Source organism: Kluyvera fluvialis (assembly GCF_059725275.1).
The window spans coordinates 570,506-628,176 of record NZ_AP046142.1; the positions used below are offsets into that span (position 1 = coordinate 570,506).

The 57,671-nt window shown below is 52.6% G+C and carries 53 protein-coding genes, 1 tRNA gene and 1 other RNA gene (2 of these 55 running past the window's edge); 24 read left to right on the top strand and 31 right to left on the bottom strand.

The features are described from left to right. On the bottom strand, window positions 1–1,114 hold the 5' portion of the coding sequence (gene argG / locus AC6I4B_RS02805; RefSeq protein ID WP_497769446.1) for an argininosuccinate synthase. 230 nt of this gene lie to the left of the window's left edge; only the first 1,114 of its 1,344 coding nucleotides appear in the window; it begins with the start codon at window positions 1,112–1,114; the stop codon falls past the left edge of the window. 336 nt (window positions 1,115–1,450) lie between these two features. On the opposite strand from argG, the gene AC6I4B_RS02810 reads away from it, so the two are divergent. The 12 genes from AC6I4B_RS02810 (at window position 1,451) to mtr (ending at window position 15,366) form a co-directional block, all read left to right on the top strand. Next, a tRNA-Met gene (locus AC6I4B_RS02810) sits at window positions 1,451–1,527 on the top strand. Between the two features lie 208 nt (window positions 1,528–1,735). Continuing rightward, window positions 1,736–2,188, top strand: coding sequence for a ribosome maturation factor RimP (rimP, locus tag AC6I4B_RS02815; RefSeq protein ID WP_061281677.1), 453 nt, complete (start codon window positions 1,736–1,738; stop codon window positions 2,186–2,188). Window positions 2,189–2,215: 27 nt separating this feature from the next. Next, window positions 2,216–3,703: a transcription termination factor NusA gene (gene nusA / locus AC6I4B_RS02820; protein ID WP_497769447.1), complete on the top strand. Its 1,488-nt coding sequence runs from the start codon at window positions 2,216–2,218 to the stop codon at window positions 3,701–3,703. 24 nt (window positions 3,704–3,727) lie between these two features. Then, on the top strand, window positions 3,728–6,415 hold the full coding sequence (gene infB / locus AC6I4B_RS02825) for a translation initiation factor IF-2 (RefSeq protein WP_497769449.1): 2,688 nt from the start codon (window positions 3,728–3,730) through the stop codon (window positions 6,413–6,415). A 160-nt stretch (window positions 6,416–6,575) separates the two neighbouring features. Then, window positions 6,576–6,977 carry a 30S ribosome-binding factor RbfA gene (gene rbfA, locus AC6I4B_RS02830; RefSeq protein ID WP_049848849.1) on the top strand — a complete coding sequence of 134 codons (402 nt, stop codon included), beginning with the start codon at window positions 6,576–6,578 and terminating at the stop codon, window positions 6,975–6,977. Continuing rightward, entirely contained in the window at window positions 6,977–7,921 is a 945-nt protein-coding gene (truB, locus tag AC6I4B_RS02835) for a tRNA pseudouridine(55) synthase TruB (RefSeq protein ID WP_497769450.1), read from the top strand. Before rbfA ends, truB begins: the two co-directional genes overlap by 1 nt. Window positions 7,922–8,072: 151 nt before the next feature. After that, a complete protein-coding gene (rpsO, locus tag AC6I4B_RS02840; RefSeq protein ID WP_035891092.1) occupies window positions 8,073–8,342 on the top strand; it encodes a 30S ribosomal protein S15 in 270 nt (89 codons plus the stop codon). A 357-nt stretch (window positions 8,343–8,699) separates the two neighbouring features. Continuing rightward, the gene (pnp, locus tag AC6I4B_RS02845) at window positions 8,700–10,835 is read left to right on the top strand and encodes a polyribonucleotide nucleotidyltransferase (protein ID WP_497769452.1); all 2,136 of its coding nucleotides are present in this window, start codon (window positions 8,700–8,702) and stop codon (window positions 10,833–10,835) included. A 111-nt stretch (window positions 10,836–10,946) separates the two neighbouring features. Further along, window positions 10,947–11,831: a lipoprotein NlpI gene (gene nlpI, locus AC6I4B_RS02850; RefSeq protein WP_497769454.1), complete on the top strand. Its 885-nt coding sequence runs from the start codon at window positions 10,947–10,949 to the stop codon at window positions 11,829–11,831. A 105-nt stretch (window positions 11,832–11,936) separates the two neighbouring features. Beyond that, a complete protein-coding gene (yrbN, locus tag AC6I4B_RS02855; RefSeq protein ID WP_497771908.1) occupies window positions 11,937–12,017 on the top strand; it encodes a protein YrbN in 81 nt (26 codons plus the stop codon). Beyond that, window positions 12,010–13,977 (top strand): DEAD/DEAH family ATP-dependent RNA helicase, encoded by a 1,968-nt coding sequence (locus tag AC6I4B_RS02860; RefSeq protein ID WP_497769455.1) that lies wholly within the window; start codon window positions 12,010–12,012, stop codon window positions 13,975–13,977. The genes yrbN and AC6I4B_RS02860 overlap by 8 nt, the downstream gene beginning before the upstream one ends. A 144-nt stretch (window positions 13,978–14,121) precedes the next feature. After that, on the top strand, window positions 14,122–15,366 hold the full coding sequence (gene mtr / locus AC6I4B_RS02865) for a tryptophan permease (protein WP_497769456.1): 1,245 nt from the start codon (window positions 14,122–14,124) through the stop codon (window positions 15,364–15,366). A gap of 375 nt (window positions 15,367–15,741) precedes the next feature. Here the strand turns inward: mtr and AC6I4B_RS02870 are convergent, their stop codons facing one another. From AC6I4B_RS02870 to ubiU, 3 genes are all read right to left on the bottom strand, one after another. Continuing rightward, a complete protein-coding gene (locus AC6I4B_RS02870; protein ID WP_497769458.1) occupies window positions 15,742–16,749 on the bottom strand; it encodes a luciferase-like monooxygenase in 1,008 nt (335 codons plus the stop codon). A gap of 134 nt (window positions 16,750–16,883) precedes the next feature. Beyond that, complete coding sequence (locus AC6I4B_RS02875) at window positions 16,884–17,762, bottom strand: U32 family peptidase (protein WP_497769459.1); 879 nt, start codon at window positions 17,760–17,762, stop codon at window positions 16,884–16,886. An 8-nt stretch (window positions 17,763–17,770) separates the two neighbouring features. Further along, window positions 17,771–18,766 carry a ubiquinone anaerobic biosynthesis protein UbiU gene (ubiU, locus tag AC6I4B_RS02880; protein ID WP_497769461.1) on the bottom strand — a complete coding sequence of 332 codons (996 nt, stop codon included), beginning with the start codon at window positions 18,764–18,766 and terminating at the stop codon, window positions 17,771–17,773. A 219-nt stretch (window positions 18,767–18,985) separates the two neighbouring features. Between ubiU and ubiT the strand changes: the two genes are divergently transcribed. Continuing rightward, window positions 18,986–19,510 carry a ubiquinone anaerobic biosynthesis accessory factor UbiT gene (ubiT, locus tag AC6I4B_RS02885; protein ID WP_497769463.1) on the top strand — a complete coding sequence of 175 codons (525 nt, stop codon included), beginning with the start codon at window positions 18,986–18,988 and terminating at the stop codon, window positions 19,508–19,510. After that, a complete protein-coding gene (locus tag AC6I4B_RS02890; RefSeq protein ID WP_497769464.1) occupies window positions 19,504–20,007 on the top strand; it encodes a GNAT family N-acetyltransferase in 504 nt (167 codons plus the stop codon). The genes ubiT and AC6I4B_RS02890 overlap by 7 nt, the downstream gene beginning before the upstream one ends. Here the strand turns inward: AC6I4B_RS02890 and AC6I4B_RS02895 are convergent. After that, a complete protein-coding gene (locus AC6I4B_RS02895) occupies window positions 19,994–20,278 on the bottom strand; it encodes a GIY-YIG nuclease family protein (protein ID WP_497769466.1) in 285 nt (94 codons plus the stop codon). The genes AC6I4B_RS02890 and AC6I4B_RS02895 overlap by 14 nt on opposite strands. A gap of 54 nt (window positions 20,279–20,332) precedes the next feature. Between AC6I4B_RS02895 and AC6I4B_RS02900 the strand changes: the two genes are divergently transcribed. Beyond that, window positions 20,333–20,758 carry a YhbP family protein gene (locus AC6I4B_RS02900; protein ID WP_497769468.1) on the top strand — a complete coding sequence of 142 codons (426 nt, stop codon included), beginning with the start codon at window positions 20,333–20,335 and terminating at the stop codon, window positions 20,756–20,758. Here AC6I4B_RS02900 and AC6I4B_RS02905 read toward each other — a convergent pair. The 3 genes from AC6I4B_RS02905 to AC6I4B_RS02915 all read right to left on the bottom strand — a co-directional run bounded on the left by AC6I4B_RS02905 (window position 20,755) and on the right by AC6I4B_RS02915 (window position 24,262). Then, window positions 20,755–22,200, bottom strand: a complete 1,446-nt coding sequence (locus tag AC6I4B_RS02905) for a Cu(+)/Ag(+) sensor histidine kinase (RefSeq protein WP_497769470.1) — start codon at window positions 22,198–22,200, stop codon at window positions 20,755–20,757. The two genes, AC6I4B_RS02900 and AC6I4B_RS02905, sit on opposite strands and share 4 nt — an antisense overlap. Further along, window positions 22,190–22,873, bottom strand: coding sequence for a copper/silver response regulator transcription factor (locus tag AC6I4B_RS02910; RefSeq protein ID WP_497769471.1), 684 nt, complete (start codon window positions 22,871–22,873; stop codon window positions 22,190–22,192). Before AC6I4B_RS02910 ends, AC6I4B_RS02905 begins: the two co-directional genes overlap by 11 nt. 102 nt (window positions 22,874–22,975) lie before the next feature. After that, complete coding sequence (locus AC6I4B_RS02915; protein WP_497769473.1) at window positions 22,976–24,262, bottom strand: ABC transporter substrate-binding protein; 1,287 nt, start codon at window positions 24,260–24,262, stop codon at window positions 22,976–22,978. Between the two features lie 519 nt (window positions 24,263–24,781). Here AC6I4B_RS02915 and AC6I4B_RS02920 point away from each other — a divergent pair. From AC6I4B_RS02920 to AC6I4B_RS02940, 5 genes are all read left to right on the top strand, one after another. Further along, window positions 24,782–26,167, top strand: coding sequence for a Cu(I)/Ag(I) efflux RND transporter outer membrane protein (locus AC6I4B_RS02920; RefSeq protein WP_497769474.1), 1,386 nt, complete (start codon window positions 24,782–24,784; stop codon window positions 26,165–26,167). 23 nt (window positions 26,168–26,190) lie between these two features. Continuing rightward, complete coding sequence (locus AC6I4B_RS02925) at window positions 26,191–26,535, top strand: PilY2 family type 4a fimbrial biogenesis protein (RefSeq protein WP_497769476.1); 345 nt, start codon at window positions 26,191–26,193, stop codon at window positions 26,533–26,535. A 5-nt stretch (window positions 26,536–26,540) separates the two neighbouring features. Beyond that, window positions 26,541–27,782, top strand: coding sequence for an efflux RND transporter periplasmic adaptor subunit (locus AC6I4B_RS02930; protein WP_497769477.1), 1,242 nt, complete (start codon window positions 26,541–26,543; stop codon window positions 27,780–27,782). 10 nt (window positions 27,783–27,792) lie between these two features. Continuing rightward, window positions 27,793–30,945, top strand: a complete 3,153-nt coding sequence (locus AC6I4B_RS02935) for a CusA/CzcA family heavy metal efflux RND transporter (RefSeq protein WP_497769478.1) — start codon at window positions 27,793–27,795, stop codon at window positions 30,943–30,945. A gap of 82 nt (window positions 30,946–31,027) precedes the next feature. Next, the gene (locus tag AC6I4B_RS02940; protein ID WP_497769480.1) at window positions 31,028–31,684 is read left to right on the top strand and encodes an NAD-dependent epimerase/dehydratase family protein; all 657 of its coding nucleotides are present in this window, start codon (window positions 31,028–31,030) and stop codon (window positions 31,682–31,684) included. Window positions 31,685–31,688: 4 nt separating this feature from the next. Here the strand turns inward: AC6I4B_RS02940 and dolP are convergent, their stop codons facing one another. Genes dolP through AC6I4B_RS02960 form a run of 4 tightly spaced genes read right to left on the bottom strand, consistent with a single transcriptional unit; the run spans window position 31,689 to window position 35,291 of the window. Then, a complete protein-coding gene (gene dolP, locus AC6I4B_RS02945; protein WP_497769481.1) occupies window positions 31,689–32,264 on the bottom strand; it encodes a division/outer membrane stress-associated lipid-binding lipoprotein in 576 nt (191 codons plus the stop codon). Window positions 32,265–32,273: 9 nt separating this feature from the next. Then, window positions 32,274–32,864 (bottom strand): DnaA initiator-associating protein DiaA, encoded by a 591-nt coding sequence (gene diaA, locus AC6I4B_RS02950; protein WP_064542037.1) that lies wholly within the window; start codon window positions 32,862–32,864, stop codon window positions 32,274–32,276. Window positions 32,865–32,880: 16 nt separating this feature from the next. Next, entirely contained in the window at window positions 32,881–33,270 is a 390-nt protein-coding gene (locus AC6I4B_RS02955) for a YraN family protein (RefSeq protein WP_497769483.1), read from the bottom strand. Beyond that, on the bottom strand, window positions 33,228–35,291 hold the full coding sequence (locus tag AC6I4B_RS02960; RefSeq protein ID WP_497769484.1) for a penicillin-binding protein activator: 2,064 nt from the start codon (window positions 35,289–35,291) through the stop codon (window positions 33,228–33,230). Before AC6I4B_RS02960 ends, AC6I4B_RS02955 begins: the two co-directional genes overlap by 43 nt. A gap of 62 nt (window positions 35,292–35,353) precedes the next feature. Between AC6I4B_RS02960 and rsmI the strand changes: the two genes are divergently transcribed. Then, a complete protein-coding gene (gene rsmI, locus AC6I4B_RS02965; protein WP_497769485.1) occupies window positions 35,354–36,217 on the top strand; it encodes a 16S rRNA (cytidine(1402)-2'-O)-methyltransferase in 864 nt (287 codons plus the stop codon). Window positions 36,218–36,259: 42 nt separating this feature from the next. Here rsmI and AC6I4B_RS02970 read toward each other — a convergent pair whose 3' ends face one another. The 15 genes from AC6I4B_RS02970 to kbaZ all read right to left on the bottom strand — a co-directional run bounded on the left by AC6I4B_RS02970 (window position 36,260) and on the right by kbaZ (window position 49,567). Further along, window positions 36,260–36,562 carry a helix-turn-helix domain-containing protein gene (locus tag AC6I4B_RS02970; protein ID WP_497769487.1) on the bottom strand — a complete coding sequence of 101 codons (303 nt, stop codon included), beginning with the start codon at window positions 36,560–36,562 and terminating at the stop codon, window positions 36,260–36,262. Then, window positions 36,549–36,944, bottom strand: coding sequence for a type II toxin-antitoxin system RelE/ParE family toxin (locus tag AC6I4B_RS02975; RefSeq protein WP_497769488.1), 396 nt, complete (start codon window positions 36,942–36,944; stop codon window positions 36,549–36,551). Before AC6I4B_RS02975 ends, AC6I4B_RS02970 begins: the two co-directional genes overlap by 14 nt. Window positions 36,945–37,166: 222 nt before the next feature. Further along, on the bottom strand, window positions 37,167–37,958 hold the full coding sequence (agaD, locus tag AC6I4B_RS02980; protein ID WP_497769490.1) for a PTS galactosamine transporter subunit IID: 792 nt from the start codon (window positions 37,956–37,958) through the stop codon (window positions 37,167–37,169). Beyond that, on the bottom strand, window positions 37,948–38,751 hold the full coding sequence (agaC, locus tag AC6I4B_RS02985; protein ID WP_497769491.1) for a PTS galactosamine transporter subunit IIC: 804 nt from the start codon (window positions 38,749–38,751) through the stop codon (window positions 37,948–37,950). Before agaC ends, agaD begins: the two co-directional genes overlap by 11 nt. 44 nt (window positions 38,752–38,795) lie before the next feature. Next, a complete protein-coding gene (agaB, locus tag AC6I4B_RS02990) occupies window positions 38,796–39,272 on the bottom strand; it encodes a PTS galactosamine transporter subunit IIB (protein WP_497769492.1) in 477 nt (158 codons plus the stop codon). Window positions 39,273–39,327: 55 nt separating this feature from the next. Continuing rightward, complete coding sequence (locus AC6I4B_RS02995) at window positions 39,328–40,494, bottom strand: MalY/PatB family protein (protein WP_497769494.1); 1,167 nt, start codon at window positions 40,492–40,494, stop codon at window positions 39,328–39,330. Window positions 40,495–40,506: 12 nt separating this feature from the next. After that, window positions 40,507–42,078: a maltose/glucose-specific PTS transporter subunit IIBC gene (malX, locus tag AC6I4B_RS03000; protein WP_497769495.1), complete on the bottom strand. Its 1,572-nt coding sequence runs from the start codon at window positions 42,076–42,078 to the stop codon at window positions 40,507–40,509. Window positions 42,079–42,216: 138 nt separating this feature from the next. Next, window positions 42,217–43,071: a tagatose-bisphosphate aldolase subunit KbaY gene (kbaY, locus tag AC6I4B_RS03005; protein ID WP_497769497.1), complete on the bottom strand. Its 855-nt coding sequence runs from the start codon at window positions 43,069–43,071 to the stop codon at window positions 42,217–42,219. Between the two features lie 12 nt (window positions 43,072–43,083). Beyond that, window positions 43,084–44,238, bottom strand: coding sequence for an SIS domain-containing protein (locus AC6I4B_RS03010; RefSeq protein ID WP_497769499.1), 1,155 nt, complete (start codon window positions 44,236–44,238; stop codon window positions 43,084–43,086). 301 nt (window positions 44,239–44,539) lie between these two features. After that, complete coding sequence (gene nagA, locus AC6I4B_RS03015) at window positions 44,540–45,673, bottom strand: N-acetylglucosamine-6-phosphate deacetylase (protein ID WP_497769500.1); 1,134 nt, start codon at window positions 45,671–45,673, stop codon at window positions 44,540–44,542. Beyond that, window positions 45,670–46,104 (bottom strand): PTS galactosamine/N-acetylgalactosamine transporter subunit IIA, encoded by a 435-nt coding sequence (gene agaF, locus AC6I4B_RS03020; RefSeq protein WP_497769502.1) that lies wholly within the window; start codon window positions 46,102–46,104, stop codon window positions 45,670–45,672. Before agaF ends, nagA begins: the two co-directional genes overlap by 4 nt. A gap of 16 nt (window positions 46,105–46,120) precedes the next feature. After that, entirely contained in the window at window positions 46,121–46,999 is an 879-nt protein-coding gene (gene agaE / locus AC6I4B_RS03025) for a PTS N-acetylgalactosamine transporter subunit IID (protein ID WP_497769504.1), read from the bottom strand. Next, window positions 46,989–47,768 (bottom strand): PTS N-acetylgalactosamine transporter subunit IIC, encoded by a 780-nt coding sequence (gene agaW, locus AC6I4B_RS03030; RefSeq protein ID WP_497769505.1) that lies wholly within the window; start codon window positions 47,766–47,768, stop codon window positions 46,989–46,991. Before agaW ends, agaE begins: the two co-directional genes overlap by 11 nt. A 10-nt stretch (window positions 47,769–47,778) precedes the next feature. Next, complete coding sequence (agaV, locus tag AC6I4B_RS03035) at window positions 47,779–48,252, bottom strand: PTS N-acetylgalactosamine transporter subunit IIB (RefSeq protein WP_497769507.1); 474 nt, start codon at window positions 48,250–48,252, stop codon at window positions 47,779–47,781. Window positions 48,253–48,271: 19 nt separating this feature from the next. Beyond that, window positions 48,272–49,567, bottom strand: coding sequence for a tagatose-bisphosphate aldolase subunit KbaZ (gene kbaZ / locus AC6I4B_RS03040; RefSeq protein ID WP_497769508.1), 1,296 nt, complete (start codon window positions 49,565–49,567; stop codon window positions 48,272–48,274). 250 nt (window positions 49,568–49,817) lie between these two features. Between kbaZ and AC6I4B_RS03045 the strand changes: the two genes are divergently transcribed. Next, complete coding sequence (locus AC6I4B_RS03045; RefSeq protein ID WP_497769510.1) at window positions 49,818–50,639, top strand: DeoR family transcriptional regulator; 822 nt, start codon at window positions 49,818–49,820, stop codon at window positions 50,637–50,639. A gap of 42 nt (window positions 50,640–50,681) precedes the next feature. Here AC6I4B_RS03045 and AC6I4B_RS03050 read toward each other — a convergent pair whose 3' ends face one another. The 4 genes from AC6I4B_RS03050 to AC6I4B_RS03065 form a co-directional block, all read right to left on the bottom strand. Beyond that, the gene (locus AC6I4B_RS03050; protein WP_497769511.1) at window positions 50,682–51,761 is read right to left on the bottom strand and encodes a fimbrial protein; all 1,080 of its coding nucleotides are present in this window, start codon (window positions 51,759–51,761) and stop codon (window positions 50,682–50,684) included. Between the two features lie 11 nt (window positions 51,762–51,772). Next, window positions 51,773–54,289, bottom strand: a complete 2,517-nt coding sequence (locus tag AC6I4B_RS03055) for a fimbria/pilus outer membrane usher protein (protein WP_497769513.1) — start codon at window positions 54,287–54,289, stop codon at window positions 51,773–51,775. Window positions 54,290–54,340: 51 nt separating this feature from the next. Further along, a complete protein-coding gene (locus AC6I4B_RS03060; protein ID WP_497771910.1) occupies window positions 54,341–55,006 on the bottom strand; it encodes a fimbrial biogenesis chaperone in 666 nt (221 codons plus the stop codon). A 99-nt stretch (window positions 55,007–55,105) separates the two neighbouring features. Further along, window positions 55,106–55,681: a fimbrial protein gene (locus tag AC6I4B_RS03065; protein WP_497769515.1), complete on the bottom strand. Its 576-nt coding sequence runs from the start codon at window positions 55,679–55,681 to the stop codon at window positions 55,106–55,108. A gap of 591 nt (window positions 55,682–56,272) precedes the next feature. Here AC6I4B_RS03065 and rnpB point away from each other — a divergent pair. Together rnpB and tdcA are read left to right on the top strand one after the other, a co-directional pair. Next, an RNA gene (gene rnpB / locus AC6I4B_RS03070) (RNase P RNA component class A) lies at window positions 56,273–56,654 on the top strand. A 713-nt stretch (window positions 56,655–57,367) separates the two neighbouring features. Beyond that, on the top strand, window positions 57,368–57,671 hold the start of the coding sequence (gene tdcA, locus AC6I4B_RS03075; RefSeq protein ID WP_497769516.1) for a transcriptional regulator TdcA. Its footprint extends 620 nt past the window's final position; 304 of the gene's 924 nt are visible here — the first part of the coding sequence; it begins with the start codon at window positions 57,368–57,370; its stop codon lies beyond the right edge, outside the window.

The window sequence follows — 57,671 nt, forward strand, 5'->3', positions numbered from 1 at the left end:
TCGAATAGTCGTTACCACGGCGCAGTTCCAGGGTGACTTCACCGGTAATCTGGCTGGCAACCCAACGTTGCAGTGAGTCACGCAGCATCAGCGCCTGAGAGTCGAACCAACGGCCCTGATACAGCAAACGGCCCAACTGACGGCCATGCGCGTGATATTGCTCAATAGTATCTTCGTTGTGAATACCAGTCAGCAGACGCTCATAAGCAATGTGCAGCAGCGCCATCCCCGGAGCTTCGTAAATACCACGGCTTTTCGCTTCGATAATACGGTTTTCAATCTGGTCGCTCATGCCCAGACCGTGACGCCCACCAATGCGGTTGGCTTCCAGCATCATCTCGACGTCATCGCTGAAGGTTTTGCCGTTCAGCGCCACCGGATGGCCTTGCTCAAAGCGCACGGTCACTTCTTCTGCTGGGATTTTCACGCTTTCATCCCAGAACTTCACGCCCATAATAGGGTTAACGATTTTGACGCTGGAGTTGAGGAATTCCAGGTCTTTCGCTTCGTGTGTTGCGCCGAGCATGTTGGAGTCGGTGGAGTAGGCTTTTTCGACAGACATTTTGTAGTCAAAGCCGCAGGCAATCATAAATTCAGACATTTCATGACGGCCACCCAGCTCATCGATAAAGTCGGTATCGAGCCACGGTTTGTAAATCTGCAATTCTGCGTTGGTCAGCAGGCCATAACGATAAAAACGTTCGATATCGTTGCCTTTATAGGTACTGCCATCGCCCCAGATGTTGACGCCATCTTCTTTCATGGCAGCAACCAGCATGGTGCCAGTGACGGCACGGCCCAGTGGCGTGGTGTTGAAGTAGGTCAGCCCGCCGGTGGTGTTATGGAATGCGCCACACTGAATCGCGGCAATGCCTTCAGCGACCAGTTGCTTACGGCAGTCGATCAGACGAGCGTTCTCTGCGCCATACTCCATAGCACGACGTGGGATCGCATCATAGTCCTCTTCGTCCGGCTGCCCCAGATTTGCAGTATATGCATAAGGGACTGCGCCTTTTTGTCGCATCCACAGCAACGCCGCGCTGGTGTCAAGACCGCCAGAGAAGGCGATACCAATACGTTGACCTACCGGAAGATGCTTGAGAATCGTCGTCATAAAGTAAAACCCTGCTTTGATAGACTGATAGAGAAAACGCTTTCCGCTCTCAGTGAATTTTTATGCAAAATAAATGAGTTTTCATTTAATCATCTTTTGTGTGATACCGGAAGCGGTTCATATATTTTTTAGTGAAAAATCCTCGTTACTGGCGGAGGTTGCGCAGGATATATGACCCGAAGAGACTGATTAAATCATCTGCATAGATTGTAAGGTTGACAAGATGTGAACAATATCTCTATACTACAGGCCGGTTTTACGTCCCGTCCTCGGTACCAAATCCCAGCATTATTTGCATTTTTTACTCACAAAGCGTAAAATTTGCCACGTTTCAGGCGCGGGGTGGAGCAGCCTGGTAGCTCGTCGGGCTCATAACCCGAAGGTCGTCGGTTCAAATCCGGCCCCCGCAACCACTTTCCCTTAGAGTTCTTTTTCAAATATACTGTGAAGACTTAGGCCTTCGTAGCAGGATTTGAAAAAAATTCTTTTCGGAAGGTTCTCCAGGCCGCAGTTGCGGCTATAGGGTTCAGTTATCTAAAGCCCCGATTTATCGGGGTTTTTTGTTATCTGACTACAGAATAACTGGGCTTTACGCCCTTTTTTTATGTCTTGGGGGTGGGTTTGTCCACATTAGAGCAAAAATTAACAGAGATGATTACGGCACCAGTTGAAGCCCTGGGCTACGAACTGGTCGGCATCGAATTTATTCGCGGTCGCACATCCACACTGCGCATCTATATTGATAGTGAAGATGGCATCAATGTTGATGATTGTGCTGATGTGAGCCACCAGGTAAGCGCAGTAATGGACGTTGAAGATCCTATTACCGTTGCTTATAACCTGGAAGTTTCCTCTCCGGGCCTCGACCGTCCTATGTTCACCGCAGAACACTATACGCGTTTCATGGGTGAAGAGGTGACGCTTGTCCTGCGCATGGCGGTACAGAACCGTCGTAAATGGCAGGGCGTTATCAAAGCGGTAGACGGTGAGATGATCACTGTGACAGTCGAAGGCAAAGATGAAGTGTTCGCGCTGAGTAACATCCAGAAGGCGAACCTGGTTCCCCACTTTTAACAGTCTGGATTGAGGTGAAAGGCCCCGATGAACAAAGAAATTTTGGCTGTTGTTGAAGCCGTTTCCAATGAAAAAGCGCTGCCGCGTGAGAAGATTTTCGAAGCGTTGGAAAGTGCGCTGGCAACGGCGACAAAGAAAAAATACGAACAAGAAATCGACGTGCGCGTAGAAATTGACCGTCGCAGCGGCGATTTTGACACGTTCCGCCGCTGGGTTATCGTTGAAGAAGTAACCCAGCCAACCAAAGAAATTACGCTCGAAGCAGCGCGCTTTGAAGACGAAAGTCTGAACGTGGGCGAATACGTTGAAGACCAGATTGAATCTGTCACCTTTGACCGTATCACCACCCAGACGGCAAAACAGGTTATCGTGCAGAAAGTACGTGAAGCCGAACGCGCAATGGTTGTTGACCAGTTCCGTGAACACGAAGGTGAAATCATCACCGGCGTGGTGAAGAAAGTGAACCGCGACAATATCGCCCTGGATCTCGGCAACAATGCCGAAGCTGTTATCCAGCGTGAAGACATGCTGCCGCGTGAAAACTTCCGTCCTGGCGACCGTATCCGTGGCGTGCTGTACTCCGTACGTCCGGAAGCGCGCGGTGCGCAGCTGTTCGTGACCCGTTCCAAGCCGGAAATGCTGATCGAACTGTTCCGCATTGAAGTGCCGGAAATCGGCGAAGAAGTCATTGAGATTAAAGCAGCGGCTCGTGATCCGGGTTCTCGTGCCAAAATCGCAGTGAAAACCAACGACAAGCGTATCGACCCAGTCGGTGCTTGCGTCGGTATGCGCGGTGCGCGTGTTCAGGCAGTTTCGACTGAGCTGGGCGGCGAGCGTATCGATATCGTCCTGTGGGATGATAATCCGGCACAGTTCGTGATTAACGCAATGGCTCCGGCAGACGTCGCATCCATCGTGGTTGACGAAGACAAGCACACCATGGATATCGCTGTTGAAGCTGGTAATCTGGCTCAGGCGATTGGCCGTAATGGTCAGAACGTCCGTCTGGCTTCTCAGCTCAGCGGTTGGGAACTCAACGTGATGACCGTTGATGACCTGCAAGCTAAGCATCAGGCCGAAGCGCACGCTGCTATCGATACCTTCACCAAATATCTCGATATTGATGAAGAGTTTGCGACTGTGCTGGTCGAAGAAGGGTTCTCCTCACTGGAAGAACTGGCCTACGTGCCAATGAAAGAACTGCTGGAAATCGATGGTCTGGATGAAGCGACCGTTGAGGCGCTGCGCGAACGTGCGAAAAACGCCCTGACCACTCTGGCACTTGCCCAGGAAGAAAGCCTCGGTGATAACAAACCGGCTGACGATCTGCTGAACCTGGAAGGGTTGGATCGCGCACTGGCTTTCAAACTGGCCGCTCGTGGTGTTTGTACGCTGGAAGACCTCGCTGAACAAGGCGTTGACGACCTGTCTGATATCGAAGGGTTGACCGACGAGAAAGCGGGTGAGCTGATTATGGCTGCACGTAATATTTGCTGGTTCGGCGACGAAGCGTAATAAACTGTAGCAGGAAGGAACAGCATGACAGATGTAACCGTAAAAACGCTGGCCGCAGAGATACAGACCTCGGTGGATCGCCTGGTACAGCAATTTGCTGACGCTGGTATCCCGAAGTCTGCTGATGACTCTGTGTCCGCACAAGAGAAACAAACCTTACTGGCGCATTTGAATCGTGAAAACGGTTCTGCCCCAGATAAGCTGACGTTGCAGCGCAAAACGCGCAGCACACTTAATATTCCTGGTACCGGTGGAAAAAGTAAATCGGTACAAATCGAAGTCCGCAAGACACGCACCTTTGTGAAACGCGATCCGCAAGAGGCTGAACGCCTGGCCGCGGAAGAGCAGGCGCAGCGTGAAGCGGAAGAGCAAGCCCGTCGTGAAGCTGAAGAAGCAGCTAAACGCGAGGCGCAACAAAAAGCTGAACGTGAGGCCGCAGAACAAGCTAAGCGTGAAGCCGCTGATAAAGCGAAACGTGAAGCTGCGGAAAAAGACAAAGTGAGCAATCAACAGACCGACGATATGACAAAAACCGCCCAGGCCGAAAAAGCCCGCCGTGAAAATGAAGCTGCCGAGCTGAAGCGTAAAGCGGAAGAAGAAGCACGTCGCAAGCTTGAAGAAGAAGCGCGCCGCGTAGCGGAAGAAGCTCGCCGTATGGCAGAAGAAAACGAGAAGAATGGGGTGAATGTCGCTGAAACGACAGAAGACACCAGCGATTACCACGTGACCACTTCTCAACATGCCCGCCAGGCAGAAGACGAAAACGACCGCGAAGTTGAAGGTGGTCGTGGTCGTGGTCGCAATGCGAAAGCAGCGCGCCCGGCGAAAAAAGGCAAACACGCTGAATCTAAAGCTGACCGTGAAGAAGCGCGTGCTGCGATTCGTGGCGGTAAAGGCGGCAAACAGCGTAAAGGTTCTTCCCTGCAGCAGGGCTTCCAGAAGCCAGCTCAAGCGGTTAACCGTGACGTTGTGATTGGCGAAACCATCACCGTTGGCGAACTGGCTAACAAGATGGCCGTTAAAGGCTCTCAGGTCATCAAAGCGATGATGAAACTGGGCGCAATGGCGACCATCAACCAGGTCATCGACCAGGAAACCGCACAGCTGGTTGCCGAAGAGATGGGCCACAAAGTTATCCTGCGTCGTGAAAACGAGCTGGAAGAAGCAGTAATGAGCGACCGTGACACCGGTGCTGCGGCTGAACCGCGCGCACCTGTTGTGACCATCATGGGTCACGTTGACCACGGTAAAACCTCTCTGCTTGACTACATTCGTTCAACGAAAGTGGCTTCTGGCGAAGCGGGTGGCATTACTCAGCACATCGGTGCATACCACGTTGAAACCGACAACGGTATGATCACCTTCTTGGATACCCCGGGGCACGCCGCGTTTACCTCTATGCGTGCTCGTGGTGCGCAGGCAACGGATATCGTTGTTCTGGTTGTTGCAGCAGACGACGGCGTGATGCCGCAGACCATCGAAGCTATCCAGCACGCGAAAGCGGCGCAGGTTCCGCTGGTTGTTGCAGTGAACAAAATCGATAAACCAGAAGCTGACCTGGATCGCGTTAAAAACGAACTGTCTCAGTACGGCGTAATGCCGGAAGAGTGGGGCGGTGAAGCGCAGTTCATCCCTGTATCTGCGAAAGCGGGTACCGGTATTGACGACCTGCTGAACGCTATCCTGCTGCAAGCTGAAGTTCTGGAGCTGAAAGCCGTCCGTAAAGGCATGGCGAGCGGTGCGGTCATCGAATCCTTCCTGGATAAAGGTCGTGGTCCTGTTGCAACTGTACTGGTTCGTGAAGGTACTTTGAACAAGGGCGATATCGTTCTGTGTGGTTTCGAGTATGGCCGTGTTCGTGCAATGCGTAACGAACTGGGTCAGGAAGTGCTGGAAGCAGGCCCATCCATTCCGGTGGAAATCCTGGGGCTGTCCGGCGTTCCGGCTGCGGGCGATGAAGTGACCGTGGTCCGTGACGAGAAGAAAGCGCGTGAAGTTGCACTGTATCGTCAGGGCAAATTCCGTGAAGTTAAACTGGCTCGTCAGCAGAAATCTAAACTTGAGAACATGTTCGCCAACATGACTGAAGGCGAAGTTCACGAAGTGAACATCGTACTGAAAGCGGACGTTCAGGGTTCTGTAGAAGCTATCTCCGATTCCTTACTGAAACTGTCTACTGACGAAGTGAAAGTGAAGATCATCGGTTCCGGCGTAGGTGGTATCACCGAAACCGACGCAACCCTGGCTGCGGCATCCAACGCTATCCTGGTTGGCTTCAACGTTCGTGCGGATGCCTCTGCGCGTAAAGTGATTGAATCCGAAAGCCTGGATCTGCGTTACTACTCCGTCATCTATAACCTGATTGACGAAGTGAAAGCGGCAATGAGCGGTATGCTGTCTCCAGAACTGAAACAGCAGATCATCGGTCTGGCTGAAGTTCGTGACGTGTTCAAATCGCCTAAATTTGGTGCCATCGCAGGTTGTATGGTTACTGAAGGCATTATCAAGCGTCACAACCCAATCCGCGTTCTGCGTGACAACGTGGTTATCTATGAAGGCGAGCTGGAATCCCTGCGCCGCTTCAAAGATGACGTTAACGAAGTCCGTAACGGCATGGAATGTGGTATCGGTGTAAAGAACTACAACGACGTTCGCGTTGGCGATATGATCGAAGTATTCGAAATCATCGAAATTCAGCGTACTATCGCTTAATCTTCGTAACGCTCGGTGACTCTTTGTCTACCGGGCCTACGATAGCATTGTAAGCCGGGTTATAGGCCTGATAAGCGTAGCGTCATCAGGCTTAGAAGCGCCATCCGGCATGAATTTTAAAAAGGGGCTTTTGGCCCCTTTTTTGTCTGGAGAATTTATTATGGCGAAAGAATTTGGTCGCCCGCAGCGCGTGGCCCAGGAGATGCAAAAAGAGATCGCAATCATCCTGCAACGCGAAATTAAAGACCCACGTTTGGGCATGATGACCACCGTATCTGGTGTTGAAATGTCCCGTGACCTGGCCTATGCCAAAGTGTTTGTCACCTTCCTGAACGACAAAGATGAAGCTGCCGTAAAAGCAGGCATCAAAGCGTTACAAGAAGCTTCTGGTTTTATCCGCAGCCTGCTGGGCAAAGCGATGCGTCTGCGTATCGTGCCGGAACTGACCTTCTTCTACGACAACTCGCTGGTCGAAGGGATGCGCATGTCCAACCTGGTGACTAACGTGGTTAAACACGACGAAGAGCGTCGTGTGAACCCGGACGACAGCAAGGAGGACTAATGAGTCGTCCTCGTCGTCGCGGCCGCGATATCCACGGCGTATTGTTGCTGGATAAACCGCAGGGTGCGTCCAGCAATGATGTGCTGCAAAAAGTAAAACGTATTTATAACGCCAACCGCGCTGGGCATACCGGCGCGCTGGACCCGCTGGCAACCGGCATGTTGCCGATTTGCCTCGGTGAGGCCACCAAGTTCTCCCAGTATCTGCTGGACTCCGACAAGCGTTATCGGGTGATTGCGCGCTTAGGGCAGCGCACCGATACATCGGATGCCGATGGGCAGATTGTGGAAGAGCGTCCGGTGACTTTCAGCGCAGAGCAGTTAGCTGCAGCGCTCGATAGCTTCCGTGGTGACACCCAGCAGGTACCGTCGATGTATTCGGCGCTGAAATACCAGGGCAAAAAGCTGTACGAATATGCTCGCCAGGGAATCGAAGTTCCGCGTGAAGCACGCCCGATTACCGTCTACGAACTGCTGTTTATCCGCCATGAAGGTAACGAGCTGGAGCTGGAAATTCACTGCTCGAAAGGCACGTATATCCGCACCATCATCGATGATCTTGGCGAGAAGCTGGGCTGTGGCGCGCACGTCATTTTCCTGCGTCGCCTGGCAGTGAGTAAATACCCGGTTGAGCGCATGGTGACGCTTGAGCACCTGCGTGATCTGGTTGAGCAGGCCGAACAGCAGGGCATCCCGGCTGCGGAGTTGCTTGACCCGTTACTGATGCCGATGGACAGTCCCGCTTCGGACTATCCAATCGTCAATCTCCCATCAACATCAGCGGTTTACTTTAAAAATGGTAACCCGGTGAGGACTTCTGGTGCACCGCTTGAAGGCCTGGTGCGCGTCACAGAAGGGGATGAAGCGAAATTTCTCGGTATGGGTGAAATCGATGACGAAGGCCGCGTGGCTCCACGCCGTCTGGTGGTCGAATACCCTGAGTAAGCCCCGCAGTGTGGCTTGCGATAACAGAGCGCTGCGGGTAGAATATCGCGGCTTAACGTCTGGCTAATTGTTTAACAATTAACGGACGTTATCTCAGGGCTGCTGAATTAGAGATCGGCACCCTTTCTTTCTTTTAAATTTGGAGTTCAAAATGTCTCTAAGCGTTGAAGCTAAAGCACAAATCGTTTCTGAGTTCGGTCGTGGCGCTAACGACAGCGGTTCTACCGAAGTTCAGGTTGCACTGCTGACTGCACAGATCAACCACCTGCAAGGTCACTTTGCAGAGCACAAAAAAGATCACCACAGCCGTCGTGGTCTGCTGCGCATGGTTTCTCAGCGTCGTAAACTGCTGGACTACCTGAAACGTAAAGATGTTGCACGCTACACCGCGCTGATCGAGCGTCTGGGTCTGCGTCGCTAATTCTAGCGAGTTTCAGAAAGAGGGGCCTTTATGGCCCCTTTTTTCCACCAGACGACCGCGATTTATAGAAAAGAATACCCGCAGAATCACTGCCTTGTGTTTCAGTTAACCCACTTGTTTGACTCTTATTGAGACAAAGTTGAGCTGGAATGACCAACACAGCAGTATTTTGAAAGATAACGGGTATAATGTATTGTTGTTGTAAATATTCTTCGTTGCAGAGGTTCGCGCGGCTAATGAGAGTCTTTATCCATCTGGGTTGAGGGTTGTCATTAGTCGCGAGGATGCAAAGAAGATCGGTTCCATCGGTTGGCATACGACAGCGTGTGCCACCACTCATTAAGAAAGGATAGAATTTTGCTTAATCCGATCGTTCGTAAGTTCCAGTACGGCCAACACACCGTAACGCTGGAAACCGGCATGATGGCGCGCCAGGCAACTGCCGCTGTTATGGTTAGCATGGATGACACTGCGGTATTCGTTACCGTTGTCGGTCAGAAAAAAGCGAAACAAGGCCAGGACTTCTTCCCGCTGACCGTTAACTATCAGGAGCGTACCTACGCTGCTGGCCGTATCCCAGGCAGCTTCTTCCGTCGTGAAGGCCGTCCAAGCGAAGGCGAAACCCTGATCGCGCGTCTGATTGACCGCCCGGTTCGCCCGCTGTTCCCAGAAGGCTTCGTGAACGAAGTTCAGGTTATTGCCACCGTTGTTTCCGTTAACCCACAGGTTAACCCAGACATCGTAGCAATGATTGGTGCTTCCGCAGCGCTGTCCCTGTCCGGCATCCCATTCAACGGCCCAATCGGTGCGGCCCGCGTGGGTTACATCAATGACCAGTATGTTCTGAACCCAACTCAGGACGAGCTGAAAGAAAGCAAGCTGGACTTGGTTGTTGCTGGTACTGAAGCTGCTGTACTGATGGTTGAATCCGAAGCTGAACTGCTGAGTGAAGACACCATGCTGGGCGCGGTAGTATTTGGCCACGAGCAGCAGCAGATTGTTATCCAGAACATCAACGACCTGGTGAAAGAAGCCGGTAAACCACGTTGGGACTGGCAGCCAGAAGCGGCAAACGACGCGCTGAATGCACGCGTTGCGGCACTGGCAGAATCTCGCCTGAGCGATGCTTACCGCATCACCGACAAACAGGAACGCTATGCTCAGGTTGATGTTATCAAATCTGAAACCATCGCGACTCTGCTGGCGGAAGATGAAACCCTGGACGAAAACGAACTGGGCGACATCCTGCATGCTATCGAGAAAAATGTTGTTCGTAGCCGCGTACTGGCTGGCGAACCACGCATCGATGGTCGTGAAAAAGACATGATTCGTGGTCTGGATGTGCGTACTGGCGTTCTGCCACGTACTCACGGTTCTGCGCTGTTCACCCGTGGTGAAACGCAGGCTCTGGTGACCGCGACTCTGGGTACTGCACGTGACGCACAGGTTCTTGATGAACTGATGGGCGAGCGTACTGACAACTTCCTGTTCCACTACAACTTCCCTCCGTACTCCGTAGGTGAAACTGGCATGGTCGGTTCTCCGAAACGTCGTGAAATTGGTCACGGTCGTCTGGCGAAACGCGGCGTGCTGGCAGTGATGCCGGAAGCTGACAAATTCCCGTACACCGTTCGTGTGGTTTCTGAAATCACCGAATCTAACGGTTCTTCTTCTATGGCTTCCGTATGTGGTGCTTCCCTGGCGCTGATGGACGCAGGCGTGCCAATCAAAGCGGCCGTTGCGGGTATCGCGATGGGTCTGGTGAAAGAAGGCGACAACTTTGTTGTTCTGTCTGACATCCTGGGCGACGAAGACCACCTGGGCGATATGGACTTCAAAGTCGCGGGTTCCCGCGAAGGTATCTCTGCACTGCAGATGGATATCAAAATTGAAGGTATCACCAAAGAGATCATGCAGGTTGCTCTGAACCAGGCTAAAGGTGCGCGTCTGCACATCCTGGGCGTGATGGAACAGGCTATCAACGCACCGCGCGGCGATATCTCTCAGTTCGCTCCGCGTATCCACACCATCAAGATCAATCCAGACAAGATCAAAGATGTTATCGGTAAGGGCGGTTCTGTTATCCGTGCTCTGACCGAAGAAACCGGCACTACCATCGAAATCGAAGATGACGGTACTGTGAAGATCGCAGCGACCGACGGCGAAAAAGCGAAACATGCTATCCGTCGTATCGAAGAGATCACCGCAGAAATCGAAGTGGGTCGTATCTATGCAGGTAAAGTGACCCGTATCGTTGACTTTGGCGCATTCGTTGCCATCGGTGGCGGTAAAGAAGGTCTGGTACACATCTCTCAAATCGCTGACAAGCGTGTTGAGAAAGTGACTGACTACCTGCAAATGGGTCAGGAAGTACCGGTTAAGGTTCTGGAAGTTGACCGTCAGGGCCGTATCCGTCTGAGCATTAAAGAAGCAACCGAGCAGTCTCAGCCTGCGAACGCACCGGAAGCTCCGGCTGCGGAACAAGGCGAGTAAGGTTTGCCTTTTGCCCTCCGCTTTTGCGGAGGGCACATTTATCTGGCAGGATGCCTTGTTTGCAGGCGGGGGACAGGACGTTCATCCAATTGTTGTCTTCGGGAGTGGGAAATGAAGCCTTTTTTGCGCTGGTGTTTCGTTGCGACAGCACTCACGCTGGCAGGATGCAGCAACTCTGCCTGGCGTAAGAGTGAAGTCCTCGCGGTGCCATTGCAACCGACGTTACAGCAGGAAGTGATTCTGGCACGCATGGAACAAATTCTTGCCAGTCGGGCTTTAACCGATGACGAACGCGCACAGCTTTTATATGAGCGCGGAGTGTTGTATGATAGTCTCGGTCTGAGGGCACTAGCGCGTAACGATTTCTCGCAAGCGCTGGCAATCCGACCAGATATGCCGGAAGTATTCAACTACTTAGGCATTTATTTAACGCAGGCAGGCAATTTTGACGCTGCCTATGAAGCGTTTGATTCTGTACTTGAGCTTGATCCAACTTACAATTATGCGCACTTGAACCGCGGCATCGCGCTTTACTACGGTGGCCGTGCGAAATTAGCGCAAGATGATCTGCTAGCGTTTTATCAAGACGATCCCAATGATCCTTTCCGTAGCCTGTGGCTTTATCTCGCCGAGCAGAAGCTCGATGAAAAGCAGGCCAAAGTCGCGTTGAAGCAACGCCTCGACAAATCGGATAAAGAGCAATGGGGATGGAACATTGTCGAGTTCTACCTGGGCAACATTGACGAGAAAACGTTAATGGAACGCCTGAAGGCGGACGCAACGGATAACACCTCGCTCGCTGAGCATCTCAGTGAAACCAACTTCTATTTAGGTAAGTATTACCTAAGTCTGGGGGACAGGGACAGCGCTACGGCACTGTTCAAACTGGCGGTTGCCAACAACGTACACAACTACGTTGAGCACCGATACGCATTGTTGGAATTAGCGCTCTTGGGCCAGGAGCAAGACGACCTGGCAGAATCGGACCAGCAATAGCTGACGTACACATCAGCCCGTAATCACTTTTGATTGCCATCACCTTCGCGGGTGAGGGCGTTGTTGTTCGTTAATACATCTAATTTGAGCCGGTTCACACTTTTAATGAAAATTACCGAAAATTTTCACGATAAGTTATGTAGACTGGCCGCCATTAATATCGAGGCACTTGTACTACATGGCTGAATTCGAAACCACTTTTGCAGATCTGGGCCTGAAGGCTCCTATCCTTGAAGCCCTTAACGATCTGGGTTACGAAAAACCATCTCCGATCCAGGCTGAGTGTATTCCTCACCTGCTGGGCGGTCGTGACGTTCTGGGCATGGCCCAGACGGGTAGCGGTAAAACCGCAGCGTTCTCTCTGCCGCTGCTGAACAATCTTGATCCTGAGCTGAAAGCACCACAGATTCTGGTGCTGGCACCGACCCGCGAACTGGCGGTTCAGGTTGCTGAAGCCATGACGGATTTCTCTAAACATATGCGCGGTGTAAACGTGGTTGCCCTGTACGGCGGCCAGCGTTATGACGTGCAATTACGCGCCCTGCGTCAGGGGCCACAGATCGTCGTCGGTACGCCGGGTCGTCTGCTGGATCACCTGAAACGCGGCACTCTGGATCTCTCTAAACTGAGCGGTCTGGTACTGGATGAAGCCGACGAAATGCTGCGCATGGGCTTTATCGAAGACGTTGAAACCATCATGGCACAGATTCCAGAAGGTCATCAGACCGCTCTGTTCTCTGCAACCATGCCGGAAGCGATTCGCCGTATTACCCGCCGCTTTATGAAAGAGCCGCAGGAAGTACGCATCCAATCTAGCGTGACCACTCGCCCGGACATCAGCCAGAGCTACTGGACTGTGTACGGTATGCGTAAAAACGAAGCGCTGGTACGTTTCCTGGAAGCGGAAGATTTTGATGCGGCGATTATCTTCGTACGTACCAAAAACGCGACTCTGGAAGTGGCAGAAGCGCTGGAGCGCAATGGCTACAACAGCGCTGCGCTGAACGGTGACATGAACCAGGCGCTGCGTGAGCAGACTCTGGAACGCCTGAAAGATGGTCGTCTGGACATCCTGATTGCAACCGACGTTGCGGCTCGTGGCCTGGACGTTGAGCGTATCAGCCTGGTGGTTAACTACGACATCCCGATGGACTCCGAGTCTTACGTTCACCGTATCGGTCGTACCGGTCGTGCGGGTCGTGCGGGTCGCGCGCTGCTGTTCGTTGAGAACCGCGAACGTCGTCTGCTGCGTAACATTGAACGCACCATGAAACTGACCATTCCAGAAGTAGAACTGCCGAATGCAGAACTGCTGGGTAAACGCCGCCTGGAAAAATTCGCCGCGAAAGTACAGCAGCAGCTGGAAAGCAGCGATCTGGATCAGTACCGTGCACTGCTGGCGCAAATCAAGCCAACGGCTGAAGGCGAAGAGCTGGACGTTGAAACTCTGGCCGCAGCATTGCTGAAAATGGCTCAGGGCGAACGTACTCTGATCGTTCCGCCAGACGCGCCGATGCGTCCACGTCGTGAATTCCGCGAGCGTGATGAGCGCTTTGAACGTCGCGGTGACCGTAACGATCGTGGTCCGCGTGGCGATCGTCCAGAGCGTAGTGGTGAAGACCGTCCACGTCGCGAACGTCGTGATGTTGGCGATATGGAACTGTACCGCATTGAAGTGGGCCGTGATGATGGCGTTGAAGTTCGTCACATCGTTGGCGCGATTGCTAACGAAGGCGACATCAGCAGCCGTTACATTGGTAACATCAAGCTGTTCGCTTCTCACTCCACTATCGAACTGCCGAAAGGTATGCCGGGCGAAGTGCTGCAACACTTTACTCGTACCCGCATCCTTAACAAACCGATGAACATGCAACTGATGGGTGACGCGCAGCCGCGTCCAGATCGCGGTGGTCGTGGTTTCGGCGGTGGCGAGCGTCGTGAAGGCGGTCGTAACTTTGGCGGCGGTGAGCGTCGTGAAGGTGGCCGTAGCTTCGGTGGTGAGCGTCGTGAAGGCGGCCGTGGTGATGGTCGTCGTTTCAGCGGTGAACGCCGTGAAGGCGGTCGTGGCCCACGTCGCGATGACGCTTCCGCAGCTCCGCGCCGTGACGATTCTTCCAGCCGTCGCCGTTTCGGTGGTGATGCGTAAGAAAACGCCGCTTGTTAGCGTAAAGTAAAATATACAGCCCTGATTGCGAAATCGGGGCTTTTTTTATTTCTTTTGTACTCATGTACTGGTACAGTGACGTCGTGCTATGAATGGCAAAGTATTTTTGACTGGAGAAATCGGCAAATGGCGACACTAACCACTACAGCGGCCCGGCCGTCCCTATTGGGCGGCGTGGTGATTATCGGCGGCACTATTATTGGCGCGGGAATGTTTTCCCTGCCGGTGGTCATGGCGGGTAGCTGGTTTTTCTGGTCAATGGCGGCGTTGGTCTTTACCTGGTTTTGCATGTTGCACTCCGGCCTGATGATCCTTGAAGCGAACCTCAATTACCGTATCGGTTCGAGCTTTGACACCATCACTAAAGATTTGCTGGGCAAACGCTGGAATATTATCAACGGCCTTTCTATCGCCTTTGTGCTGTATATCCTGACCTACGCCTACATTTCCGCAAGCGGCTCGATTTTGCATCACACCTTTGCCGAAATGTCGCTGAATGTGCCGGCGCGGGCGGCGGGCTTTGGCTTTGCGCTGCTGGTGGCTTTTGTGGTGTGGATGAGTACCAAAGCGGTGAGCCGGATGACGGCTATTGTGTTGGGCGCGAAAGTGATCACTTTCTTCCTGACCTTCGGCAGCCTGATGGGCCACGTGACGCCTGTCACGTTGTTTAACGTCGCCGAAAGTAATGCGTCCTATACGCCTTATCTGCTGATGACGCTGCCGTTCTGCCTGGCTTCTTTTGGCTACCACGGTAACGTTCCAAGCCTGATGAAATACTACGGCAAAGACCCACGCACGATTGTTAAATGCCTGGTTTACGGCACGCTGCTGGCGCTGGGGCTGTATACCGTCTGGTTGCTGGGGACGATGGGCAACATTCCGCGTCCAGAGTTTATTGGCATTGCGCAGAAGGGCGGCAATATTGATGTGCTGGTGCAGGCGCTGAGCGGCGTGCTGAACAGCCGTAGCCTGGATTTGTTGCTGGTGGTGTTCTCTAACTTTGCGGTGGCGAGTTCATTCCTCGGCGTAACGCTCGGTCTGTTTGACTACCTGGCGGATCTGTTTGGTTTTGATGATTCCGCTCTGGGGCGCTTTAAAACGGCGGTGCTGACCTTCCTGCCGCCGATTATTGGCGGGCTGTTATGGCCGAACGGTTTCCTGTACGCCATCGGTTATGCCGGGCTGGCGGCGACGATTTGGGCGGCGATTGTTCCGGCACTGCTGGCGCGCAAATCCCGTAAACGTTTTGGCAGCCCGAAATTCCGCGTCTGGGGCGGCAAACCGATGATTGCGCTGATACTGGTATTTGGTGTGGGTAATGCGCTGGTACACGTGCTGTCGAGCTTTAATCTGTTGCCCGTTTACCAGTAAACATCTTGCCTGATGGCGCTGCGCTTATCAGGCCTACGGTTACAATATATGTAGGCCGGATAAGGCATCGCCGCCATCCGGCAATCGGTGGCATAAAGCCTGATGGCGCTGCGCTTATCAGGCCTACGGCTGCAATATGTGTAGGCCGGATAAGGCATCGCCGCCATCCGGCAATCGGTGGCATAAAGCCTGATGGCGCTGCGCTTATCAGGCCTACGGCTGCAATATGTGTAGGCCGGATAAGGCATCGCCGCCATCCGGCAATCGGTGGCATAAAGCCTGATGGCGCTGCGCTTATCAGGCCTACGGTTACAATATATGTAGGCCGGATAAGGCATCGTCGCCATCCGGCAATCGGCGGCAGGCCTACAATAACTACCCTAATAATTCCTGCTTCACATCCATCGCCAGCCCAAACGAATGCAACCGCGCCTGATGATCGAAAATCTGGCCATTAACCATAATTTCATCGGCCTGCGTTTCTCTCAACACCGACTCCAGCCCGTGGCGAACTTTCGCCTTATCGCCCACCAATGACATTCTCAACGCCTGATCGACACCGTATTTTTCTGAGGGTGACCAGAAATGCGCCATGTTTTCAATCGGTGGCGGTAGCTGGCTGCTTTCAGCGCGACGCAGTTGGGTAAAAGCCTGCTGCATCGAGGTAAACAGGAACTCCGCATCGCGATTGCTATCGGCGGCAATAATATTGATACACACCATCGCATACGGTTTTTCCAGCCGCTCGGAAGGCTTGAAGTTAGTGCGGTACAGGTGCAGCGCCTGATGCAGCATATCTGGCGCAAAGTGTGAGGCAAAAGCGAACGGCAGCCCCAACTGTGCCGCCAGTTGCGCGCTGTACAAACTTGAACCTAATAACCACACCGGAATTTTTTCGCCATAACCCGGCACTGGACGCACCTGCGGGTTTGGCTCACGGGCATCAAACCAATCGACCAGTTCAGCGACATCGCGCGGGAAATTATCGATATCACCGCTCATATGGCGGCGCAGTGCGCGCATCGTCGGCTGATCGCTTCCCGGTGCGCGGCCTAAGCCCAAATCAATACGTCCTGGATACAGCGTGTTGAGCGTCCCGAACTGCTCGGCAATCACCAGCGGTGAATGGTTGGGGAGCATCACACCGCCAGAGCCTAAATGCAGCGTATGGGTATTCGCCGCCAGATAGCCAATCAGCACCGAGGTTGCCGCGCTGGCGATACCGGTCATGTTGTGATGTTCTGCAAGCCAATAGCGATGGTAGCCGCGCTGTTCAGCGAGCTTCGCGAGGTCGAGCGAATGGGAAAAGGCTTCTCGGGCAGAGGAACCCTGCGGGATAGGTGCGAGGTCTAGCACCGAAAACGAAACGGTTTTGTCAGTCATAACGGCTCACTTTGTTACAGCATGGTCATCAGATTGAAGGTCTTGTTCCAGCCGGATAATTCCGGCCAGAAAAGCTGCATCTTTAATACTGCATTAAAAATTGATGACTGTTGTTAACAAAGTGAGCTTTTTTATCAGGCTTGCAGCTCTAGCCCAGCCAGACGCTTCCAGTAACCATTACAGTCGCTGTTGGCGGTCAGCGGTAGCGGGGCGTCGCCATTTTCGTTGGCGCGGAACGCGTCGAGCATCGCGAATGTCTCGTTGCCCATCGGCGACAGGCGCACCATATCGACTAAGCCTTTCATCGACGTCAGCTCGTTACCGAGGTTATAAACATAGCCGCTCATGGTCTGAATACCGTTCAGCACAAACACCTGCTGGTTTTCCTGCGACAACATGCTGCGCCCGTTCGGATATTTAATGCAGCAGGTTTCACATTCGTCTTTCGGACGGTCTTCCGAACGCGCGGTAAAGCAGCGTGCGGAATAGGCCAGCGGCAGATGACCGTAGCTCAGTACTTCCACCTCAAACTTATCGCGGATGCCTAATTCCTCACACTGGGTGAGCAGGTTAACCAACCAATCGCGCGACAGTTCAACCGGCATACACCAGCGGGTCATGCCTTGCTTGAGTAGCAGACGTAGTGTGACTGCGTTATAGCAGTTCAACGCGTGACCGGCGACGAACGGCAGCTTACGCTCGGCGCACATATTAACCACGCCAAGGTCGCTGGCCTCCAGCAAAAACTCGCCATTTTCGACGTAGCGTTTCAGTTCGCCCAGTTCGGACGATGCCTGCACCAGTGCCAGCGTTGACAGCACCACTTGCTTGCCGCTTCCGGCCAGCGATTTTGCCATCTCCAGCCAGTCGCCGACTTTGGTGGCACGGCGCTTGCTGCACACCGCTTCGCCGAGGTAAATAGTATCCGCGCTGCTGGTGGCAGCCTGCTGGTAGAAATCTTCCAGCGTCTCTTTTGACCAGTAGTAAAGCACTGGCCCTAATGAATATTTCATGGTGGTTCCTACTGCCATTTACGGTGATACGCACCGAGGGTGGTCTGAGTACCTTCGGACATGGAGCCAAGCGTTTCCATCCAGGAAGCCTGCGGGACAAAGTTCTGCGGGTCTGCCATGCAGCGGTCAATGGCCTGACGCCACACTTTGGCGACCTGGCTCACGTACGCAGGGCTACGCTGACGGCCTTCGATTTTCACCGAGGCGATGTTGGCGGCCAGCAGTTCCGGCAGCAGTTCTAACGTGTTCAGGCTGGTGGGTTCTTCCAGCGCATGATAACGCTCGCCATCAACCAGATAGCGGCCTTTGCACAGCGTGGGATAACCGGCGTTTTCTCCGTCCTGATAGCGGTCAATCAGCACTTCGTTGAGGCGCGATTCCAGACCCTGAGGCGTTTGCTGCCAGCGCACGTAACGTGCCGGAGAACATGCCCCGACGGTGTTTGGCGACTCACCGGTGAGATAAGACGACAGATAGCAGCGGCCTTCCGCCATAATACACAGGCTACCGAAGGCAAAGACTTCCAGCGGTACTGGGGTCACGCGGGCTAATTGTTTTACCTGGTGAATAGATAGCACACGCGGCAGCACCACGCGCGCCACGTCGAAGTTACGATGATAGAAATTAATCGCCTCTTCGTTGGTGGCCGATGCCTGAACAGAGACATGGCGCTCAATATGTGGATAGCGCTCTGCGGCATACTCCAGCATGGCGAGATCGGCGAGGATCAGCGCATCAGCACCCAGTTGGGCCGCCATATCGACGGCGCGCTGCCAGCGGATGTAGCCATCCGGGTGCGCAAAGGTGTTGATCGCGATGTGCAGTTTGCGGCGATGCTGGTGCACGAAATTTACCGCTTCCTGCAATTTTTTCTCGGTAAAGTTAAGACCGGCGAAATGGCGGGCGTTGGTATCATCTTTCAGCCCGATATACACCGCATCGGCACCGTTTTCGATAGCCGCTTTCAGCGCCGGAAGGTTTCCGGCAGGGCAGAGCAACTCCATAATTCTTCCTGAGTTAGCGGCCCAGCAGGGGCGCATTATTGTTAATGAATGGGGATTTTAGTTAACCTATCGCTAATCATTTTTGATTTGAGGCAGACAAAGCGCATTGATGCCGCCAATAATCCATCTGATTCACGACATAATTGTTGATTTACGCCGCTATGTTGTTTATCTGGTATGGCAAAATAGCGGAACTATTGCATTCAGGGAGTAAAGCTTGTGTTGGATAAATTGCGTTCACGTCTGGTTCATGTCGCACCTACTTTAATGAGCGTGCCGGTGAAATTGACGCCGTTCGCCCTTAAACGCCAGGTTTTGCAGCAGGTCTTAAGCTGGCAGTTCCGCCAGGCGCTGAATGATGGCGAGCTGGATTTTCTCGAGGGGCGCTGGTTGAGCATTGAGGTGCGTGATATTGGCCTCAAATGGTTCACTTCCGTTGAGAATGAGCGCTTAATCGTTAGCGACTCCGCCCAGGCGGACGTTAGCTTCAGCGCAGATGCTAGCGATCTTCTGATGATCGCCGCGCGCAAACAGGACCCGGATACTCTCTTCTTCCAGCGCCGTCTGGTGATTGAAGGTGACACGGAACTGGGTCTTTATGTCAAAAATCTGATGGATGCCATTGAGCTTGAGCAGATGCCAAAAGCGCTACGCGTGATGCTCATGCAGCTAGCCGATTTCGTTGAGGCTGGCTTAAAATCACCATCAGAAACCAAACAGACTTCGGTAGGTGAGCCATGCTGATTCGAGTAGAAATTGGAATAGATGCCCCAGGCATCGACGCGTTACTGCGTCGTACCTTCGGCGGCGACGGCGAAGCCAATCTGGTTCGCGAGCTGCGTGAAGATGGCCTGATCACTCTGGGGCTGGTGGCAACAGACGATGAAGGCCATGTGGTGGGCTATGTTGCCTTTAGCCCGGTCAGCATTGAAGGCGAAGAACTCCAGTGGGTAGGGCTTGCGCCGGTCGCGGTGGATGAAGCCTATCGCGGCCAGGGTCTGGCACGCAAAATGGTTTATGAAGGGCTGGACTCTCTTAACGAGTTTGGTTACGCGGCTGTGGTGACGCTGGGCGATCCGGCGCTGTATAGCCGTTTCGGCTTTGAGCGCGCGGCGCAGTATGATCTGCGTTGCCGTTGGCCGGGAACAGAAGAGGCGTTCATGGTGCACCGTCTGGCGGATGATGCGCTAAATGGCGTCCACGGCCTGGTTGAGTATTCCGACCACTTCAATCGTTTTTAAGGCTGCTCAGTAGCGTTTCAAATGAACCGTCACCTGTGACGAGGCGCTCTTTCTGGCGCTTCGTTAACTGCTTAATGCGATACTCCAGGCGCAGCGCCAGCGAGTGCTCGCCCACTTCCCCTGCAAACGCCAGCCGCAGCTCGCCTTTGCCGCGCAGCGCTTTTGCGCCTTTACCGCTTTGATGCTGATGAAACCGCCGTTCAACATCGGTGGTGATACCGGTGTACAATTTGTCGTCCTCGGTACGGACGAGATACAAAAACCAACGCACGTGTGCCAACCTGTCTGTATGGGTGCACGCACCATAGCATAACGGAGAGAACAGATGGAAACGCTCGCTGCCATTAGCCGCTGGCTATCAAAACAACACGTTGTCAGTTGGTGTGTGGCAAAAGAGGGAGAACTGTGGTGCGCCAATGCGTTCTACGTCTACGACCCGCAGCGAGTGGTCTTCTATTTACTCAGCGACGATAACACGCGGCACGGGCAAATGACCGGCCAACAGGCTCCGGTTGCCGGTACGGTTAACGGCCAGCCGAAAACGGTCGCGCTGATTCGCGGTGTGCAGTTCAAAGGGGAAATTCGCCGTCTGGAGGGCGAGGAGAGCGAGCAAAAGCGCGCGCTCTACACGCGCCGCTTTCCGGTAGCCAGAACGCTCAGTGCATCAGTCTGGGAACTGCGTCTTGATGAACTCAAATTCACCGATAACACGTTAGGTTTTGGCAAAAAGCTGCACTGGTTCCGCGATTAAAAAGCCAGCTTCGGTAGCTCAATGATAAAACGCGTGGCGACGCTATCTGATGTAACGTGAATTTTGCCGTGGTGCGCGCGAACGATCGACTTCACGATGGCCAGGCCAATGCCACTGTTTTCACCTTTACGCTGACGTGAAGGATCAACGCGATAAAAACGATCGAACAGCCGTGGCAGATGCTCTGGCGCGATCGGTGTACCGGGATTTTCCACGCAATAGACTACCTGCGCCCCCTGGGTTGTGACCTGCACAGTAACCGACATCCCGCGCGGCGTATAGCGAATGGCATTCGACAGCAGATTATTGATAACCCTGCGGATCATGAGCGGATCGCCCGCGACAAGCGCCGGCTCACCCACAAATGTCAGCCTGACTTCGCGCTCTTCCGCCCAGGCCTCAAAGAACTCAAACACTTTCATGGTTTCCGTCTGGAGATCCAGCGGTATGCTTTCGGGGATCAGCAGGTTTTCATCTGCCTGCGCCAAAAACAGCATATCGCTAACCATCTTCGCCATCCGGTTGTACTCCTCAAGGCTGGAATAGAGCACATCTTCCAGCTCTTTTACCGTGCGCGGCTTGCTGAGGGCGATTTCTGTCTGAGTGACCAGGTTGGTGATTGGCGTGCGCATCTCGTGGGCGATGTCGGCGGAGAAATTCGCCTGACGGCGGAACACATCCTCGATCTTGCCGATCATCTGATTAAACGACACCACCAGTTGCTCCAGTTCGATCGGCACGCGCGCTGGCTCCAGACGCACATCGAGATTTTCTGAGGTGATGTTTTTGATCTTCATGCTGACGTTTCGCAGCGGCTGGTGGCCTTTACGCACGGCGATCAACACAATCACGATGATCAACAGGCTGATAACGGCGGCGCTCATCATCAGATTACGTTTCAGTTCATCAAGATAGTGCAGATGAAAGTCTATCGACAGCGCAATAAGCAGCGTATAGGCTTGGTCGTTGGTACGAAGAGTTGAGGCGATAACCCGATAGCTGGTGGGCTGCATCTCGCCAGAAGAATGCCCTTCCATGTGGCGCATTCCGCTCCCTTCCCAGCGAAACATACGCTCGCTTTTCAGCTCCTGCGCAAAATGGGCGGTGGCGAGAATCGGCGACAAATCCGGCCCGTTGGGTGAGCGGTACAGTTCGGGGTTATCGCGGCTGCGCAACAGCACACTAATATTGCGATAGCCCGCTAATGCGCTGTGGATATTGGCTATTTTTTCTGTTTCTGGCGTATCCGGGGCGGTTAGCAAGGTATTGAGCGTGGCGCTCACTTGCTTGAGGTCATTGATGTCTTGCTCGGCGAAATGTTTTTCCACCGAATGCAGCATGATGCCGGTAAACGCCGCAAAAGCGAGGATGGTCGCGAGGCTGATAAAAAAGGTCAGGCGGGTCGCCAGCGAGAAGGGGCGGCGACGCAGGTTAACCTTCATCACGCACCTCAAGCACGTAGCCGACGCCGCGCACGGTTTGAATTAGCTTTGGCGTAAAATCATTATCAATTTTGGCGCGCAGGCGCTTGATAGCGACATCAATAGCATTGGTATCGCTGTCAAAATTCATATCCCAAACCTGCGAAGCGATGAGCGAGCGCGGCAGCACTTCCCCCTGATGACGGAGGAAAAACTCCAGCAGCGTAAACTCTTTGCTGGTCAGCGTGATACGCGTATCGCCTCGGCTCACTTTGCGTGATACCAGGTCGAGCTTGAGGTCGGCAACCTGGAATTGGCTCTCAACAATCACCGCCGCACCACGGCGGAGCAGGGTTCTGACGCGAGCCAGCAATTCGGCAAAGGCGAATGGTTTTACCAGATAATCATCTGCGCCCAGTTCCAGCCCTTTTACCCGATGCTCAATCGTACCCAGCGCGGTGAGCAACAGAATCGGCATTCCCTTATTGGCGGCGCGCAGCATCCGCACGATATCCCAACCGTTGACATCCGGCAGCATGATATCCAGCACTATCAGGTCGTAATCGGCGGTCATCGCCAGGTGATAGCCGTTCAGGCCGTTGTCGGTATGATCGACCACAAAACCCGCTTCTGTCAGCCCCTTACTCAGGTATTCACCCGTTTTGACCTCATCTTCTACCACCAGAATTTTCACGCGCCCTCCGTCGCCGCAGTGTGATGGGCTCATTCTAATGGAGCGTAAGGCGATAGCAAGACGGCGAGGAAGCCTGCGACAAGCGCAGGCTCATCAGGAAGGTTATTCAGCCCATGCGTTTTGGCGCTTCAACTCCTCATTCACTTTGTCGTTGATCTCTTTCAGCACGGACGGAATATCGCCGTCGCAGTTAGCGTAAATTTTATTAAAGCCATCGGCGGTGATTTGTCGCACCGGGATCCAGTTTGGGATCTGCGGCATATAACGGCCATTTTTCGCATAGGTGTTAGCAAACACTTCCCAGCGCGGATCGTCGTGATAATCCTGGATGTTCAGCGTTTTGTTAATCGGCAAGCGGACAATCGGCATTGAGGTGCTATTCACCGCCATACCTATTTTCTGCCCTTCCGGGGAAATGAGAAATTCGAGGAATTTTTTTGCAGCGTCTTTGCGTTGGCTGGTTTTCATCAGGAAAGCGGTTGTGCCTTCCGCCATCGAAATAGCGCCGCCAGGGCCTGCGGGTGGTGGTACAACGGTATAGGTCTGTTTGCCTGGGTCTTTATCAAACAGGGCAATATGATACGGGCCAGAAGAGTACATCCCAGTCTGTCCAGAACGGAAAGAGGTGTTGGCGTCTGCGGTGGTGTGGTTGATTGCGCCAGGCTGAGCCAGCCCTTCACAGACCATTCCTCGCATAAATTGCATTGCTGTGGCGGTCTCTTTGCTATCCAGTGCCGCCTTGAATTTACCCGGTTGCGTGGCGACTAAATAATTACCGCCCGCCTGCCAGAGATAAGATGATGAGAAAGAACTGGCGTAACCACGAGTCGTTGCCAGCGGCATGGTGAAGCCGTAGGTGTCTTTTTTGCCGTTGCCGTCTGGGTCATCATGAGTAAAAGCCTGCGCGACTTTTTTCAGCTCATCCCAGGTGGTTGGCGCTTTTAAATTCAACTTATTCAGCCAGTCCTGGCGGATAAACAGCGCGTAGGTATGGGCGGACGTTGGCACACCGTAGAATTTACCGTCCGGCAGTTGGGTTGATTTCCACGCCGCTTCATAGACATCGCTACCGCCTTTTAACTCGGCCGGTTTAATCTCGTCAACAATCCCCAACTGCACCATTTGACCCACGATAATCGCATCGTTAAATACCACGTCCGGCAGGGCATTACCGGTGGCGGCGCGCGCCAGGCGCTGGTCAAAATCGGTGACGGCGTTGAAGTATTTTATCGAGATTCCCGTCTCTTTTTTAAATTGGTCGGCTAGCTGTTGGTAAATGACTTTTGAGTCATTACTGGCGCGGATCCAGACATCAAGTTCTTCGCTGAATGCGTGTGGTGAGAGCGTTAATAACAGGGTCAAACTCAGCGCTTTGGTTTTGAATTGCATACATTGACTCCGGTTTTTTTTGTGTATATTGCCATCCCTGAACAGAGGTAAGGATTGGTGAAAAAAGAAATCGAGAGTGATGATAGAAGCGCTTATGGAGTGAAACAATGTTTTATTATTGCTGCTACGGCAATATAACTAATTTGTGTGGCTTACTTCACACGCAAAATAACCGTCTGTTGTAGCTGAATAAGATAACGGCTTGAATAAGTTAATATTTCAATTTCTGGCTATCGGTTTTATTTTTCCTGCGCGGAATAAAAGTGTGAACACATAGGCGTTTTAACGCAATAATGTGACGGCGCTTAATTATTGGCGAATAATACCCCTCTTTTTTTGTGCCAAAATAAAAACGGCTATTTCATATCGCTATTTTTCGCCACCATGATCACACTCATCGCCAGCGCCAGCCCGCGAAAATGACAACTTTGTCATTATCCTGTCACCGTGCCAACAGAGTCGCTCCCGTAAGCTAGCCCCATAGCCAGCCCCTTTTGATTCGGCTGAACAGGACGTGACATGTGTAAAGCAAAGCAACTTACGCTGGTGATGGCGTTTCTCCTCGCAGGATGCACCTCGCTGGCTCCCGACTATAAACAGCCAGAAAACGTGGTTCCCCAGCAGTTTTCGCTCTCTCAGGGGGCATTAGTCCCTACGGGCGGGAACTGGCAAGACACGGGCTGGCAACGCTTTTTTGCCGATCCACAGGCAAAGCGGCTGATTGATATCGCGCTGCGCAATAACCGTGACCTGCGCATGGCGATGCTGAATGTTGAAGCCGCGCGCGCCCAGTACAACGTGACCGATGCCGGGCGCTATCCGCAGTTGGATGCCAACAGCGGGGCGAACTACAGCGGTGACCTTAAAGGCACTAACGCCACCACAAAAAGCTATGACGTTGGCCTGAACCTGAGCCTTGAGCTCGACTTTTTCGGCAAACTGAAAAACATGAGCGAGGCCGACCGGCAAAACTTCTTCGCCAGCCAGGCCGCCCAACGCGCGGCGCAAATCGTGGTGGTGACTAACGTCTCGCAGGGCTACTTCAACCAGCGCCGTCTGGCGGCACAACTCGCTATCGCCAAAGAGACGCTGCGTAACTACCAGCAATCCTATGCTTTTGTTGAACAACAATTGATCACCGGCAGCACCAACGTGTTGGCGCTGGAACAGGCGCGCGGCGTGATTGAAAGCACCCGTGCTGATATCGCTCAACGGCAGGGGGAGCTGGCGCAGGCTAACCACGCGCTCCAGCAACTGCTGGGGACTTACAACACGCCGCTCAATGACGATGACGCCAGTGCGGCGGCGGTCAACCCACTGCCGCTCCCGGCGAACCTGCCTTCGGCTATTTTGCTTCAGCGCCCGGACATCATGGAGGCCGAGCACCAACTGCGCGCGGCGGATGCCAATATTGGCGTGGCGCGCGCGGCGTTTTTCCCTTCCATCACGTTGACCAGCGGCGTATCAAGCAGCAGTTCTGCGCTCTCCAGCTTATTTAATGCGGCGAGCGGAATGTGGAATTTTGTGCCGAAGGTTGACCTGCCCATTTTTAACGCCGGACGTAACGAAGCCAACCTGGCGCTGGCAAGCGTAAAACAGCGCCAGGCCGTGGTGAATTACGAACAGAAAATTCAGGCGGCGTTTAAATCCGTGGCGGATGCCCTTTCGCTGCGAGACAGCATTCAAGGGCAGTTAAACGCGCAACAACGATATTTAGCCTCGCTGCAAATTACCCTGCAACGCGCTCGCGCGTTATATGCCAGCGGTGCAGTGAGTTATATCGAAGTGCTGGACGCCGAGCGTTCTCTTTTTGCGACCCGGCAAGCCATTCTCGATTTGCAGTATTCCCAACAGGTTAACGAAATCAATTTATTCACCGCACTTGGCGGCGGTTGGAAAGCCTAACTTTTATTCAGGAGTTTATACAAATGCGTAAAGTCACCCCACTGATTGGCGGTATTTTCATGGCGCTGGCGCTGAATGTTCAGGCGGCAGAGATGCAGCATGACGGTCACGAGAAAATGATGGATATGCCAGCGTCACAGGCCGAGATTAATGGCACTGGTGTCGTGAAAATTATCGATATGGCGGCGAAGAAAATCACTATCGACCACGAAGCGATTCCTGCTGTGGGTTGGCCAGCAATGACCATGCGCTTTACCTTCAGCGAACCTACCGAGGCGATTAAACAACTGAAGCCGGGCAGCCACGTTAATTTCTCTTTCGTGCAGCAAGGCAATATTTCACTGCTTCAGGACATTAAGACGCAATAATCATCATGACAACCGCACAATTAAAATATACCGCAGCGATTGTCTGTAGCCTGATTATTGGCGGGCTATCGACTGCGGCGATAAGCCATTTCAACGCCCCTGCGACGAAAGCCGATGCCACGCCTGCCGAGCGCAAGGTGCTGTATTGGTACGACCCAATGAAGCCGGATGTGAAATTTGATAAACCGGGTAAGTCGCCGTTTATGGATATGGATCTGGTGGCGAAATACGCCGATGAAGGCGGTGACACATCGTCTGGCGGCGTGCGTATCGACCCGACGCAGGTACACAATCTGGGGCTGCGCACCGAGAAAGTCAGCACAGGGCGGCTGCAATACCGCCAAACGCTTCCGGCGAACGTCAGCTATAACGAATACCAGTTTGTTATTGTGCAGGCGCGCGCTGAAGGCTTTGTCGATAAAGTCTACCCGCTGACGGTGGGCGACAAAGTACGTAAAGGCGCGCCGCTGGTGGATGTCACCATTCCTTCCTGGGTTGAGGCGCAGAGCGAATACCTGCTGCTGGCGAACTCTGGCGGCACTGCCACCCAGTTAGAGGGCGTGTTAGAGCGCCTGCGGCTGGCGGGAATGCCGGAAGCGGATATCCAACGGATGCGCAGCACGCATCGTGTGCAGACGCGCTTTACCCTTAACGCCCCGATTGACGGCGTGATTACCGCCTTCAGCCTGAAAAATGGCATGAATATCGGCAAAGACAGCGTGGTGGCGCAAATTCAGGGCATAGATCCCGTATGGATTAGCGCCGCCGTTCCTGAATCGATAGCCTATCTGCTGAAAGACTCCACCCAGTTCACGGTGGCTATTCCGGCCTATCCGAACAAAACCTTCCCGATCGCCAAATGGTCAATTCTGCCGAGCGTAGATCCTACAACGCGTACCTTGCAGGTGCGTTTGCAGGTCAATAATTCGGATGAACTGCTGAAACCGGGGATGAACGCCTACCTGAAACTCAGCGCCCAAAGCGATGAAATGTTGTTGATCCCGTCGCAGGCGGTTATCGACACCGGAGACGAGCAGCGGGTGATTACCGTCGATAGTGATGGCGAGTTTGTGCCGAAGAAAATCCACGTTCTGCATGAGTCTCAGCATCAGGCGGGCATTAGCGGCGGCCTGATGGCAGGTGAAACGGTTGTGGTTAACGGCCTGTTCCTGATTGATTCCGAAGCCAATATTAGCGGCGCGCTGGACAAAATGCGGCAGGCCACCGACAGCCATACCGGGCATTAAGGATACAGTGATGATTGAATGGATTATCCGGCGTTCGGTCGCCAACCGTTTCCTGGTGATGATGGGGGTGCTGTTTCTCAGCATTTGGGGCGGCTGGACGATAGCCAACACGCCGGTGGATGCGCTGCCGGATCTCTCTGACGTGCAGGTGATCGTCAAGACCAGCTATCCAGGGCAAGCGCCGCAGATTGTGGAAAACCAGGTCACTTACCCGCTGACCACCACCATGCTTTCTGTGCCGGGCGCAAAGACCGTGCGCGGTTTCTCGCAGTTTGGCGACTCCTACGTGTACGTTATTTTTGAAGACGGTACAGACCTCTACTGGGCGCGTTCGCGGGTGCTGGAATACCTAAACCAGGTGCAAGGCAAACTGCCGCAGGGCGTCAGCTCGGAAATTGGCCCAGACGCCACCGGCGTGGGCTGGATTTTTGAATACGCGCTGGTGGATAAAAGCGGCAAGCATGACCTTGCCGAACTGCGTTCGTTACAAGACTGGTTCCTGAAATATGAGCTGAAAACCCTGCCTAACGTGGCGGAAGTGGCCTCGGTGGGCGGCGTGGTGAAACAGTATCAGATCCAGGTCGATCCGATGAAGCTGGCGCAATACGGCATCAGTCTTGGCGAGGTAAAACAGGCGCTCAGCACCTCGAATCAGGAAGCGGGCGGCTCCTCCGTTGAACTGGCTGAGGCCGAATATATGGTGCGGGCGACCGGCTATCTTAAAGGCCTCGAAGACTTTAACCACATTGTGCTCAAAACCACCGATAACGGCGTACCGGTGTATCTGAAAGATGTGGCGCGCGTGCAGATTGGCCCAGAAATGCGTCGCGGCATTGCCGAGCTGAACGGCGAAGGCGAAGTGGCGGGCGGCGTCGTGCTGTTGCGTTCCGGCAAAAATGCGCGCGAGGTTATCTCAGCGGTAAAAGATAAGCTCGCCGCACTGCAAAAAAGCCTGCCGCCAGGGGTGGAAGTGGTCACCACTTACGATCGCAGCCAACTGATTGATCGGGCTATCGACAACCTGAGCATGAAGCTGCTGGAGGAGTTTCTGGTGGTTGCGGTGGTTTGTGCGTTGTTCCTCTGGCATCTGCGCTCGGCGCTGGTGGCGATTGTTTCACTGCCGCTGGGGCTGTGCATCGCCTTTATCGTGATGCATTTCCAGGGACTGAACGCCAACATCATGTCGCTCGGCGGTATTGCTATCGCGGTGGGGGCGATGGTCGATGCGGCTATCGTGATGATTGAAAACGCCCACAAGCGGCTGGAGCACTGGAATGACGCGCACCCCGGCGAACAGATGGATAATGCCACTCGTTGGAAAGAGATAACCGACGCGGCGGTGGAAGTGGGGCCAGCGCTGTTTATCAGCCTGCTTATCATCACACTGTCGTTTATCCCTATTTTTACCCTCGAAGGGCAAGAAGGGCGGCTGTTTGGCCCGCTGGCGTTTACCAAAACCTACGCGATGGCGGGCGCGGCGGCGCTGGCGATTGTGGTCATTCCTATCCTGATGGGCTTTTGGATCAAAGGCAAAATCCCGGCGGAATCACATAACCCGTTAAATCGCTTCTTAATCAGGATCTATCACCCGCTGCTGCTGAAAGTGCTGCACTGGCCGAAACTGACGCTGCTGGTGGCGGTGCTGTCGATGTTTACCGTGCTGTGGCCGTTAAGCAAAGTGGGCGGCGAGTTTCTACCGAAGATCAACGAAGGCGACCTGTTGTACATGCCATCGACCCTGCCGGGGATTTCGCCGGGACAGGCGGCGCTACTGCTTCAGCAAACCGACAAGCTGATTAAAACCGTGCCGGAAGTGGCGTCGGTATTCGGTAAGGCGGGGAAAGCAGAAACGGCAACGGACTCCGCGCCGTTAGAGATGATTGAAACCACCATCCAGCTTAAACCGCAGGATCAGTGGCGGCCAGGGATGACGCTGGACAAAATCATTGATGAACTGGATGCCACCGTGCGCCTGCCTGGGCTGGCGAACCTGTGGGTTCCGCCGATTCGCAACCGTATCGACATGCTTTCGACCGGTATCAAAAGCCCGATCGGGATTAAAGTTTCCGGCACTTCTTTAGCCGATATCGACGATGCGGCGAAGCGTATTGAAACGGTCGCTAAAACAGTGCCGGGCGTTGTCTCCGCGTTGGCAGAGCGCCTCGAAGGCGGGCGCTACATTGACGTCGATATCGACCGGCAAAAAGCCGCGCGCTACGGCATGACCGTGGGGGACGTGCAGCTGTTTGTCTCGTCGGCGATTGGCGGCGCGATGGTCGGTGAAACTGTTGAAGGGGTGGCGCGCTATCCTATCAACATCCGCTACCCGCAAAGTTTTCGCGATAGCCCAACGGCGCTCCGCCAACTGCCGATTCTGACGCCAACCAGGCAGCAGATTACCCTCGGCGATGTGGCGCAGGTAAAGGTCGTTTCCGGCCCGACCATGCTCAAAACCGAAAACGCCCGTCCGGCGAGCTGGATTTATATCGACGCGCGTGACCGCGATATGGTGTCGGTGGTGCATGACTTGCAAGCAGCGATTAGCCGCGATGTGGTGCTAAAACCTGGCACCAGCGTGTCGTTCTCCGGGCAGTTTGAACTGCTGGAACATGCCAACAAAAAGCTGAAGTTAATGGTTCCGATGACGGTAATGATTATCTTCGTTCTGCTGTATCTGGCCTTCCGCCGCGTAGAAGAAGCGCTGCTGATTCTGATGAGCCTGCCGTTTGCGCTGGTGGGCGGCATCTGGTTCCTTTACTGGCAAGGGTTCCACATGTCGGTGGCGACCGGTACTGGGTTTATCGCGCTTGCTGGCGTGGCGGCAGAGTTTGGTGTGGTGATGCTGATGTATCTGCGCCACGCCGTAGAGGCCGACCCGCAACTGCAAAGCCCTGAAACATTCAGCGAGGCGCGGCTAGACGATGCGCTGTATCACGGGGCGGTGCTGCGCGTTCGCCCGAAAGCAATGACCGTCGCCGTGATCATTGCCGGTCTGTTACCCATACTGTGGGGAACGGGGGCCGGTTCGGAGGTGATGAGCCGTATTGCCGCACCGATGATTGGCGGGATGATTACCGCGCCGTTGTTATCGTTGTTTATCATTCCGGCTGCCTATAAATTGATAGGGTTGCAGCGCAACAAACGTCATCGCTCCGGCCATTAATTGCCGGAGAATAATGTCGGGTGGCGAAAAAAACACGCGCCATCCGGCAACATCGCCGATGCCTGCGAAAGGGAGATAAACCATGCGCCATGTGCTGATTACCGGTTCTACTGGTTTAGTTGGTAGGCACTTACTTAACCTACTGCGCCGAGAAACTCAGGTCGAAACCCTGATTGCGCCCACTCGCCACCCGCTGGCTGATACCGCCGGTATTGAAAACCCTCACCGTCCAGAACTCCGCGACGCGCTGGCGCAGGTGAATACGCCCGTTGATACGGTCTTTTGTTGTCTGGGCACGACGCTGCGGGACGCTGGCTCAAAGGCGGCATTCACTCATGTGGATTACGACCTGGTGCTGGAAACCGCGCAGGCCGGGCTACGGCTTGGCGCGAAGCAACTGCTGGTGGTCAGTGCGATGGGCGCTAACCCGCAGTCACCGTTTTTCTATAACCGTGTGAAAGGTGAAATGGAAGCGGCGTTAATCGCGCAAGGTTGGCCGCATTTAACGCTGGCACGGCCTTCAATGCTGATGGGCGAGCGCGGGAAACCTCGTCTGAACGAGCGCCTGTTAGCTCCGCTGTTTAGCCTGTTGCCGGGCAACTGGAAGTCGATTGCGGCACGAGATGTGGCGCGCGCTATGCTGATGATGGCGAAAAACCCCGGTTCAGAGCCGGTGACCATTTTGCCGTCGGGGAAACTAAGAGAAATGGCCCGGCGCCAGATGCACCGGGCTAAGTGAGTACTTACTTGATGTAGGTAAACGCCGTAGTTACACGCTTCACACCGCTAACGCGGCTGGCGATATCGGCGGCGGCTTTTCCTTCACTGTCGGTGACCAGCCCCATCAGGAATACTTCACCATTTTCGGTGGTGACTTTCACGTTCGAGGATTTCACCTGATCGCTTGTCAGCAGTTGGGAACGCACTTTGGTGGTAATCCAGGTATCGGAAGACGACGTACCCAGGCTAATCGGCTGCCCCTGACGCACTTCGTTGTACACCTCGGTCGTGCCATCAACGCCCATGGCGATTTGCTTCGCACGTGCGGCCAGGCTGAGATCCGGCGCTTGACCTACCAGCAGGACTTTGCCCTGATAAGCGGTTACGTTAATACGCGCTTCTTTCTTAATTTGTGCATCTTTCGACAATGCGCTGTTGACGCGCACTTCCAGCGTGCCGTCATCCACTTGAGTCCCCACGGTACGTGGGTCTGTCGCGGCTTTCGTACCGACTGCCGCCGTGCCGACAACAGCAGCGGCGATACATCCCTGAAGCAGCAGTGCGGAAATAAGAACTGCGAGGGTCGAAATTACCTTCATTTGTTCTCCTTAATCGTCCTGGTGTGGGAAAAGGGTGTTATCAATCAAATCGCATAAACAGTTAACCGTCAGCATGTGCATCTCCTGGATACGCGCGCTGCGGTGTGAAGGGATGCGAATTTCGACATCCTGTTGCCCAAGCAAACCCGCCAGCTCGCCGCCGTCATAGCCGGTCAGGGCGACGATGGTCATATCGCGGGTCACGGCCGCTTCGACCGCTTTCACGATATCGCGGCTGTTGCCACGGGTGGAAATCGCCAGCAGCACATCACCGGCATGGCCCAGCGCGCGCACCTGCTTGGCGTAGATTTCGTCATGCAGGCGATCGTTCGCTATTGCCGTTAAGACCACATTATCAGTATTTAGTGCAATTGCGGGTAAACCGGGGCGCTCCGTTTCATAACGGTTAATCATACAGGCCGCAAAATGCTGTGCGTTGGCCGCGGATGAACCGTTACCACAACAGAGAATTTTGTTGCCGTTGAGCAGCGACTGTACCAGGGTCATCGCGGCTCGGGAGATGGCGTCCGGGAGCGCTTCTGCCGCGGCGATTTGGGTTTGAATGCTTTCGGTGAAGCACACTTTGATTCTTTCGAGCACGATATCCCTTTACATTCTATGAGCTAAAAGCGTTCTGGAACCATTCGATTTCATTGCCGGTGAAGGCTATCACATCGAAACGGCAATCCACAGTGTCAAAACTGCCATTGTGACGGGCGAGCCACAAGCGGGCAGTCTGTAACAGTTTGTTTTGTTTGCTCCGGGTCACACTGGCAGCCGCGCCGCCGTAAGCCCCGGAAGAACGGTAACGGACTTCAACAAACACCGTTACCGCCCTGTCTTGCATAATAAGATCAATCTCGCCGCTACGCTCATGCACGTTAGCGGCGATAAAGCCGAGTCCCTGGCTTTCCAGCCAGCGACGCGCGCGCTGTTCCGCCACGTCACCAACCTGTTTTGTGGTTAGTTGGCGGGAACTATCTGCCCCTGCTGGTATTTGAGCCATGATAACTTCCTGTTAATCACGCAGTCTTGATTGGCGCTGAGATCGCCGGTGTTGCCGTTCAGGGCAAAGCCTGGCACGCCGCGCATTTGTGCAAAGTGGTTAGCCAGCGCCCAGGCATCCACGCCCATGGCATACAGACGTGCCAGCGAGTAGTCATTATTCACCGCGCGCAGCGCCTGCTGCATCAGTGCCGGGTTGCTGCCTGCCAGCATCGGGATTTCGCTGTACTGCAAGCCTTCCATTTCCAGACGGAAGTCTGGGCCTGCTGTGCCCTGCGCGCTGCGCGAGCTGGCGTACAGCAGAGAGCCACTCTGGCTACCGTTGCGCATTGCAATCATCGGTTTAATAAAGGCGATTTCTTCTGGGGTTGCCAGAATATAAGCGGCATCGACGCGACCGCTGCCGCTGATTTGTGCATCACTCGGCGCAGGTGGAATCGTCAGATTACCAATGGTCACGCCCTGCGGTTGTGACTGAGGCTCGATAACCGGTGTACCAGACAGTGTAATACCGGATCCGCCGTTCACGCCGCCACGCAGTTCAGAGAGTGAACCCAATTTCTTTTGCAGCACTGTGCCGCCGCCCAGTTTACGCCATTCGTCGGCGAAAGCTTGCGTTACGCGATCGCCAAGGCTGTTACGCGGAACCAGCAGCAACGGCGACTGTTTTCCCTGATCGTGGATATGGCGCGCGGCGTCGCGGGCTTCATCTTCCGGCGACAGCGCGAAATAGCAGATATTGGCATGGTTAGTGACCGTTTCCGGCTGGTTGAGCGCCAGTACGTTCAGCGACGTGTTGCTTTTCAGCAGCTCATCGACGTTATTTTTTAACAGCGGGCCGACCACCAGGTTAACGCCGTCCTTCTGCGTTTGAGCCAGAATCTGGTTCAGCGGCTGGGAGGAGGTATCGTAGATTTTCAGCTCTGCGGAAGGGTTCGCCGCCACGCTGGCAACAGGTCGCGCCGCCGGTGTCTGGGCTGGCGCGGGATCTTGGGTAGGCTCTACCGCGCTTGCGGCAGGCTGTGCCGATTCTTCGCGGTGTTCGGCATCCTGCGGCGTGGTGAGGTCGGTCACTTCCACCTGCGATGGGCTGACCACGGTATTTGTGGACGCGGCCTGCGCTACCTGCTCCGGCACGGCGCTACCGCTAACCGCTGTAGTGCCATTCTTCGCCGCTTCAAACCCTTGCTGGATGGTACGACCAAATACCGAAGCCTGGCCGCTTAACGGCAGCAGTAGGGCGATTTTATTGACCGACGCGGGCTTGATGTTTTGCCCGTTCGCCAACTGCGACGGCAGCATTTTCGCGCCAGGATTTTGCGGATAGCGAACCTGCCAGTCTTTGATCGCGGCTTTCAGCATGTCAGGGTCGTTACGGTTATCGAACCAGACGCGTTGCAGATCCAGCCAGCCCTGAAGCACGTTTTCATCGGCGTTAATCACCAGCGCGTTGGCCTGCTCCTGGGTCATCGACGACAGCGCCTGCCAGGTGGTGTCGATGTTTTGCTGTTTTTCCTGCGGCGTGGCGAGCAGTGGCTCCAGAGCAATCAGGGCGCGCAGCAACGTTAACGACGGTTGGCCGTGCTCGGCGATAATCGTGTCTTGCCAGAAACGCACCTGTTGCGGGCTGGCTAAATCATCGGCCTTCAACTGCTGTAGCAGCGCCTGTGCGCCCGCGTAATCATTTCGCGAGAGCTTGAGTTCAACCGCCAGCAGCGACTGCTCCTGACGCTGAAGGGCGTTCAGATCCTGCGGCAGTTGGTTGAACAATTCCAGCGCCTGCTGGCTCTTGCCTTCTCTTAGCAATGAACGAATGGCGAGTAATTGCCAGTTGGTCTTGCTATCATTCGAACTTTGCTGCATCTGATGCAGATAAAAGCCGGAATCAGCCTGCGTCATGCCCTGAAGTTGGGCGGCACTCTGATCGGGGGCCTGGGTTCCACAGCCTGCAAAAATCAGCGCTGCCAGGATAACGGGCAGACTACGCGCGGCTTTCAAACGAGAAAATGTTGAGGGTACCATACTGTATCCAGTGATATTTTTTACGCAATGCTCAATATTAAATCGGCAATACGGACGAAACAATGAAACAACACGAATCGGCGGATAATTCTCAAGGCCAACTCTTTATTGTACCTACTCCTATCGGAAATTTGGCTGATATTACCCAACGAGCGCTCGAAGTATTGCAAGCTGTTGATTTAATTGCGGCTGAAGACACGCGTCATACCGGTTTATTGCTGCAACACTTCGCGATTAACGCCCGTTTGTTTGCGCTGCATGACCATAATGAGCAACAAAAAGCCGAAACGCTGGTGGCGAAGCTCAAAGAGGGGCAAAACATCGCACTGGTTTCTGATGCCGGAACGCCGCTGATTAACGACCCAGGCTACCATCTGGTGCGCACCTGCCGTGAAGCCGGAATTCGCGTTGTGCCGCTGCCGGGGCCATGTGCTGCCATTGCGGCGCTGAGCGCTGCTGGCCTGCCGTCCGATCGTTTCTGCTATGAAGGTTTCCTGCCTGCGAAATCAAAAGGTCGTCGCGATGCGATGAAAGCCATTGAAGATGAGCCGCGCACGCTGATTTTCTATGAATCAACCCACCGTTTGCTCGATAGCCTGGAAGATATGGTCGCGGTGTGGGGCGAATCCCGCTATGTGGTGCTGGCGCGTGAGCTGACCAAAACCTGGGAAACCATTCACGGCGCGCCGGTTGGCGAGCTGCTGGCATGGGTTAAAGAAGATGAAAACCGCCGCAAAGGCGAGATGGTGCTGATTGTCGAAGGGCATAAAGCACAGGAAAACGACCTGCCCGCCGATGCCCTGCGCACGCTGGCGCTGCTACAGGCGGAACTCCCGCTGAAAAAAGCCGCCGCGCTGGCTGCTGAAATCCACGGCGTGAAGAAAAACGCGCTGTATAAGTACGCGCTGGAACAGCAGGCGGAATAAGTTTTCTCGCAGGCCCCTTTTGAAGACAGGGGCCGTTGAGAGCTATACCAGCAGTTTCTTGAGAGAACCAAACATATCGACACCGATCGCGTTGGCGTAGCTGAAGACAACGTCCAGAGTCGGGGAGCTATCACCTTTCTCAAATTTGCTGACTGCCTGTCGGCTTACACCAAGTTGTTTAGCGACGGCAGCCTGGCTCAAATTCATCGCTTTGCGTTTTTCCACTAGTTGTGACAAAACGGATTTTCGTTGAAGCACGATATCAAGAGCTTTGACGGTCGCGTTGTCCTGAAGTAGATCGGCTTTAACGTCTTCCCAGTGATATAACTCTTTATTTTTGCTCATATTGATTCTCTCGGGTATCTGATTCATGGGTGGAAAGGAACGTTTTATATCTGGCTAAACCCAGCTCAATATCGGCTTTCGGAGTCCTGTTCGTTTTTTTGGCAAAGATATGAGTAATAACCCATAACCCTTTATGGAAATGAAAGTAGAATCCTCTCAACCAGTGGCTTTGGCTATGCGTTTTAATCTCATACATTTCCCCTTGAATCTTTTTGGTATCTACCTGCGATGAGGAAGGGCCGAATTCTTCAAACTCATCAATAGCTGCAATAAACTCAGCGCGATCAATTGCATTCAGGTCAAAAAGCTCCTCTCTGGCTGCATGTAAGAGCATTACCGGGAAATTCTTATCACACTTCTTGTTAGTCTTATTTTTCGCCATCTTGTTGTCAACCTATTGGTTTACATTTTGACGGGATAATAGAGGGGAAGTCAGTTTATGGCAGGAAGGGAGCGCTCATAATGAGTGAGCACTTTTCTGAATTTTACAGATGTCCGGTGGCGGCATTTCAACGCAGAGTATCCATATGTGGCCGCTTTGCGTTTATCAATGACTGCGTCTTTCTACGCTGGGGGCACAGCGTTGGCTGCACCCCCGCTCCGTTTACAGAATGCCTAAAGCCGAGGCGATAATCGACAGCACAAACGTGACGCCAATCAGTAAAACCGGATGCGCTTTCTTCACGCGCAGCAGGTAATACATCAGCAGGGTGTAACCCATTGGCAAAATATTCGGGAACACTTTATCAAAGAAATCCTGCTGCAACGCCACGCGGTGAGTGCTATCGATAGCAAACGAGGTGATGACGTTGATATGAACGTAGGAGGCTATCAGACCGCCGATTACCGTGATCCCGAGGATCGTCGCTGAACGGGCAATCATCTGCGAATTTTCTCGCACTTTATCAATCGCTTTCACGCCGACAGAGTAGCCAATATGCGTCCAGCCCACACGCAGGAAGAAGATAATCAAATAGACGGCGAAGAACAGGATTGGCCCCAGCACATTGCCCTGGCTGGCGAACGATGAACAGATCCCCGCCATGATCGGCAGCAGTGTGAACCAGAAAATCGCATCACCAATACCGGCAATAGGCCCAAATAGCGCAACCTTTAAGCCTTTGATGGTGCTGCGATTTTCGCCTTTCTCCTCCATAGAGATCAGCAAGCCCATTAAGAAGCCGACCAGGTTCGGGTGAGTGTTGATAAACTCCAGATGATCCCTCATGGCCGCGCTCAGGCCCGCTTTATCATCCTTATAGATCTTCTTCAGAATCGGCAGCATAGCCCAGGTAAAACCGCCAGCCTGCATCCTTTCATAGTTAAAACTGGCCTGAAGGAGCGATGAGCGAAAACCCAGGCGTGTAATGTCTTTTTTCGTAATTTCAGATGCCATTGCTGTAATCCTCTTCATCGTTTTTATTAGCGGTTGGCTGCGGTTGAAGCTGCTGTCTGGCCTTGGCGTTGAAAAACTCATAAACGGCGAAGCCCGCGCCCAGCACGGCGACCGGAAGGAGGTTGTTAACCTGGATATAGCAAACAAAGAGGAAGCCAGCTATCAGATACGGGATGTACTGAGCTTTGAACATCACGCGCAGTAACAGGCCAAAGCCAACGGCAGGCAAAATGCCACCGGCGACTTCAAAACCGTGCGTGAGCCAGGCTGGCATGGCTTTCACCAGCGCCTGCATTGCCCCTTGTGCCAGGTAGGTACAGAGGAACGCGATAACGGCGTAGGCTGCGGCAACAATCAGCATGGTTAGCCAGTTTAAGCGGGAGAAGCCTCGGGTATCGGCCTCCTTAGCGCAAGTGTCGGCTTTCGCCATAAACAGCGAAAAGGCAGAGTAAAAGAACAAAATGACATACTGCATCAGCAGGCTGAACGGCAGGCCGAGGCCGATGGCTGTTTTCGCATCCACCCCTGTAGAGCAGGCGATAACGGTGGTCATCAACCCCGCCATTATCGGGTTAGGCGGCTGTACCCCACCGGCGGGGGTTAGGCCAGCAAAAGCCAGTTCCGTTAAACCACCGGTAATCAAACCAGTTTGAAGATCGCCTAAAATTGCCCCAGTCAGTGTACATACAATAATTGGGCGGAATAAAAAGAGCGCTTCCAGCCAAAAATCGATGCCTAAAAAGAAAACTAATGCCGCCAGGGATATCCCTTGTATTAGCGTTATTTCATGCATTTTATCACCTCAGATAAATAAGTCCTTTTATTCATGCGCTGCTTTTATTCCGGGATAGATTCTTTTGAATCACCGGGAACATCCTGAATAAAAATATTAACGCCGTGACGTTTAATAAATTGCAGGTCGCTAAGATCCTGATTATCGACATACACTTTGCTGCTGATTTGTTTTTTCCCTTCGGAGAAATGCATGTTGCCGACGTTGACATCTTTTAACTCAACGCCGCCTTCGATAAGTTTTCTGACCGTTTGCGGGGTGCGACATATCAGAAATATTTTTTGGTGTGGCGCAGCCTTACTGATGACATTGACCGTTTTCTCGATGGAGAAAAAGCGGATGCCAAAGCCGTAGGTTTCAGCCGTGATACCCATAAGTTTCTGTTGGATATCATCTTTTGCCACTTCATCATCGACGACAACCAACAGATTTGCCCCGATGGTGGATGTCCAGGTTACGCCAACCAGGCCATGCACCAGGCGGTTATCAATACGCGTTAATAAAATATTTGGAGTTGCCATAATAGATACCTATAAAAAAGCAGATAATTTCCATTATCTGCTTGGGTGATTAATATTATTTTTGCATCCGTTCTATTGCTTGTTCTAACCAGTATCGTTGTGTGCCGAAATTAATCCGAATAAAATGTTCTCCGTCCTGGACATAATGACTGCCGTCTTCAATAATGACTCCGGCGTTGTGGGCAAAATGATTCACCACTTCTGTTGCGGTATTTCCGCTGGCGCTGACATCAACCCATGCTAAATAAGATGACTCCGGCGTCATCATTTTCCAGTCCGGGAAATGAGTTTGCAGGGCATCGGCAAGATAACGAGCATTACCGCGTAAATAATCATTAAGCGCATCCAACCAGGGTAAACCCTGCTGGTAGGCCAGAATGATTCCCCATACGCCAAATATATTAGGGGAAGTGATAGAGTTCTTTTCCAGTTGCTGGCGAAAACGTTGGCGCAGGCTGTCATCCGGGATGATCGAGTAAGATGTTTTCAACCCGCCCAGATTAAAAGCCTTATTGGGTGACGTGAGCAGGATCAGGTTGTCCTGCGCAACAGCACCTGAAGCCAGGCAACTGGTGAACTCACCTTCTAACAGATGTTCGGCATGGACTTCATCAACGACCAGAATAACGCCATAACGTTTACACAAATCGGAAACCAGGCGGATTTCAGCCAGCGTCCAGATTCGGCCTGATGGATTATGCGGAGAACAGAAAAACCAGAGCTTGGGCCTGTGGCATCTTAGCTGTTCTTCAATGAGGGTAAAATCCAACTGGTAGCGATTATTTTCGACTTTCAGCGGGTTTGCCAACACCTGCACGCCCTGGCGTTGTGTCGCCATGGCGAAGGGATCGTAAACGGGCGTATTCATCATCACGCTGTCACCCGCCTTGCAAAACGCTTGCACCATATAGTGCAGCGTAGAGACAGTGCCATACGTGAGGGTTATCCAGTCGCGTTCGACATTGACGCGGTGACGAGCGCGCTGGAACGCTATGACGGCATCGTAAAATTCATCAAAGCAGTAGGTGTAGCCAAAGGTTCCGTGCTCAACAATACGCTGGAAACCTTCAATGACCGCAGGCGGCGAGGCGAAATCCATATCGGCAATCCACAGAGGAATAAAATCCTCAGGGACACCTCCGAAACGGGAGCAGACAAACTGGTGATCCCATTTACGGCACTTATCACTTTTGCGCTCTATGATCTTATCGAAATCGAACATGCTCAACTCCTGTTAAATTAATGCTTCAATGCCTGTTTTGACGCCTTGTACCTGCGGCCCAATAATGACCTGCACGCTATGAGCATCCAATACGACGACCGAAAGTGCTCCGGCATTCTTTAATTCTTGTTGGTTGACCTTAGACATATCTTTGACGACTAAACGTAGACGTGTAATACAGTTATCCAGCGAGTCGATATTTTCCTTTCCGCCCAGTGCATTTAAAATAACCGCATGGTCATATTTGGATTTACCCCGTGCTTTGGTATTTTCCGCAACAGCCTGAGCCGCGCCATCAGAAGAATCTTCTCGACCCGGTGTTTTAATATCATGCTTAATGATGTACCAACGGAAAACCAGGAAATAAACGGCGAACCAAACAATACCGACAGGGAATAAGAGATACCATTTCGTCGATGTGCCTTGCATAACGCCAAAGATTAATAGATCAAGTACCCCGCCGTCGGTGTTACCAATAGTGACGCCGAGAATTGCCATCACCATGAGTGCCAGACCTGACATGACAATATGGAAGGCATATAACGCAGGGGCAATAAAGAGGAATAAAAATTCGATAGGTTCAGAGATCCCCGTGATAACGGATACCAAGACCCCAGAAAGCAATAATCCTTTAATGACAGGTCGGTTTTCTGGTTTTGCCGTACGATAAATAGCGTAGGCCACAGCAGGAAGACCAAAAATAAAGGTTGGCATAAAGCCTTGTGATAAAAATGCGGTAACATGCGGACTAAATGGAAGGCCTGCTTTGAGTTCGGCATAGAAGATGTTGAGCGCGCCAGCAATCTCATGGCCTGCGACAATCTCAGTGCCGCCTGCGGGGGTAAAACGCACCATTGCTAACAGGATATGATGCAGCCCAAAAGGTTTAAGCAATAATACGCCCACGCCGTAGAGGAATGGCCCAAAAACGCTAGTACTCTGAATAATATGCCCGATACCGGCTATCCCCATCGCCACATAAGTCCAAAGTAGCGGGATAATCAGGCCGACAGCCGACAAGGCTAACGAGGTGATAATCGGTACAAATCGGATACCGCTAAAGAAAGCGAAAGCATCGTGTAAAACTGTGTCCTGAAAGCGCTCATGCAGGAAATAAGTAATAACACCGGCAATGATGCCCCCTAAAACCCCCATCTCCAGAGTTTGTATGCCTAATACAACAGATTGCCCCACCTGTTTCATTGTTGCTGCATCTGCGAGTTGGTGGGTGACGGTGAGATAATAATTGATGCTCATATTCATCAGCATATAGCCAATAAATCCAGAATAAGCACCGACGGCTTTGTTTCTTTTCGCCATACCTAATGGAATGGCAATAGCAAACATCACTGGTAAATAAGTAAAGGCAAAGCCCCCCACCATCGCAATAAAGCCAAAGGTTAATTGAGTTAACTCTCCACCTAAAAATGGAAAACTTTTAATGGTGGAAGGGCTGGTGATAGAACTGCCTACACCTAATAATAGCCCCATAAAAGCCAGCAGCGATACGGGAAACATAAATGTTTTCCCCAGGCTTTGAAAAAACTCCCATACTCGTGACTTAAACGACTTTTCCTGTGTCATGTGGAGTACTCCATTATTCCTATAGATATGATTATGAAGGCCATGAATAATTAATCATGACCTTCATAACGTGAGCGGTAATTTATTATTAATATCTGTATTGATCTAATCCACTAACGGACATTTAAAAAATGAGTGTTATAATTTTCCGTATGACCCACATACATTTATTTTACTGCGTACGACTTCTTTCATAGCATTCATACCGACACGCATGTAATAACGCGGATCGTTACCTTGCGGATTTTCTGCAAACCAGGCTTTTACCGCGTCGGCAAAAGCGATTTTTAATTCAGTCGCGACGTTAACTTTGCAAACGCCTAGCTCGATAGTTCGACGGACAAATTCATCAGGGACATCACTTGCGCCATGTAGTACCAGCGGAATATCAACCACTTCACGAATTTCTGCCAGGCGCTGGAAATCAATTTTTGGCGTTTTAGTATAAAGACCATGCGCTGTGCCGATAGCGACAGCCAGACTGTCTACACCGGTGAGTTCGACGAAACGTTTGGCTTCTTGCGGGTCGGTCAGGAACGCGCTCTCAGCATCCACGCTCATGTCATCTTCCACGCCGCCCAGCCGTCCTAGCTCCGCTTCCACACTGCAATCTTGCGCATGGCAAAAATCCACCACCGCTTTCACCAGCTTAACGTTCTCTTCAAACGGGAAGTGGCTACCGTCGATCATCGCACTGCGTACGCCAGCGTGGACTTTATGGCGAATGTCATCCAGCGATTCGTGGTGATCAAGATGCAGTGCCACCGGCATACCGTAGCTGGTGGAATACGCGCTGCACAGCGCGTAGATCTCTTCCAGCGCGATGTGTTTAAACGTGCCAGGCGTGCCCGCGAGGATCACTGGCGATTGCATTTCGCTGCACACATCAAGGATCGCCTGGATAGTTTCAGCGTTATGGATATTGAACGCCGGAACGGCATAGCCTTTGGCCTGGGCATCCCGCAGGAGATATTTAGTCGAAATAATGCTCATAATCCGTTCCTCTTACGAGAACCAGGGATGAATAACAACGCCTTGTACGACGCGATTAACTGTGCCGCTGGCGGAAGGGGTATCTGGGGTGTTGCCGACGTTGATGGACTGCGTCAGGGCAAAAACCTGGGCATACATCAGGAAGCAGAAGGCCTGTTCTATATCGCTAAAATGGCGCGCTGGCGGCAACAGAATGTGCGGGCCTGCTTCGATAACCGGATCCGTTTCTGCCGCAATCGCCACAATGTGCATGGCCTGCCGATCGCGACGTAACTCTGCCAGCAGATCGAGATCGTATTGACGGGTGTAAGGGTGGCTGGAGACATACACCACGATCAGCGTTTCGTCATTAACCAGAGATTTAGGGCCATGACGGAAGCCCGTTGGCGAATCATAAAACGCCACCAGTTTACCGGCGGTCAGTTCCAGAACTTTCAAGGCGGATTCGCGCGATGCGCCCTGCAACCCGCCGCTGCCGAGATAAACAATCCGTTTCCACGGTTCGTTACCAAATACGCCCTGACTAAAGTCGCCCAGCGAAGCCAGGATAGCCTGGCAACGATCCGCGACATCGCGGAAGGTCTGGCTATTGATCACTTCAGGGACAAATACCGCCAGAGCGCTGGCCATCATGGTGGTGATACTGCTGGTCATCGCAAAGCCGCGATCGTGGGTTTCTGCTGGCATCAGCAGGGCAAAGGCGTTATCGCTTTTGACCGCGTTTTGATACAGGCTGCCCGCTTCGTTACAGGTGATGGAGAGGTGATAGCACTCCGGCACGAACTGATTTGCCAGCTCAACGGCGGCAACGCTTTCCGGGCTGTTGCCCGAACGGGCGAACGAGACTAATAACAGCGGCTGCGCTGGGTTGAAATAATCCATGGGGTTAGTGACCAGGTCGGTGGTCGGCACTGCGCGAATATTTTTCCCCGTATGGCTGGCAAGCCAGGGCGCAATGATATCGCCGATGAAAGCTGAAGTACCGGCTCCGGTCAGTACGATTTGCAGATCGGATTTGCGTAACAACGGGGCAAGGAAGGTGTCGAGATCCTCTCTTACGCTGTCGATATTGTGCAGCGAGCGTACCCAGCAGGCGGGCTGCTGGCGGATCTCTTTCTCAGTCCAGGTGCCGGTTTTGGCGGTGGCGGAAGTGTAGATTTCTGGCATAACTCAGTCCTTAGTCTTGTGAATTCCACATCAGACGCTGGCAAAATGTCGCTATCTTTCGTTTCGTTTCACTTGTTCTCATGTTTGATAGGTTAAACGTTATAGGAAAGAAATCGAAACTTCAATGATGTAAAATGAAATAAAACGAAAACTGTGATCGGTGGAACGATCCCTGTTTTCATCTCTTTGATATATAACGACTTGAGAGAGTGAGCTTTGTCTGGGTGCGTTATGAATCGAAAGGAAAAGAAAGGCCTTACGGTTAATCACCGAAGGCCAATATGATGCGCAATGAAGGAGGCTAAAGGGGGAGTGCCTGGCCTTGAATCCAGATTTGCTGCACATGCAGCCCGTTATTGAGCGCAATGATGTTGGCGCGCTTACCGGGTTTTAATGAACCGAGTTGGCTGTCTAGCCCTAACAGACGTGCGGGATGCAGCGAAGCCATATGAATCGCCGTATCCGGTGAGATACCGGTTAACTCGACCATATTGCGCACGGCGGTATCCAACGCAAGCGTACTGCCCGCCAGGCTACCGGAAGCGGTGCGCACAATACCGTTGTGCATCTCGACGTCTTCACCGCATAGCGTATAACGCCCATCAGGCATACCGGCGGCCTGCATCGCATCGGTGATGAGCACCACTCTTTCCTCGGCGCAGGTGCAGCACAGTTTCATCGCCGCAGGATGTACATGGTGCCCGTCAGCGATAAGCTCCAGCCAGGCGCGCGGGTCGGTTAAACCTGCGCCGACCATACCCGGTTCGCGGTGATGCAAACCGCTCATGCCGTTGTAGCAGTGCACCAGGCCGTCAGCCCCTGCGTCAAATGCCGCGCAGGTTTGCTGCCAGGTGGTGGCACTGTGCCCTAACATGACCCGAATGCCTTGCTGCTTCAAATGGTGAATCGCCGACAACGCACCTGGTTTTTCTGGTGCTAACGCCACCACGCGTAAAGTATGGCGCGAGGCGGTGATCAGTGAATCCAGCTCCGCGATATCCAGCTCCCGGAACAGTTCTGGCGGGTGTGCGCCTTTATTCTGCGGAGTGAAGTATGGCCCTTCGAGATAGCTTCCCAGCACCTGCGCGCCAGGGCCACCGGCATGGCAGCGTTTTGCAATACGCTCCAGCGCAGCATAAACCTCTGTCAACGGCGCGGTGACGGTGGTGGGTAGCCAACTGGCTACCCCTTCACGCGCTTTATGCATCGCCAGTTTATCGAGCGTATCCGGCGCGTCGTCCATCACATCGACACCCGCGCCGCCGTGGACGTGAATATCGATATACGCAGGGCACAGCAGTTCGGCGTCTCTCTGCATCACACCGGCGGGAATAGGCTCTATTGCTGCGATAACCCCTTCTTCAATGCGCAACTGATGCTCATCGAGCCAGCCTTGCTCGGTGAGCAAACGCCTGGCGCGCAGAATGTGTGTCATATACCTTCCTCAACGGTGCTTTCTTCGCGGCAGCGTCCTAGCTCATCCACCAGGCTTGTCAGGCCACGGTGCCCGCACTCAAGCGCCTGAATGCGGAATGTTTCTCCGCTAAGCCCGTCGCGATCCAGCACCATTTCCAGCAGCAACTGAAGATTGGTTCCGGTAATCACTTCATGCCCTGGCCGTTGCATGGCAAGCGTCGATGCCACGCGAAACGGTGTGCCGCCGAGCAGGTCAGTCAGGAAAATAATGCCTTCTTCACTGTCCAACTCCGCCACCGCCTGTTCTAGCTGCGAGGTGAGCAGAGCAGTGGTTGAGGTTTCTGGAAAATCGATGGCGACAAACTGTGACTGCTCGCCAAGAATCTGTTTCATCGCCTTTTCCATGCCACTGGCAAAGCCGCCGTGTCCCGTCAAAATAATGCCTAACATTTCGAACCTCTTTGATTTACAGGAAGTGACAGAACTTACCGACCACGCCCAGTACGACGGTGATGCCGATAAGACGCAGTGGGCTCCAGCCACGGCGAACCAGCCAGAACATGACCAGGGTATAGACCAGCGGTAAAAAGGCTGGCATCAGTTTGTCGATAACGTCGGTCTGTAGTTTGACAACTGCGTCACCCGCCTTGATTTCGAGCGTGGTGTTGAGGCGAACATAGGTGGCCACCAGGGCGCCAATGACCGTCATCCCGACGATAGACGCCGCGTGGCCCACTTTTTTGGTATTGGCTTTAATGAGCGGAATCGCTGCCACACCCATACGATAAGCATAGTGCGCGAGGCCAAAACGCAGGCCGAGATGCACCACGTTAAACAGCACAATAAAGATAACCGCGCCCAGAATAGAGCCTTGTAAAGCAAGGCTTGCGCCGATACCGCCGCAAATTGGCAGCAGCGTCAGCCAGAACATCGCATCACCAATGCCGCCAAGCGGCGCGCCCACGGCGATTTTGGTGCTTTGAATGCTGTTGACATCCTGCTTAGAGCGCTCCATCGCCAGAATAATGCCGATAACAAAAGTCACTAAAAAAGGGTGCGTGTTAAAGAAACCCATATGGCCTTTCATGGCGCGGGCCAAATCGCGTGGGTTGGTGTGAATCTTTTTCAGCGCGGGCAGCAGGCCGTACAACCAGCCGGAAGCCTGCATACGTTCATAGTTAAAGGAAGCCTGTAACAGCATGGAACGCCAGGCGACACGGTTGATGTCTTTCCGGGTAAGATCTGCGCCAATCTTTTGATCTTCATAAATGTTTTCATTGACGCCGGACAGCAGTGTGTCTTCACTTTCGGACTCTTTCGGCAGAGTCTGTTGATTAGATACCATCTTCGAATTCCTCTTTCTGTGCCGCAGGGGCAGCCGGTTCTGGGGATTTACGTAGCAGGTCAATCAGCGCCATCGCCAGCGCGGCGGCAGCGATCGCTAACACCGGGAGCTTGAGCCAGGCTGCCGCCACGAAGCCGAGAATGAAGTAGGGGATGTAGACGTTTTTCATCATGATTTTCAGCAGCACGGCAAAGCCGATTGCTGGCATGATGCCGCCTGCCACGCCAAGCCCGTCAATCAGGCGCTCAGGCAGCATATCAATGGCGGTTTTGGCGTGTTCTGCACCGAAATAAATCGGCAGGAATGCACAAAGGAAATAGAAAGTGCCTAGCGCCAGTAAGGCCAGATAGTTAATGCGCTCGATACCGCGAGTATCTGCGTTAGCCGCCATGCGGTCACAGCGCGACATCACGCCGGACATCACTGAGAACAAGAACGTTATTCCCATTTGTACCGCCACGGCGAACGGAACGGCGACGCCTACCGCGACGTCAGGTTTCACGCCGGTGGTGATCGCAAAGGTGGTCCCCACGATCGTGCCGATGATGACGTTCGGCGGCTGTGCGCCCGCCAGCGGTGCAAGGCCCATCCATACCAGCTCCAGCGTACCGCCGGTTAAAATACCGGTATGCAGGTCGCCCAGAACCAGGCCGACCAGCGGCCCAAGCACTACCGGGCGGTGCATGTGCGTTAACCCGTTAAACATATCCAGGCCCGCAATAAAGGCGAGAATGCCTAATGCGACTGCCTGCAACAGACTAATTTCCATTGTGAATCCCTCAGAGTAGTTTAAAGAGATCCAAAGCGGGTTCTGTTGGGACGCCTTGAACGAAGCATTCCACTCCGGCGTCTTTCAGGCCGTTAAACGCCGTAATATCGCTGGCGTCTACAGAAACCGTTTTGGCAATTTGTTGTTTGCCATTGGCATAGTGCATGTTGCCCACGTTAATCCGCGTCACCGGCACACCACCGGCTACCAGCGTGAGGAAATCCGCCGGTGATTTGCAGACCAGCAAAATTTTCTGCCGGTCGGCGGCGCGATGAATATTGTCGATAACCTTTTGCAGTGACCAAAAGCGCACCGCAATGCCTTCTGCCAGTACCATTTCCATCAGGTTTTGCTGCACGGAATCTTCAGCCACTTCGTCATTGGCGACCAGCACCAGGTTGGCTCCCGCAAAGCCGACCCACTGCACGCCAACCTGGCCGTGAATCAAACGTTCATCAATGCGGCTGAGAACAATATTTGGCATAACGTTTTCCTCTTTGTTGTTATCCGTTATGGGATGTCGCGCCCTGGCAGGCGGCATGGTACTGCTGCAAGACATCCTGAATGTGGCTGATGATGAGCTGCCGTGGCGTCGCGCTGATAGCGCCTTCGCGTACTTTTACGTACTGCAATGGCAGATATTGGCTAATGAGCGGCAGTGGGATGGGCTCGTCTGCCAGGTTGCGCACCAGCCGCTCGAAAGCGTCGTCAATCTGGCTGTCCGGCCAGTAATAGCGCACGCGATCGGAGTAGCTATAGCCGCGCGCCAGACGGCGGGCGTTGCCGTCGCCGTGGTAATGGCTTTGCCAGTATTCCGGGCGGTCGAGCATGATGTTTTCCAGAACCTGGCGCAGGCCGGAGCAGGCTTTTGCTGGCAGCAACTCTTCTTCAATCGCCGCCAGCGAGAACAGCGCTTCGCGCAGGGCGAAGGTCAGCGCTGGGCCGACTTTGAGGATCGCAAAGTGATCTTTCACTAACTGGCGCAGCGACTGCGGCGTTTGGTAATCCGTGGAGTGGGCTTCAAATACCAGCGTGTCATAGGCTTCAACCATCTTGCTCAGAGCCACGGCTTTTTGCGGCTGATAATCGATGATGTGCGTATGGTCGAATTCCACGCCGGGCTGTACTACCAGTGCAATAATCCGTGGCCAGATATCACTTAAACCTTGTTTTTCAAATGCATGGCGATGTGCTTCTAACGTGGCGCGCGCGGCATCCGGCGTGGTGACTGCCAGTTCGGTTAATGTTTCGTGAGCACCGCCCGGCACTGGCACTTCAGTACCAATCACATAAACAAGGTCAGCCTGCGCAAAATGTTCAATGCAGGTGGCTTCGGCTATTTTCGCCAGACGAGCGGCGCGTTCGGCAACAATCTCATCGGTTAATGGGATGGGATCGTCGCTACAGGACATGCTGCAATCGAGGTGGATCTTTTTAAAGCCCGCAGCTACGTAGCTTTTGATCAACGCATCGGCATTCGCCATCGCCTGTGCTGACGGCAGGTTCTGCCAGCGGTTGGGGCCAAGATGATCGCCACCTAAAATCAGATTCTCCTGAGGGAAACCGAGTGAGTCTGCGAGTTGGCAGACAAAGTGGCGAAAATCGGTTGGCGTCATGCCGGTGTAACCGCCGAATTGATCAACCTGATTGGAGGTTGCCTCAATCAGCAGTGGCGTATGGTGCGCGTGGACGTAACGTAGTGCGGCTTCCAGTACCAGTGGATGTGCGGAACAAACGGCGTAAATCCCGTTTGCCTGGCCTTGTTTATGCTGCTCCACCCTATCAGTCAGATGTTTCACTTTCCTCTCCAGATCAGGTAACTGTGACAATTGTCTTTCGTTTCGTTTCATTCGATACTGCATTATGGTGTTGTAAAAATAAAACGAAAGATAATAGTTTTCCGATCTGTTTCACAAAAGAAACATAATGAAAGCTTTAATCACCCTGTCAGTTCACGCTCCGGCGGCCTGTGGTGCTTGCATTCTGTTAAAAGAAAGGCGTTAATAGATGAATCGAAATGAAACGAAAGATTAAGTTAAAGGATTCACTATGAGTAGCACGGATTCGTCGGCAGAGAAGCGCATCACGGGAACCAGTGAAAGGCGTGAACTGATCATTCAACGCTTACGACAGCAAGGAAGCGTCCAGGTTAACGATCTTTCCAGCTATTTTGGCGTATCGACGGTGACGATCCGCAACGATCTGGCCTTTCTGGAGAAGCAGGGGATCGCCGTTCGCGCCTACGGCGGGGCGCTAATTTGCGATGGCCATGTGACGGGGAGTGAGCCTTCGGTTGAAGATAAAAGCTCACTGAATACCGCGATTAAACGGCATATTGCCCAGCAGGCGGCACAACTGATTAAGCCTGGGCATCGCATTATTCTCGATTCCGGTACTACCACTTATGAAATCGCCCGTATGCTGCGCCAGCACAGCGATGTGATTGCGATGACCAACGGCATGAACGTAGCGAATGCACTGCTGGAAGCCGAAGGGGTAGAGTTGCTGATGACCGGTGGCCATCTGCGCCGTCAGTCGCAGTCGTTTTATGGCGACCAGGCCGAGCAATCACTGCAAAACTATCACTTCGATATGCTGTTCCTGGGCGTGGATGCGATTGATCTGGATCGCGGCATCAGTACACATAATGAAGATGAAGCTCGCCTCAATCGCCGGATGTGCGAAGTGGCGGAAAAAATCATTGTGGTTACTGACTCCAGTAAGTTTGACCGCTCCAGCCTGCATAAGATTATCGATATGCAGCGTGTAGACATGATCATCGTCGATGAAGGCATTCCGGCGGAAAGCCTGGAAGGCCTACGGAAAAGCGGAATTGAGGTGATTTTGGTTGGTACGTCACCGCGTGAATAGCCGGAGGGGTCATCCGGCTATTCCGCTTACCTGGCAATGGTTTCAATGTACCTCAACGGTAATGGTGGCGGAGCCATGAAATTGACCCGGTTCTAACGCACCGCCGACCAGATTAATCGGGTAAGCCTCTATAAGGGTGCTCCCTCTGCCTGAGGGGTCAATATCGATTTGCCCGTTATAGACTGGAATGCTGATGTTGTTACCGTTTGTTAGGTTAACCATCGTGATGCCGATGTCGGGTACATTGTCGGGGCGTCGGCGGGCTACCAGCACATACTGGCTGAAACGGTCTGGAGTATCTATACGCATTGACAAATCGTTTTTGCTCGCCGAAGTATCTCCACAATCATAAGCAATCTCGAACTGGACTGGATTGTAGCCTTCCGGTGGGTGGTCTTTGGTAGTAAACCGGCTGGCATTAATCGAACCAAGGTCAACCTGGATGGTATCGCCCTGATTAATCTTACAGTTACTCGGTATGATAATTCGTCCCTGAATATGCAGTTCGGCAATATCTTTGAGAACACTGAACGGTGGTGCTCCTACCGTGGTGTTCCATGCCGCCTGGATAGAAGCAACATGGGTATCGGGAATAATCAATTCCCCCAGAAACGGTTTTGTCACGTACAGCGTTAGGGTGGTATGCGAGCCAACTGTACTTGGGGCGGCGCGTAATTCTGGTGGATCGTCACGGCACACGCTGCCATGTTCATTGCCCGCTTTGTAGGCAAGGAGTTCTCTCGTTGGCCTGACGTTTAACGGTGTGACGGGGCCTGTTGTATCGGGGATATCGTTAACTTCGGTTTTAATGTCCAGGTTGTCATTGAGATGATAATACCCACTCAATTGACCTCCCTGCGCCAGCGCGCTGGTCACGAAATAGGACAGTGCGACTTGTGTTCCTGGGTTACAGCTACACTCTATTTGGTAGGCATTTCCGGCGAGAGGAGAGGGCAATTGTTGGGTTGACCCTATGAAGTTTTGCTCTTCCGTCCATTCGTTGTCGACGTTGGCGCTAAACTGGCCTGTAGCATGACATTCGCCATTTACCGCATGGGCTGGCGCGGCGGCAAGTAAAGCTAGGGCTAGCACGATACCTGCACTAGGCCGGATGTTTTTCATCTTCGTTTTCCTTAACGACATTGTGCCGATCCGCTGAGTACCGAAGCCTGGCGTTTGTTGCTTTCCGGCAGGCTGAAGGCAAACTGGCATTGTTGATCTAATTGACTACCCCAGCTTACGGTCCAGGTTTGCGGCTGGCTGTTCACGCCGGTGATGTAAAGCAGACCGCCTTCATCGACAATACCTGGCTGTTGTTGGTTTACATTGTTGGCCATCGCGCCAAATGGCAACGCTCTACCCTGGCCGTCCGTCAGTTTGACTAATACCCGATAGCCAGTTTGCGCGTTAAAACGTGCTGTCACCGCCGCGCCCTTGTCGGGAACGACAATCTGCACAGTTTCGGTCACATCTACGTTGTCGGGCATCATGGTGGTATCCAGCATGATGCGGTTCTCCTGATAAGGCGTCAGATAAGGGATAACTGCGTAACCAAAGGGGTCTGTGGCGATGCCGGGGTAATTTTTCACCCGCACGCCTGATGCGCCATTGGCATCAACCAGCGCGAAAGCACTACCCAGCGGCTGCGATAAGGTCACGCCATGACGATGGGCGACGATGCCGCCGGAGAGCCCATAGCTGAGCTGGCGACTATTGGCGCTGTAATCGTAACCAGCATTCAGCGTGCCATAAGCCGAACGATAGCTACCGTAAAGGCTGCTGCCCGTCCTGTCGTTATCAGCGCTCTGTCGTTGTCTCAAGCTGTAGCTTAGACGACGGTCTTCCAGCGCTGAGCCGTTGAGACCAATTTCCTGCTGGGTAGATTCATTTTTCTGGCTGGTCACCCGATAGCTTGCTTGTGTATGAGATAGCCAACGATCTAGTGGGATACTGATACTCAGCGACAGCGAACGATCGCTTTCACGATCGTTATAGTCGGTGAACTGGCCGCTTAGGTTATAGCCAATGCCCCACAGACTGCCATTCAGGCCCACTGACAGGTTGTTGTCTTTTTGCGTGCTGTTCCAATATTCTTGTTGTGAACCGGAAGTATAGAAGCTGATGCCGTCATAAATATTCTGGCTTACGCTTAACTGAATTTCGTTACGCAGGCGGTCGTTGCTGGTGATATTTTTTTGGTTCGCGTCAGCGAAACTAAAATAGCCTGTGCTGCTGTAGCGGTAATAGCCAAGCGACAGACTGGTGCCCGTTTCCACGAGGTCTTTGATGTACTGAGTGCGCCAGGCGTAGCCGCTATCACTATCGCCATTATCAAATTGGGTATCGGCCTTGCCGATATCCATTGAAATCGCCCCCAGCGCTCCGAGCGTGCTGCCGATGCCCAGCGCCAGCGCTCTGTAGTCTTCTGAGACCGTCAGGCCACTGTACAGTGTGAGCATATTACTCAGGCCATAGCTTATCGTGCTTTCTACAAATTCTGGTTGCTTACTGTCCCGAGCGTTGTCTGCCCGGAACCGCCCTGCGGTAGCACTGTATTTGATATGGCCTGGTCGCTGCATCATCGGTAGTGCTGAGAAGGGTTGAGTAAAATGGCGTGTTGTGCCGTCGGCTTCTTCTATTGTTACGTCTAAGTCACCGCTAAATGCAGAGGGATAGAGATCGTTAATTTCAAATTCCCCTGCCGGGACATTGCTCTGATAAATGGTATAGCCGTTCTGTCGCACCGTGATGATGGCGCTGGAGTTGGCGATACCGCGAATGGTCGGGGCAAAGCCACGTAGGCTATTGGGCTGCATGGATTCATCAGAATAGAGACGCGCGCCGGTAAACTGGTAGCTGGGGAATACGGAACCATCAGTCGCGTTTTCCCCGATAACAAGTTGAGATTTCAGCGGCTTAATATCTCGCTGCAACCAGCTATTAATGCTATCCCAGTGTGAACTGTTTCGATCGCGCGACCAGGTAGAATAGTTACGTAATCGCCAGGGGCCAATATTGGCGCCATTCTGCATATTCAAATATTGGCGTTCGTTGCTGTCGCCGCTGTCGTAACGGCTTTGCGAGCCGGTGAAACTATAACTAGTGAATAGTACAGGAGTGCCGCTATCCCAACGTGAGGGGTCAATATAATCCCTTGCATCGCGATACAGCGCTGTCTGTGGCACGCTCAAATTTAAGCGTCCGTGGTTGATATCCAGGGCGCTACTGTAGCCCGGAATAACCTTTTCCAGATCGGTAGCGAGTGCTTGTGAATCCAGCCCCACGAGCGGTGGATACTTATCGACTTTAACGCCAAATTCTCGCAATTGCCCGATGGTAAACTGCGGGACTAACTGATTGTTATCGTTGGCAACGAAAGGGATTCTCCGCTGATCTAATTTCTTTTTATTAACATAAATATCAACGATATACTCGCCAGGAAGCTGTGCGTTTTTACGGGAAAAGGTAGAAAGATCCACCGCATGCTGGCCGCTTTTGCTGGTTTCCAGTAGAGAAGGATCAAAGTAATAATCATCCGCCCACGCGCAGCCCGTGACCAGGCAGCCGCTGGAAAATGCGATTTTTATCCAACAAGCCAGAGTTTTTATTGCCCACGGCGGAGGATTCTTTTTCGCTGCGTTTATTTTCATTCCATGAAAGCTCATTTTTCCTTAATGGGGTTAACAATAATGTCTTTGGTATTACGGCAACGTACGGGTTTCTATATTGCTTTGCCCACCATAATCATTAATTGCGGCCCATTTCACGGTGTTGCCTGTCCCTGCGGGGAGAGCCAGTTGTTTATGTTGGCCGGGGGCGATATATTTTATTTCCTCCGCCAGTTCAGTTTTACCCAGTGATAACCCTGAGAATACGACGTAATATTCGGAAGGGTTATATACATCCAATGTATTATTTATTCGTTTATATTCGATGGTTTTATAAGCATCGTACGCTTTTCCTTTTAGGCCTTTAGGACGATAAAAAAGTTTAATTCGCGTTTTAAAAACCAATGTCAGTGTATTGGCTTTATCTACCTCTGATTTTTTTTGCGCCGGTATGGCCCTGACATTGACGAAGAACAGCGACTCTTTATCTTCAGGCAATGCCCCTTCGGATTTGATTATTCGCAACGATGAATCATCACCTGCTTCAAGACGGAATAAGGGGGGCGTAATAATAAATGGGCCTCGTGATGACCCCTCTGCGGTATCTACCCATGATTGTAACAAATAGGGCATTTTCTCACTGCGGTTAGCAACGGGTAATGCAGCCTCTTTCTTGTCTGCATCGTAGATAACGCGGGTTTTTTCAAGAACGATGCCCCCAGCTATGCTCTGGCTACCCCAGAAGCTCAGCAGTAGCATCAGGGCGCAGGCTATTTTATTTTTCACTGTAGTTATCCTTAACCGTGAGAAAAATGTCTCTTTTGCCGCCAACAGCCAGCAAAAGAGACGGGGGAATGATTAACGGTAATCGATAGTCACGTCCACGGTGGCATTGGCCTGCCCTGGAGTGACCAGTGCATTGGTGGCAACGTAATAAGCCTGTAGGCCCACTGTCGCAGTGCCATCGACCTCTGGCGTGAATGTGATGCCAGGGGTGTTCAGTTTATTCAATGCCATCTGGGTGTTGTTATGCTGGACGGAGTCAATACGGATGCCTACTCCTGTTGCAGTTGTCTCCGTGGTTGCACCGCTCACTTTAACCAGTTCATTGTTGGCCCCGGTGGTACCGTTGGTGCGGGTTTCCAGCCAAACCTGGAAGGAATTATCGGTACTACCATTTACGTGCTGCCATTCTGTCGTTGGACAACCCGTTAATGGGATATCAAACGGAATCGCTGGGCTGCGATCGCCAACCCCTTTGAATTGGTCAACACTGTAATGTCCGAGTTCCACATTGACTACATCGCCGTTGGCAAATTGACAGGTGTTGAGTAGGATCTCGCCGGTAAATTCAATCGTACCGTCGGTAGCCATCACATTACCCGCCAACATAGCCAAACAAGAGGCTATTAGCGTTTTTTTAATAACATTCATGTCGTTTATTATATCCTTGCGTTCATTGATAAATATGAATCTTTAATATTAGATTAATAACTAATTTAATATTAAATCTTACAAATGATATTGTGGCAAGGGTATGGTAGTTAAACAATCACTAGTAGAGCTATTCGAATAGCTTTCAGAGTTTATTTATATTCGCACCGCTTATGCTTGTTATTTAAACGAGTCAGTGGCGTTTTTTATCTTCTCTGGGTACATTAAATGATGAGGTAAATTAATATTTTCATTCTTGATGCTATGGTGGGAATAATCTACCTGGCGGTTATTTGATTACTTTTGTAGTTATTTTTTAATCTTGGTGTAACGAAAGCTGGGCTGCCTTTTTGCTGTCCCGATAATATTTTGTCGAGGATTCGATTGTATCAAGCCGCCAGTGTAGGGTTAAACATTGCTAGTTGGTTGTGCCGGCCTATTGATCCGAGAAGGTTCGCTTGCCACATCCACAATCGAGTGGAGCAGATTCAGCCCAACATATTAGACCTTTCGCAATGTCGCCGCCGCAATTCTAATCAGGATGCTGATGGAAAGGTGACATCGCCGCGCAAACCCTCTATACTGCGCGCCGAAGCTGACCAGACAGTCGCCGCTTCGTCGTCGTCCTCTTCGGGGGAGACGGGCGGAGGGGAGGAAAGTCCGGGCTCCATAGGGCAAGGTGCCAGGTAACGCCTGGGGGGTGTAACAGCCCACGACTAGTGCAACAGAGAGCAAACCGCCGATGGCCCACGCAAGTGGGATCAGGTAAGGGTGAAAGGGTGCGGTAAGAGCGCACCGCGCGGCTGGTAACAGTCCGTGGCACGGTAAACTCCACCCGGAGCAAGGCCAAATAGGGGTTCATAAGGTACGGCCCGTACTGAACCCGGGTAGGCTGCTTGAGCCAGTGAGCGATTGCTGGCCTAGATGAATGACTGTCCAACGACAGAACCCGGCTTATCGGTCAGTTTCACTTCTTAAAAAACCCCGCCTCGGCGGGGTTTTTGCTTTTGGGCGTTGGTGCGATAGTTTCCGAAACCGTTACCAGAACTTCCCGAAAGGCCGCTATTGAGATGTGACAAATGCCATCATTTCTCAGAAATGCGACATGATGCACAAAATGCTGCATTGACCTTTTTGACTGGTTTTTTGTGCTGATTTTACCGCATTTTTCCTGTTTGACTTGACGAAAAACGGGATGAAATTAGCGAGCTTACTTTTTCTATATGTTTCGTGAATGCGTTTGTTTTGTTAATGATAATGACCTGAATATATTAATATCGATGTGTTTTTCGTTTGAGAATGTGTGACATGGCTCGGAAAAACCGACTGATATTGCCTTTTTTTATCAGTTTTTTTTATTTATTAAAATAATATTAATACGACGATATAGTGTAAAAAATACCCTTAAATTGATTGAATGACAATCTCTTAGTTTAATTTTTCAGTAGCCTGAAATCTCATTTATTATCGCCATAAAATAAATTCATACACCTTATTTTTGTTGATAAAAGTCAGTGTAATACCATATTCAATCAGTGTTAATTTGTTGTTTTTGAACGTGTTTTTATTTATTTGTCATGCCGGGATAGAAGGGTTTAAAGTAATTTGTGAGTGATAGCACACATCTTACTTGCACATATTTAATAGAATCCACCTCGCCGAATGGAAATAAAGGGGAAAAGAAAAATGGATAATGTTCTTCTACCAAAAACACAACATCTGGTCGTGTTTCAGGAAGTTATTAGAAGTGGCTCTTTTGGCTCGGCTGCAAAACAGCTTGGGCTTACCCAACCGGCGGTCAGTAAAATTATCAACGATATCGAATCTAACTTTGGCATTGAGCTGATGGTGCGTAAGAACACCGGCGTCACGCTGACCAGCGCGGGCCAGGTGTTGCTCGGCTACTCTGAGTCTATTACTCGCGAAATGAAAAATATGGTTAACGAAATGAACAGCCTGAGCTGCAATAGCGTGGTGGATGTTTCTTTCG

Bases quoted from the DNA above. Each gene is read 5' to 3' on its own strand.
- agaV (WP_497769507.1), bottom strand. From the start codon at position 48,252: ATGCCAAATATTGTTCTCAGCCGCATTGATGAACGTTTGATTCACGGC.
- AC6I4B_RS02975 (WP_497769488.1), bottom strand. From the start codon at position 36,944: ATGGCGAAAAATAAGACTAACAAGAAGTGTGATAAGAATTTCCCGGTA.
- AC6I4B_RS02930 (WP_497769477.1), top strand. From the start codon at position 26,541: ATGACAACCGCACAATTAAAATATACCGCAGCGATTGTCTGTAGCCTG.
- AC6I4B_RS03050 (WP_497769511.1), bottom strand. From the start codon at position 51,761: ATGAAAAACATCCGGCCTAGTGCAGGTATCGTGCTAGCCCTAGCTTTA.
- nusA (WP_497769447.1), top strand. From the start codon at position 2,216: ATGAACAAAGAAATTTTGGCTGTTGTTGAAGCCGTTTCCAATGAAAAA.
- AC6I4B_RS02905 (WP_497769470.1), bottom strand. From the start codon at position 22,200: ATGAAGGTTAACCTGCGTCGCCGCCCCTTCTCGCTGGCGACCCGCCTG.
- agaD (WP_497769490.1), bottom strand. From the start codon at position 37,958: ATGGCATCTGAAATTACGAAAAAAGACATTACACGCCTGGGTTTTCGC.
- AC6I4B_RS03065 (WP_497769515.1), bottom strand. From the start codon at position 55,681: ATGAATGTTATTAAAAAAACGCTAATAGCCTCTTGTTTGGCTATGTTG.
- AC6I4B_RS02890 (WP_497769464.1), top strand. From the start codon at position 19,504: ATGCTGATTCGAGTAGAAATTGGAATAGATGCCCCAGGCATCGACGCG.
- kbaY (WP_497769497.1), bottom strand. From the start codon at position 43,071: ATGAGCATTATTTCGACTAAATATCTCCTGCGGGATGCCCAGGCCAAA.
- AC6I4B_RS02935 (WP_497769478.1), top strand. From the start codon at position 27,793: ATGATTGAATGGATTATCCGGCGTTCGGTCGCCAACCGTTTCCTGGTG.
- AC6I4B_RS02915 (WP_497769473.1), bottom strand. From the start codon at position 24,262: ATGCAATTCAAAACCAAAGCGCTGAGTTTGACCCTGTTATTAACGCTC.
- nlpI (WP_497769454.1), top strand. From the start codon at position 10,947: ATGAAGCCTTTTTTGCGCTGGTGTTTCGTTGCGACAGCACTCACGCTG.
- agaE (WP_497769504.1), bottom strand. From the start codon at position 46,999: ATGGTATCTAATCAACAGACTCTGCCGAAAGAGTCCGAAAGTGAAGAC.
- agaB (WP_497769492.1), bottom strand. From the start codon at position 39,272: ATGGCAACTCCAAATATTTTATTAACGCGTATTGATAACCGCCTGGTG.
- rsmI (WP_497769485.1), top strand. From the start codon at position 35,354: ATGAAACAACACGAATCGGCGGATAATTCTCAAGGCCAACTCTTTATT.
- rbfA (WP_049848849.1), top strand. From the start codon at position 6,576: ATGGCGAAAGAATTTGGTCGCCCGCAGCGCGTGGCCCAGGAGATGCAA.
- agaC (WP_497769491.1), bottom strand. From the start codon at position 38,751: ATGCATGAAATAACGCTAATACAAGGGATATCCCTGGCGGCATTAGTT.
- AC6I4B_RS02960 (WP_497769484.1), bottom strand. From the start codon at position 35,291: ATGGTACCCTCAACATTTTCTCGTTTGAAAGCCGCGCGTAGTCTGCCC.
- AC6I4B_RS03010 (WP_497769499.1), bottom strand. From the start codon at position 44,238: ATGCCAGAAATCTACACTTCCGCCACCGCCAAAACCGGCACCTGGACT.
- yrbN (WP_497771908.1), top strand. From the start codon at position 11,937: ATGAAAATTACCGAAAATTTTCACGATAAGTTATGTAGACTGGCCGCC.
- AC6I4B_RS02900 (WP_497769468.1), top strand. From the start codon at position 20,333: ATGGAAACGCTCGCTGCCATTAGCCGCTGGCTATCAAAACAACACGTT.
- AC6I4B_RS02875 (WP_497769459.1), bottom strand. From the start codon at position 17,762: ATGAAATATTCATTAGGGCCAGTGCTTTACTACTGGTCAAAAGAGACG.
- infB (WP_497769449.1), top strand. From the start codon at position 3,728: ATGACAGATGTAACCGTAAAAACGCTGGCCGCAGAGATACAGACCTCG.
- AC6I4B_RS02940 (WP_497769480.1), top strand. From the start codon at position 31,028: ATGCGCCATGTGCTGATTACCGGTTCTACTGGTTTAGTTGGTAGGCAC.
- AC6I4B_RS03060 (WP_497771910.1), bottom strand. From the start codon at position 55,006: ATGCTACTGCTGAGCTTCTGGGGTAGCCAGAGCATAGCTGGGGGCATC.
- AC6I4B_RS02970 (WP_497769487.1), bottom strand. From the start codon at position 36,562: ATGAGCAAAAATAAAGAGTTATATCACTGGGAAGACGTTAAAGCCGAT.
- AC6I4B_RS02860 (WP_497769455.1), top strand. From the start codon at position 12,010: ATGGCTGAATTCGAAACCACTTTTGCAGATCTGGGCCTGAAGGCTCCT.
- ubiU (WP_497769461.1), bottom strand. From the start codon at position 18,766: ATGGAGTTGCTCTGCCCTGCCGGAAACCTTCCGGCGCTGAAAGCGGCT.
- agaW (WP_497769505.1), bottom strand. From the start codon at position 47,768: ATGGAAATTAGTCTGTTGCAGGCAGTCGCATTAGGCATTCTCGCCTTT.
- AC6I4B_RS03055 (WP_497769513.1), bottom strand. From the start codon at position 54,289: ATGAAAATAAACGCAGCGAAAAAGAATCCTCCGCCGTGGGCAATAAAA.
- AC6I4B_RS02920 (WP_497769474.1), top strand. From the start codon at position 24,782: ATGTGTAAAGCAAAGCAACTTACGCTGGTGATGGCGTTTCTCCTCGCA.
- nagA (WP_497769500.1), bottom strand. From the start codon at position 45,673: ATGACACACATTCTGCGCGCCAGGCGTTTGCTCACCGAGCAAGGCTGG.
- mtr (WP_497769456.1), top strand. From the start codon at position 14,122: ATGGCGACACTAACCACTACAGCGGCCCGGCCGTCCCTATTGGGCGGC.
- malX (WP_497769495.1), bottom strand. From the start codon at position 42,078: ATGACACAGGAAAAGTCGTTTAAGTCACGAGTATGGGAGTTTTTTCAA.
- agaF (WP_497769502.1), bottom strand. From the start codon at position 46,104: ATGTTAGGCATTATTTTGACGGGACACGGCGGCTTTGCCAGTGGCATG.
- dolP (WP_497769481.1), bottom strand. From the start codon at position 32,264: ATGAAGGTAATTTCGACCCTCGCAGTTCTTATTTCCGCACTGCTGCTT.
- truB (WP_497769450.1), top strand. From the start codon at position 6,977: ATGAGTCGTCCTCGTCGTCGCGGCCGCGATATCCACGGCGTATTGTTG.
- AC6I4B_RS02925 (WP_497769476.1), top strand. From the start codon at position 26,191: ATGCGTAAAGTCACCCCACTGATTGGCGGTATTTTCATGGCGCTGGCG.
- AC6I4B_RS02870 (WP_497769458.1), bottom strand. From the start codon at position 16,749: ATGACTGACAAAACCGTTTCGTTTTCGGTGCTAGACCTCGCACCTATC.
- AC6I4B_RS02955 (WP_497769483.1), bottom strand. From the start codon at position 33,270: ATGGCTCAAATACCAGCAGGGGCAGATAGTTCCCGCCAACTAACCACA.
- AC6I4B_RS02995 (WP_497769494.1), bottom strand. From the start codon at position 40,494: ATGTTCGATTTCGATAAGATCATAGAGCGCAAAAGTGATAAGTGCCGT.
- AC6I4B_RS03045 (WP_497769510.1), top strand. From the start codon at position 49,818: ATGAGTAGCACGGATTCGTCGGCAGAGAAGCGCATCACGGGAACCAGT.
- rpsO (WP_035891092.1), top strand. From the start codon at position 8,073: ATGTCTCTAAGCGTTGAAGCTAAAGCACAAATCGTTTCTGAGTTCGGT.